The sequence below is a fragment of the Pseudomonas sp. 24 E 13 genome, assembly GCF_900004715.1.
Classification (GTDB): domain Bacteria; phylum Pseudomonadota; class Gammaproteobacteria; order Pseudomonadales; family Pseudomonadaceae; genus Aquipseudomonas; species Aquipseudomonas orientalis_A.
In genome coordinates, this window is sequence record NZ_CVTO01000115.1 from 9,199 (window position 1) to 49,641 (window position 40,443).

The following is a 40,443-nucleotide window of genomic DNA, read 5'->3' on the forward strand; positions in this document are numbered from 1 at the left end:
TCACGGCCACTTAGGGTTCCGCCCTGACGGCGGCTCACTTTTGAAAAGCGCAAAAGTAAGCAAAACGCTCATGCCCCACCACTCGGCACCTCGCCTAGGCTCGGTGGGCCAGCGTGGTTTAACGGGGCGCCTGAGATCAAGATCAAAAGCAGGTCAAGATCAAGAGCGGGGGCGCATCGTAGTTACGGTTGGGGGCTACAGAGTTGTGTAAATGCCTATGCCTATGCTGGGTGGGTTTGTGAGCCATTAGTTTTTACCCCAGTGGAGCCATCTGATGCCAGACAACTCGTCACGCCTCGTCTACCGCGCACCTGTTCCAGAAGACCTGGAACAGTTATTCGCCATCTTCGGCGATCCCCGGACCAACCTGTTCAATCCTGCCGGCCCTATGGCCGGTATCGAGGACGCCCGGCGCCTGCTGGGCCGATGGATCGAGCAGTGGTCCTGCGAGGGCTACGGCTGGTGGGCGATTGCGCGGCGCGAGAGCCCCGAGCAGATCATCGGTTTCGGCGGCATTGCACCGCTCGACTATCTGACCGTGCGGCGCATCAACCTCGGTTATCGATTTGCCGTGCAAGCCTGGGGGCAGGGCTATGCCACCGAGGTCGGACGCGATGCCCTGGCGCTGGCGTTCGATACACTGGGTGTGCCAGAAGTGTTCGGACTGGTAAGACCCGATCACGCGGCGTCTATCCGGGTTTTGAAAAAAATCGGCATGCAGCCATTCGGTCTGCTGGACGACGTGCCCGGCCAAGCCCCTAGTCTGGTAATGCGCATTTGTCATCCTACAACTGTAACTGCCTGAAGTTCTTTCAGCCCCGGTAGAGCCTGGCTGACAGCAATCTTTGAGATTGACACTGTCAGAGCGTACCGATATAAAAGTCATGGTTGTACGACGACATATGACGTTGCATATGTCCTGCCTAACAAAAATAAAAAAGTGATGCCATGAATCTGAACGAGCCCATCAGTGCCCATCGTGTTGGCCAGGCGGTCGGCAGCTATCGCTGGACGATCTGCGCGATGCTGTTTTTTGCCACGACCGTCAACTACCTCGACCGTCAGGTGCTCAGCCTGCTGGCGCCGCAGTTGTCGACGCAATTTGGCTGGAGCAATACCGATTACGCCAACATCGCGGCGGTGTTCCAGTTTGTCTACGCGATTTCCATGCTGTTCGCCGGGCGCTTTGTCGACAGGATCGGCACCAAGGCCGCTTACATCGTGGCGATCGTTATCTGGTCCACCGGCGCGATCATGCATGCGTTCTCGGTGCAGATGGGCGAGGGCATTGCGGCCGTCAGCACGGCCATCGGCCTGGCGGTGATTCCGGTGTCGATTGCCGGTTTCATGCTGTCACGCGCGGTGCTGGCGATTGGTGAGGCGGGCAACTTTCCCATCGCGATCAAGGCCACGGCCGAGTACTTCCCCAAGAAAGAACGCTCTTTTGCCACCGGCATCTTCAACTCGGGGGCCAACGTGGGCGCGATCCTGGCGCCGATCTGTGTGCCCTTGATAGCCGGCATGTGGGGTTGGGAAGCGGCTTTCATGGTCATCGGCATGCTGGGTTTTGTGTGGGTGGCGGTCTGGGCCACCGTGTACGAAAAACCGGAGCAGCAAAAGCGTCTGTCGGCCGCAGAATTGGCCTACATTCGCAGTGATCAGGCCGCACAACCCTTGGCGCCAACCCCTACGGGCCCTGCGGGCGCAACCGCAAAAAAAGTCTCATGGTTCAAGTTGCTGACCTATCGTCAGACTTGGGCCTTTGCCTTCGGCAAGTTCATGACCGACGGTGTGTGGTGGTTCTTCCTGTTCTGGCTGCCCACGTTCCTGTCGGCGCAGTACGGCATGAAGGGCGCCGATATCGTGATGCCCCTGGCCGTGCTGTACAGCATGACCATGGTCGGCAGTATCGGTGGCGGCTGGTTTCCCAGCTATTTCATGGCGCGGGGCGATGCGCCGTATGACGGCCGCATGAAAGCCATGCTGGTGATCGCGCTGTTCCCGCTGGTGGTGTTGCTGGCGCAACCGCTGGGCTACATCAGCTTCTGGGTTCCGGTCTTGCTGATCGGCGTGGGGGCCTCGGCGCACCAGGCGTGGTCGTGCAATATTTTCACCACGGTGTCGGACATGTTCCCGCAGAAGACCGTCGCGTCGGTGGTCGGTATCGGCGGCATGGCCGGCGGCCTGGGCGGCGTGGTGATGACCAAGATCGGCGGCTGGGTCTTTGACTACTACAAGTCCGTCAATGACATCCACACCGGCTACATGATCATGTTCGCAATCTGTGCCCTGGCGTACCTGGTGGCGTGGAGCGTGATGAAGGCGCTGGTGCCGCGCCACAAGGAAATCACTGATCTGTAGCGCTGCCTTGAAACGTAGCATCGGCCAGAATGATCCGAACTGACATCACGACACCGACCAGCACTGCGGCCAGCCCTGCGGTTTCCATGGGGGTCGGCCAACGCTGATGAAACCAGAGCCCGAGCAGCGTGGCGAACAAGGACTCAAGGGCAATCAATTGGCCGCTGAGTACCATGGGCAGGCGCCGCGTCGCCGCATTCCAGGCCCAGGCACCGACGACGGTGGACATCACGGCAATCACCAGGCTCCACGCATACAGCGCCCATGCCTGGCTCCAGCCGGCGCCAAGGGTTGGCAACCGCAACAGGCCTGTCGCGTATGTCCACGGGAGGATGAACAGCGCTGCGGCACCGGCGCCCGTCAGCATCAGGGCGGTCCACAGGCCTGTCACGTGGGCAGGCAGGTGCGCCATCTGCTTCTGGTTGATCACGCTGAAGCCCAACCATAAGGCTACCGCGCCCAAGGAAAAAAACAGCCCGGCCAGCCAGGATTGGGGGCTTAGCGAGGCCTGGTGGAGGCTGCTGATATTGGTCAGCAACAGCCCCAGCGTGATACAGCTCAATGGCATCACCAATAGGCGCCAGCGCAGGGTCTTATGGCCGGCATTGCCGATCAGCGCCAGCAGCACCGGTACCATTCCAACAAAAGCCGGCGTCAACACCGGGCCGCCGAGTATCACGCCGGCAGCGATGCATACGCCATAACCCAGGCAGCCCCATGCGCCCAGCACTGCCGCGAGCAGGCATTGGCCGGGGCTCAGCGCAGGCAGTTGCGCGCGGCACAGGATTACCCCGGCTACGCCCAATCCGCCGGCCATCAGGAAGCGCACGCTCATCAGGTCGTAGACGCTGTACGCGCCCGTGACATAGGGCGCAATGAAATTCAGCGCCCAGCCGAGCGTGGCGATGATGGCGAATATCACGCCGGCGACTACAGAGGTGTGGGAAGTGCGCATCAGGCGGGTCCATGAAGTGATGGGGTCCATGGTGCCCAGCCACGCGGGTGTGCTACAAACGAGTTCTCGGTCCTGAATACATAACCTGAGATTATGAATCTACTTGGAAAAACCCTACCGCCTCTTGCCAGTCTGTTGCCGTTTGAAGCCGCAGCGCGCCTGGAGAGTTTTTCCCGGGCGGCCGATGAGTTGCACATCACCCAGGCCGCTGTCAGCCGGCAGATACGCGGGCTGGAAGATAATCTGGGGGTGAAGCTGTTTTATCGACGCAACCGTGCGGTGTTCCTGACTCGGGAGGGGCGTGAGTTGGGGCGGGTGGTCAGCCTTGCGTTGCAAAGCATCAGTGAGGGAGCGGCCAGCCTGAGGGCGTCCCCGCAGCGCAATCGGGTGGTGCTGCTGTGCCAGTTGTGCGAGGCGTTTTATTGGTTGATGCCGCGCCTGGCGACATTCCACCAGCAATATCCGCAGATTGAAATCCAGGTGGTGACGTGCACGCGGCCGATCACGCAGTTCAATGACCCTTTCGATGTCGCCCTGCAAAGTACCCGGCGCGCCAGTGGCGCCCATGCGCTGATGTTTACCGCCTGCGACGAGGTTTTCCCGGTGTGCAGTCCCGCTTACCTGTGCCCGGAACAACCGCTGGCGCTGCCTGAATTGGCGACCTGCACGTTTTTGCACCACAGCAGCGAACCTCCGCACCTGATGGAGTGGGATGAGTGGCTGAAGGCGTTCGGTCAGTCATTGGCCCGTGATGCGCGCGGCGTCACGTTCGACAGCTACCCGCTGATGTTGCAGGCCGCCGTGGAAGGGCACGGTATGGCCATGGGCTGGCGTCGTACCGCAAGCAGGTTGATTGAAAGTGGGGCATTGATCAGGCCCTGTGCCGAAAGCGTGTTTTTGCCAGAGGCTATTTCGGTGTACAGGCAGCAAGGGGCAGGTAATCGGGATGAGGTGGTGGCATTGCTGGCCTGGCTCGAGGCGCAGTTGCAGAGTGACGGCTGACAGGGGTGCGCGATGGCCCCTGTCAGTCAGTTAAGCGTACACCGTCCTCTGTAGGAGCGAGCTTGCTCGCGAAAAACTCACAGGCACCGCGTTCATCCAGAAAATACGCGTTATCGTCGACGTTCTTCGCGAGCAAGCTCGCTCCTACAAAGAGCCTTAAAGTCCCGGTTATTGATTGCGCGTAACACGCCACACCGTGTTGGCCAAATCATCGGCAATGATCAGCGCGCCTTTCGGATCGACTGTCACGCCCACCGGACGCCCACGGGTTTTGCCGTCGTCACCGCGAAAGCCGGTGGCGAAGTCGACAGGCTCGCCGGCCGGTTTGCCGTTGCTGAAGGGTACGAAAATCACTTTGTAGCCCACCGGATTGTCGCGGTTCCAACTGCCGTGTTCGCCAACGAATACGCCGTCGGCGAATTTTTCGCCCATGGCCGGGATGGAGAAATCCACGCCGAGCGCGGCGACGTGGGAACCCAGGCTGTAATCCGGTTTGATCGCCGAGGCGGCCTTGGCCGGGTTCTGCGGTTGCGCACGCGGGTCCACATTCTGGCCCCAGTAGCTGTAGGGCCAGCCGTAGAAAGCGCCTTCGCGTACCGAACTGAGGTAGTCCGGCACCAGGTCCGGGCCCAATTCATCGCGTTCGTTGACCACGGTCCACAACTGCCCCGAACCGGGCTGGATAGTCAGGGCCGTGGGGTTGCGCAGGCCGGTTGCGTAGGGCCTGTGCGCACCAGTGGCGGCGTCGATCTGCCAGACCATCGCCCGGTCGATTTCCACTTCCATGCCGCGCTCGGTGATGTTGCTGTTGGAGCCGATCCCGACGTAGAGCTGGCGTCCGTCCTCGCTCACGGCCAGGGATTTGGTCCAGTGATGATTGATTTGCGCCGGCAGGTCGGTGACTTTGGTCGGAGCGCCGCTGGCCTTGGTCTGGCCGTCGGCGTAGTCGAAGCGCACCAGCGCATCCTGGTTGGCCACGTACAGTTTGCCGTCGGCGTATGCCAAGCCGTAGGGCGCATTGAGGTTATCGGCGAACACCGTCTTGAGTTCGTAGGTGCCGTCGCCGTCAGCGTCGCGCAACAGGGTGATGCGGTTGCCGCTCTTGACCTTGGTATTGCCCTCGGCCTTGATCAGGCTGGCGATCACGTCCTTGGGCTTGAGTTTGGCCGCGCTGCCGCCACGGCCTTCGGCGACGAGGATATCGCCGTTGGGCAGGACCAGGGTCTGGCGCGGGATGGCCAGGTCGGTGGCGATGGCGGTGATGCTGTAACCCTCTGGCACCTTGGGCTTCTGATCGCCCCAGGCGACCGGCTCGGCGATCTTCATGCTTGGCAGCAGGCTGCTTTGTTGCGCCGGCAGCTTGGGATCGGGGCCGTGGGCCTGGGTCTTGTCGCCTTCACCACCGCAGGCGGTCAGCAACAACGCTGCGCTTAACAGGGTCAATGTGCTGGTGGTTTTCATTGGGCAGCTCCCGAGCGCAGGTTAGTCAGGCCGATCCATGTCGCCAGCATCGCCAGCAGGGTGACGACTGCCGACAGCATCAGGCCGGTCGGCATCATGGCGTAGGCATCCTTGGCGTGCTGGAAGGCGTTGATCAGTCCCAACAGCCACGCGGCCAGCAGCAGCACGAAGTAAGCGGCAGGACGACCCGCCTTGCGTTCGGCGCGCAGCAGATTGACCAGGGCGAACAACAGGGCAAATCCACTGAACACCAACGCACCGGCGATCAGCCATGAGGCGAAGTTGGCCCATTGAATCTGGTAAGTCTGGCCATAGGCAATGTCACTGAGCAGGGCGCCCAGGAACAGCGGCACGCTGCCGGCGAGCAATGTCGCATGCAGCGGGCCTGGTGTGCAGCGATAGGTGGGGAGGGTGGTCATGGGCGATGCAGCTCCTTATCGTTCGACGGGCCTGGTGGCGATGGCTTTGCATAGGAAAGGAGCTTGCTGCGTGTGAGAAAGTTCACTGAGGGTTCGTGTCCGAATGTTTATCGAACCAGTCGGCGTAGGGTGTGTTCACCACGTTATAGCGGTTGAAATCCGGGCTGCCATCCGTCCACCACACCGGCCCGCGCTCACCGAGCGCGACCTTCGCGCGCTGTACCTGCTCGCGGGCCTGCTTCAACTGCTGTGTGTCGCCAGAGGCCTTGGCCGCCTTGACGGCACGCCGTGCATCCATCAACGCATCCACCCAGCGCTGGCGTGTGGGTTCATCCAGCGCCGGGTTGGTGCGCCGCCAGAGTCGGCCCTTGAGCACGAAATAGCGGCCATCCGGGGTGTCAATCATGGTGCCAGCGCAGCACCCGCAGCACGCCCCACATCATCGACATCACAATCGCCAGCCAACCGGCGAACAGGCTGAAGAGTGTCATTGCAAGGTTCATAACCACCTCCATAACGTCGTCGTTTCAATGTTGTCGTGCAATAGGTGACCCCGCTGCGCACGCAGGATTCAACCGGATTGACCGAATGAACCCTTGGCGGCCTGCATCGCCTAAGCCTCTATAATCTTCCCGATGGCATATCACCAGGCGCTCCCATGACCCACCCCCGCATCGGCTTTGCATGCCAATACAGGCATCCCGAACGACTCCCGTCCGCCAGCGCCCTGAAGGCAATCGAAGGCCCGTTCAACCCGCGTACCACCACCTTGCGCTGGATGGACGGCGTCGAACCGCAGGTGGCCCGCGATAAACTGGTCGAGGTGGTCACGCACAATCTCGCCGCCCAATTGCGTCTGCTGGCCTACGTCGCCGAACTGCCGCCGACCTTGCGCATGCTGCGCCTGAGCAGTGACCTGTTGCCGTTCTACAGCCACCCGAAAGTCGCCGCTGTGTATCAGGACCCTGCCATCGCGCGCCAGTTGCAGGACGGCTTTGCCGCCATCGGCGAGCTGGCGCGGGCCTCGGATATCCGTTTGTCGTTCCATCCCGGCCAGTACTGCGTGCTGGGCTCGGAAAACCCCGGTGTGGTGGAAAACAGCCTGGCCGAGTTCGAATACCACGCCGACATGATCCGCATGATGGGCTACGGCCGCCGCTTCCAGGACCTCAAATGCAACGTGCATATCGCCGGCCGGCTGGGGGTGGCGGGTACCCGCGCGGTGTGGTCGCGCCTGTCCGAAGTGGCGCGCAACTGCATCACTTTCGAGAACGATGAAAAGACTTACGGCCTGGACCATTGTCTGCAAGTCGCCGACCTGGCGCCGGTGGTACTGGATATTCACCATTGCTGGATCAACGAGGACGAGTACATCGACCCGCACTCGCCCCGCGTCGCCAGGGTCATCGACAGCTGGCGCGGCGTGCGGCCGACCCTGCATTACTCCCAGCCCCAGGAAAGCCTGCAGGCCCTCGGGTTTGACGCCGAGCACAAACTGGAAATGTCCGCCTTGTTGAAGGTGGTTTCCAAGCGCGACCTCTACGGTCACAGCGCGCAAATGTGGAACCGCTGGACCAACGACTACGCGCTGCAGTTTCTGGATCGCTTCGACATCATGCTCGAAGCCAAGGACAAGAACGTCGCGGCCCTGGCGTTCCATGGGTATTGGCAGAGCCAATCGGCGTGAACCATGGCATGCTTCACGGCCTGACAAAAGGAACCGTCCCATGGCTACCCTGCACCTGCTCTGCGGCAAGATCGCGTCCGGCAAATCCACCCTTGCCGGACGTCTTGCCACCGATCACGCCGCTGTCCTGCTCAGCGAAGACCACTGGCTCGCGACGCTGTATCCCGGCCAGATCCAGACGATTGCCGATTACCTGACCTGTGCCCGGCAGATTCGCGGTGTGGTGGGGCCGCTGGTGATTGATCTGCTGGCGTCCGGCGTCAACGTGGTGCTGGATTTTCCGGCCAACACCCTGGCCAATCGCGAATGGCTGCTCGGCCTCGCCCAGGCCGCCAAGGCAGCGCATTGCCTGCATTACCTGGAACTGGATGACGCCGCCTGTCGTGCGCGGCTGCACGCACGCAACGCCCGCGGCGAGCATGATTTTGCCGCGACCGACGCCGAGTTCGACCTGATCACCCGCCACTTTTGTGTGCCGAGTGAGGAGGAGGGGTTGGTGATTGAGGTGCATCGGCCGTGAGCGCTGAATGTCCTATCGGTGTTGACGTCGAGGGCCACATTGTCACCGTCGATGCCGTCCCTGTGCAGCCCGAGTTCGAGCCTTTATTGAAGGATGTGTTGGCGACGCTTTCACAGCCTGCATTCGGCCTGGAGGGTATCTACCTGTACGGCAGTGTCGCCCGGGGTGATGCCAATGCCGAAGCGTCCGACCTCGATCTCACCCTGGTCCTGCGTGATCCACCCCAGGCAGCGGTGCTTGAACAACTCGAACGGGCGCGGCTGGCACTGGAACAGCGGCATTCCTGTATCAGCAAAATCGATTTCGACATCGGCCATCGCGCGCAGGTATTGGCGCCGGAAAACCACAATCGCTGGGGCTTCTGGATCAAGCACCATTGCCGATGTGTGTGGGGCGATGACCTCGGATTGCGGTTCGAGCCATTCCGGCCAAGCCGAGACATCGCCCTGGCGCTCAACGGTGATTTTGCGCAGGTGCTGTCCCGCTATCGCGCGTCTATCCTGCAGGCCGCGAACCCACCGCAGCGCCTGCGCTTGCAGCGCGAAGCCGCACGCAAGTTGATCCGCTCCACGCATACGCTGCGTTCACCCGACGCACTGATGTGGCCGCAAACGCTGGAGGAACATGTGGCGATGTTCACCCAGCGTTATCCCACCAGAGTCGCGCAAATCGCGTATTTTCTCTTTGAAGCCAGAAACCCGAGCGCCGAGTGCGCGGCATTTTTGCAGCGTCTTGAGGCTTTTGTTGAGTGGATGGCGTCGCAGTCGGAATAAACCAGGAATGGGTCGGCTGCGCCGTCCAGCGCGAGGAAGCGCCCTCGCCACTGCAGTTTTTCAAACTGACACCGTTCAGGCCAATAGTGCTTCGGTCTCAAGCACCCTGGCGTAATCCATCGCCAGGTTACTCAACGACAATGCATGCACGTCTTCCGCCGGCCATATCCGTCCCGACAAATCAGTCTGATCGAAGGTGAAACAGGCATCCGCGACGACGATAACGTCAAAGCCCAAGTTGCCAGCCGAGCGTGCCGTGGACTCCACTGAGTTGTTGGTGATGACCCCGGCGATTACCAACTGCTTGATCGAGCGCGTGTGCAGCCAGCGTTCCAAGCCCGTGGCGATGAAGGCATCCGGGACGTTTTTTTCCATGACCTGTTCATTGGCCAACGGGTGCAACGCGTCCTGGAATTCACAGCCAGGCTGTCCTGGCCAGAAAACCGAGCCTGGGGAGCGGGAAATATGCCGCACATGAATAATCGGGCGTTGCGCCTGTCGCCATGCGTTGAGCAGCTGTTGTATATGCCGTTCAGCGTCTGGATTGTTGCGTCGACCCTGCGTGGGATTGCCCATGCCTTTTTGCATGTCGATGATCACCAACGCAGCGTTCGTCGCTAACGGTTCCATGGTCTGTCCTTTCACGTACGAAACGCGAAACATAGCAGCCAGGGCGGGGCGGCGAACAGTGATTTAGGCGTAATGTGCTTGGGCCTCAGTCCGTCACACCGGCAGCAACCCCGCCTCCTGATAGCTCTCGAGCAGTTCATCAAACAAACCGATATCTGCACGTGTGCGTGCAATCAATTGCGCGCCGGCGACAGCCGTGTAGATCGCTCGGGCGCGGCGCTGGCAGGTTTCTGTGTCGCCCAGTTCCAGCTCAATGAGGCGTGCGGCCAGCCACGCTACGTTGATGTCGGCGAACGCGACGATTTCTTTTTTGACCGGCTCGGGCAAGTCCTGGTACTCGGCCGCCATAAAGCTGGACAGGCACAGCCGGTTGCCGTTTTCGAGGGAGGTTCGAAAAATGCCTGGGTAGCGCCGCAGGCTGTCGCGCGGGTCAGGGGTTTCGCGGTGGATCGCTTCGAGCACGTCGGCGGTGTCTTCCCAATAGCGCTTGGCGACCGCCGCGCCGAGTTCGGCCTTGCTGGGGAAGTGGTAATAGATACTGGCGTTTTTGATCCCCACCGTTTCGCCAATGCTGCGAAAGTTGATGCCGCTGTAGCCGAAATGCTGCGCGGCGATTTTGGCGGCTTCCAGAATGGCTTCCCGGGCGTTCTCGCTCACGTATTGAGTCCTCGTGGGTTGGCGACAGGGGGTCGATTCTACGCGCAAAATATTTTACCTGCCAACTGACAGGTAGTGGTTGACAGCGACGGATAAAGCTCGCAATCTTTGCCTACCACTTGACAGGTAGGCAGATAAACCATGACTTTTCAGCAAACACAGTCCACGAGCGCCCAAGACCCCGTGCTTAAGATCTACGATTGGTACAACGGGCCTTATCCGGCGCGTGTTCGAATCGCCCTGGCCGAAAAGGGGCTGCTCGCACACACCGAATTCGTCTCTATTAATCTGTGGGAAGGCAAGCACAAGCAGCCGGCTTTTCTGGCCTTGAACTACTCCGGAACCCTGCCGGTACTGGCGTTGCAGGACGGGACTTTGATCGCTGAGTGCACAGCCATCACCCAATACCTCGACGTACTGGACGGCAACCCGCTGCTCACCGGCAGCACGCCCAAGGAGCAAGGCCTCATCCATATGATGACGCGGCGTGCGGAAATTGAAGTGATGGATGCGGTCAGCGTCTACTTTCACCACGCCACACCGGGGCTGGGGCCTGAGGTTGAGCTGTACCAGAACGCGGAATGGGGCGAGCGTATGCGTGACAAGGCGGTAAGGGGCATGCGCCACTTCGACGCCATCCTCAAGACCCGGCCGTTCGTGGCGGGCGAGGCGTTTTCGATGGCCGACATTGCCCTGCTGGGCGGCCTGATCTTCGCGGCGTTGGTCAAGCTGGCCGTGCCTGCGGAATGTGAAGCGCTGCATGCCTGGCACGCGACGATGAACGAGCGCGCCAGCGTCAAGGCCTGGCGAGCGATGGTGCAGGAGGGCGATCTGCAGAACTGAAACGGCGGACCCGCCTGATACCAGGCAAGCGTCGTAGGACACAGGTGATTGCCCATCCGCACACGGAACCGCTACCCTCGGGTTTGACCTCCCCAACCACCGACCGTAACAGTGAGTCACGGTCTGCACCGAATCAGGACGATGAACGACTACTCTCTGAAGCTTGCCAACTACTGGCGAAACTCGTTGGCCGACGCGGAAAACGGCAACGGTGCCTTGTCCCCCAGCCATGTCAAAACCTACGCGGTCATACCTTTGGCCGCCCTGGCCGCCGGTTGTCTGCCGGCTGAGCAGGTGGAACTCCTGTTCGCCGACGAACCGGCGCAACGGCTCCACGTGGATATCACGCTGCGCCCGTTTGTGTATGCCTCGCGCCAGGAACACCGCATGGCGCGCAGAGGGCTGCCGGCCTTTATCACACCGATCATTTGTCGAGTGTCGGTCACCCGCGACGGGCTGATCTATCCGACCGGTCCCACGCTGGTACCCCGCGACATCCTGGAACCGTTGGACCGCGACAATTTCACCATCGGCGCTCAACCTGACCTGGACAGGTTTTTAACCGCGCAAGACGCACCCCGATTCGAAGTGCCGGCCCCCGGCACAGAGGTGCAGCCGGACGAATATCGCGACAAATGGCTCACCTACCTGCGCTACTGCAAGACGATGTTCCAAACGGTGTGCAACGCCTGGAATGGCGCGGACGACGGTTTCGATCCGGCCAGCTATTGCTACGTGTTCAAGGAGCAGAAGGCGGACGGTTTCAGTCGCAATATCGTTGCGCTATACGATCACCTGCGCCTCGCCAAACCCGAGGCGCCTTTGTTCGAGCGCTTTGCACAACGCGAATCCACGCCCGATGAACCCTGCCTGCCGGCCAATGGCCTGTTCGCCGGACGAGGCGGGCATGCCGGTGACGAATACGCGCTGGCGCCGGCCCAACGCGACAGTCTCGCGCACCTGCTGGTGGGTAACACCGGGGATATCCTCGCGGTCAACGGGCCGCCGGGCACCGGCAAGACCACGCTGCTGTTGTCCGTGGTCGCGTCGCTCTGGGCCAGGGCCGCCGCCGAGGGCGGCGAGCCGCCGGTGATTGTCGCCAGTTCGACGAACAACCAGGCGGTCACCAACATCATCAAGGCCTTTGGTAAGGACTTCTCCGAAGGCACCGGCCCCTTTGCAGGGCGCTGGCTTCCCGATATCAGCAGCTTTGGCGCCTACTTTCCGACGGCCTCGGCGGAAGCGGAGATGGCCCGCACCTACCAGACCAAGAGCTTTTACCTGGCGCTGGAGACGCAGGCCTACGTCGTTAAAGCGCAGCAGGCTTATCTGGAGCGCGCCGCCATCGCTTTTCCAGGACAGTCACAGCCCACGCTCAAGAGCACCGTAGACGCGCTTCAGGCCAGGGTTCGCCTGCGTTTGCAGCAGCTCAGTGATATCGAGCAGGGATGGGCCCGATTGCGGGTGGCGCGCGACGCCCTCAAGGCCGTGCTGGGCGATGATCCACAGGCGGCGGTCGCGGGTCTAGACGCTCAACTGCGGGCACATTCGGAGCGGCTGACCAATGCCAAGGCACGTCTGAAAGATTTCAGGCATTACCTGGCCCATGAGTCGCTGGTGTATACGCTGTTCGCTTGGTTCGGCCCGATTGCCGCCAAGCGCCTGCGTCTGGCCAAACTGCACATCGACGAGGCTGACGTACAGTTGCAGGAGGCCACCGATGTGCATGACATCGAGCGCCGGTTGACGGCCGCTGTGGCGCATCACGCACAAAGCCTGAAAACCCTCGAAACCCAGCGTGAGCGTGTGGAGCAACTGCTGCGCGGCGAACAGCGTGAACTGTTGAACTGGCAGACGGTGATTGGCCGGTTACCCCAGGCGGCCGGCAAGCCCGCCGCCCAGGTGACCCTGGAAGACTGCGACCGCTGGGCGGACACCTCGTTGCGCTTCGAGACCTTCCTGCTGACCACGCATTACTGGGAAGGGCGGTGGCTGTTGGAAGTCATCGACGAGCTGCCGCTGATTCTCAAGAGCCGCAACAAAACCGGGCGCAAGACGTTGGAAAAAAACTGGCGCCGCTGGATGAAGCTCACGCCTTGCGTCGTCGCGACGTTCTACCGGCTGCCCGCAGAGCTGTCGTGCAAGCGCCATGACGGCAATGGTTATGTCGACGATTACGCGCTGAATTTCATCGACCTGCTGATCGTAGACGAAGCCGGCCAGGTGCTGCCCGAGGTGGCGGCGCCGTCGTTCGCCCTCGCGCGGCAAGCGCTGGTGATTGGCGACACGCAGCAGATCGAGCCCATCTGGTCGGTGCCGCCGGCGGTGGATATCGGCAATCTGCTCGCCACCGGCCTGCTGTCGCGCAGCCGCGTGGACGATGAGTACGAGGCTTTTTGTGACAGTGGACGCAGCGCCGCCAGTGGCAGCGTCATGGCAATTGCACAGTCCACCAGCCGCTATCATTACGACCGCGACCTGGCGCGCGGCCTTTACCTGTACGAACACCGCCGGTGTTATGACTCGATCATCGATTACTGCAACGCGCTCTGCTACAAGGGCAAGCTGCAACCGCGAAGGGGCGCCAAACCCGACGGCGGCCTGCCGGGGCTGGGGTACCTGCATATCGACGGGATCTGTCAGCAAAAGCAGGGCGGCAGCCGTCATAACCTGCTGGAAGCCCAGACCATCGCCGCCTGGATCAAGGCCCATGAACAGCCACTCACTGAGCGCTACGGCAAGGAACTCTGGGAAATCCTCGGGGTGATTACCCCATTTGGTGCCCAGACCCAGGCCATTACTGACGCGTGCAGCGCGCTGGGTATTCGTACCGGCAAAGGCGACGGCGAACTCACAGTGGGCACCGTGCACTCCTTCCAGGGCGCCGAACGGCCAGTGGTGATTTTTTCCGCTGTGTACTCCAAGCATGCCGACGGTCCTTTTATCGACCGCCGCGACAGCATGTTGAACGTGGCCGTTTCCCGCGCCAAAGACAGTTTCCTGGTGTTCGGCGACATGGACCTGTTCAGCCAGATACCCGTCAGCAAACCCCGTGGACGTCTGGCGCAGTACCTGCTGAACAGCCCGGAAAATGAGCTCACGTTCGACTTCCAACCCCGGGCGGATTTGCTCACGGTGCGCACCGGCTTGAGCCACCTGCATGAGTTTGCCGAGCATGATCGGTTCCTGTTGCGAACCCTGGAAACTGCGCGTCAGCAGGTGCAGATTGTCACGCCGTGGGTCAAGTTGCGCGGGATGCGCGAAAGCGGTGCCTTGGACGCGATGGGCGACACCGTGCAGCGAGGCGTGCCGGTGACGGTCTACACTGACCTGCGCTTCAACACCGAAGGTAAACCGGCCAAGGCCGCTTACTTTCAGGATGCAATCGCAGCGCTGAAAAACCATGCCGTGCAGGTGCACGTGGTCAACAAGGTACACAGCAAGCTGGTAATGGCCGATGAGGAACTGCTGTGTGTCGGCTCATTCAACTGGCTGAGCGCTGCACGCTCGGGCGATTTTGTGCACCATGAAACGTCAATGGTCTACCACGGGCCGGACGTCAGCAGCGAGCTGGCGATCAACCGCAAGAGCCTGGCGCAACGCCTGAGCTCAAGCCAGCCCTAGTCCCGCGCAACGCTATGCCAGCGGCCACAGGCTGTTGGCATAGCGCTACCGATCAGCAGCCCAAGCGCAAAACCCTGCGACTTCCCGGCGAAAATCTTCATAATGGCGGCCATTTTGTTTAGCCCGTTATTCTGGTGTGCCCGCATGGAAATTAAGGTCAACTTTCTCGACAACCTTCGGCTTGAAGCCAAGTTCGATGATTTCACGGTGATTGCCGACCAGCCGATTCGCTACAAGGGCGACGGTTCGGCGCCGGGGCCATTCGATTATTTCCTGGCTTCGTCGGCGTTGTGTGCGGCGTACTTCGTGAAGCTGTACTGCGCCACGCGCAATATCCCCACGGACAATATTCGCCTGTCGCAGAACAACATCGTCGACCCGGAAAACCGCTACAACCAGATCTTCAAGATCCAGGTCGAGCTGCCGGCGGACATTTCCGACAAGGACCGTCAAGGCATCCTGCGTTCCATCGACCGTTGCACCGTGAAAAAAGTAGTGCAGGCCGGGCCTGAGTTTGTGATCGAGCAAGTGGACAACCTCGACGCCGACGCCCAGGCGCTGTTGATGCCCAACTCGACGTCGGAGGCGGGCACCTACATCGCAGGCAAGGACCTGCCGCTGGAGCAGACCATCGCCAATATGTCGGCGATCCTGGCGGGCCTGGGCATGAAGATCGAGATCGCCTCGTGGCGCAACATCGTGCCCAACGTCTGGTCGCTGCATGTGCGCGATGCCCACTCGCCGATGTGTTTTACCAACGGCAAGGGCGCGACGAAGGAGGGCGCGCTGGCGTCGGCACTGGGCGAGTTTATCGAGCGGCTCAACTGCAACTTCTTCTACAACGATCAGTTCTGGGGCGAAGAGCTGGCCAATGCACCGTTCGTGCATTACCCGGATGAGCGCTGGTTCCAGCCGGGTCCGAACGACGAGCTGCCGAGTGAGATCCTCGACGCCTACTGCCGCAAGGTCTACGACCGCGAAGGCGAGCTGCGCGGTTCGCACCTGTTCGACACCAACTCGGGTAACGAAGCGCGGGGCATTGTCTCGCTGCCGTTTGTGCGTCAGTCCGATGGCGAGGTGGTGTATTTCCCCTCCAACCTGATCGAAAACCTCTACCTGAGCAACGGCATGAGCGCCGGCAACACCTTGGCCGAAGCCCAGGTGCAGTGCCTGTCGGAGATTTTCGAGCGGGCGGTGAAGCGCGAAATCATCGAAGGCGAATTTGCCCTGCCGGACGTACCCGCCGACGTGTTGGCCAAATACCCTGGCATCCTCGCCGGTATCGAAGGCCTGGAGGCCCAGGGCTTCCCGGTGCTGGTCAAGGATGCGTCCCTGGGCGGTGAATTCCCGGTGATGTGCGTGACCCTGATGAACCCGCGCACCGGCGGTGTATTCGCCTCGTTCGGCGCGCACCCAAGCTTTGAAGTGGCGCTCGAGCGCAGCCTCACCGAACTGCTGCAAGGCCGCAGCTTCGAAGGCCTGAACGACTTGCCGCAGCCGACCTTCGAAGGCCAGGCGGTCACCGAGCCGAACAACTTCGTCGAGCACTTTATCGACTCCAGCGGTGTGGTGTCGTGGCGCTTCTTCAGCGCCCGGTCGGACTACGAATTCGTCGAGTGGGACTTCTCCGGCCACGGCGAAGACTCCAATGCCCAGGAAGCCGCGACGCTGTTCGGTATCCTGGAAGGCATGGGCAAAGAGTCGTACATGGCGGTCTACCAACACCTGGGCGCTACCGCCTGCCGCATCCTGGTGCCGGATTATTCGGAAATCTACCCGGTGGACGACCTGATCTGGGACAACACCAACAAGGCGCTGTTCTTCCGCGAAGACATCCTCAACCTGCACCGCCTTGATGAGGACGCGTTGCAGGCCTTGGTCGAGCGCCTGATCGAAAGCGAGCTGGACGACTACACCGATATCACCACCCTGATCGGCATCGAATTCGACGACAACACCGCGTGGGGCCAACTGACCATCCTGGAATTGAAACTGCTGATCTTCCTGGCGTTGAAGCAGTATGAAGAGGCCAAGGAATGCGTGGAAATGTTCCTGCAGTACAACGACAACACCGTCGAGCGTGGGCTGTTCTACCAGGCGATGAATGCGGTGCTGGAAATGGAACTGGACGACGACCTGGAGCTGGCCGACTACGAAGCCAACTTCCGGCGCATGTTCGGCAATGAGCGCATGGACGCAGTGATCGGCTCGGTCGAGGGCAGTGTGCGCTTCTACGGGCTGACACCGACCAGCACGAAGCTGGAAGGGCTGGACCGGCATTTGCGCTTGATCGACAGCTACAAGAAACTGCACAGCGCACGGGCCAACATCACCCAGGCCTGATTAGCACAACCAATGTGGGAGGGGGCTTGCTCCCGATAACGGTGGGTCAGTGGCCAATAAGCTGGCTGACATACCGCCATCGGGGGCAAGCCCCCTCCCACATTTGATCGATTTCTGACTTTAGATGTGTGCCAGGGCCTGGGGCCAGATTTGCCTGCGCCGCCTAACCTCAGTTGATTAGCACAACCCGTGTGGGAGGGGGCTTGCCCCCATAGCGGTGGATCAGTTGCCAATAAGCTGGCTGATACACCGCCATCGGGGGCAAGCCCCCTCCCACAGTTTGATTGGTGTTTGAGGTTAGATGTTTGCCAGGGCCTGGGGCCAGATTTGCCTGCGCCGCCTAACCTCAGTTGATTAGCACAACCCGTGTGGGAGGGGGCAAGCCCCCTCTCACAGTTTGATTGGTGTTTGAGGTTAGATGTGTGCCAGGGCCTGGGCCAGATCTGCGCGCAAATCCTCTACATCTTCAACCCCCACCGACAAGCGCACCAACCCATCCCCAATCCCCAACTGCGCCCGCGTTGCCGCCGGGATGCTCGCGTGGGTCATGATCGCCGGGTGTTCGATCAGGCTTTCCACGCCACCCAGGCTCTCGGCCAGGGCGAAGATTTTTACGTTTTCCAGAAAGCGTGTGGCGCCCGCCAGGTCGCTGTTCAGGTCCACCGAAATCATCCCGCCAAACCCGCGCATCTGCCGTTTGGCCAACTCGTGCTGCGGGTGGGATTCAAGGCCTGGGTAGTACACCCGCGCCACCTGCGGCTGCTGTTCCAGCCAGGTCGCCAGTTCCAGCGCGTTGCTGCAATGGCGCTCCATGCGCAGGGCCAGGGTTTTCACGCCGCGCAGGGTCAGGAATGCATCGAAGGGCCCGGCGATGGCGCCCACCGAATTTTGCAGAAAGCCCAGGCGTTCGGCCAATTCCGGGTTGTCGCCAACAACGGCGATGCCGCCGATCACGTCCGAGTGGCCGTTCAGGTACTTGGTGGTGGAGTGCACGACGATATCGCACCCCAGCTCCAGCGGGCGCTGGATCCACGGGCTGGCGAAGGTGTTGTCGGCCACGCACAGAATGCCGCGCGCACGGCACACGCGGGCAATGGCGCTGAGGTCGGTGAGGCTGAGCAGCGGGTTGCTCGGCGTTTCGACCCAGACCATGCGCGTGTCGTCTTGCAGCGCCGCTTCGAAGGCCGACACGTCACTCAAGTCTACGTAGCTGAACCGGTGCCCGGCACTGCGCTGGCGCACCTTGTCGAACAGGCGGAAGGTGCCGCCATACAGGTCATTGCCGGAGACGATATGCGCACCGGCATCAAGCAACTCCAGCACCGTGGAAATCGCCGCCAGCCCGGAGGCAAACGCGAAGGCCTGAGTGCCGCCTTCAAGGTCGGCCACGCAACGCTCCAGCGCAAAGCGCGTGGGGTTGTGGGAGCGCCCGTAGTCAAAGCCTTTGTGCACGCCAGGGCTGTCTTGCAGGTAGGTGGAGTTGGCATAGATCGGCGGCATCAGCGCGCCCGTGGTCGGGTCGGGGGACTGTCCGGCATGGATCACACGGGTGGCAAACGCGCTTTTATCGGACTGGCTCATGCAAGGGATCTCCGTAAATGGTTGAGCAGGTCGACGCGGGTGATCAGGCCATGGAAGCCCGAGGCGTCGGCAATGATTGCGACCAGGCCGCGATCCAGTTCCGCCTGCAGTTCGGCCAGGCTGGCGCCGGGGGCCAGGGTGTGCGGGGTGCGGGTCATGGCGCTGGCCACGCTCATGGAAAAGTGCGTGGCGTCCTGATGCAGGCCCAGCAGCAGGTCGGATTCATCGATAACGCCCGCCAGTTGCTTGCCGTCGATCAATACCGGCAGTTGCGAGACATCCGCCAGGCGCATGCGCTGGAAGGCGGTGAGCAGGGTGTCGTCGGGGCTGACGCTGATCACCCGGCCATCTTCGAAACGGCGGGCGATCAGGTCGCGCAGGTCGCCGTAGTGCTTGTACTGCAACAGCCCGGCGTCGTTCATCCATTGGTCGTTGTAGACCTTGGACAGGTAGCGCGTGCCGGTGTCGCACACGAACGTCACCACGCGCTTGGGCTCGGTTTGCTCGCGGCAATAGCGCAGCGCGGCGGCGAGCAGGGTACCGGTGGAAGAGCCGCCAAGAATGCCTTCGGCCTTGAGCAGTTGGCGGGCATGGTCGAAGCTTTCTTCATCGCTGATGGAGTAGGCGTGGCGCACGCTGGACAGGTCGGCAATCGACGGAATGAAATCCTCACCGATGCCTTCCACGGCCCAGGAACCAGGAGTTTCAAGCCGACCGCTGCGGCTGTACTCGGCCATCACCGAACCCACCGGGTCGGCGAGCACCATGGCCAGTTCGGGCTGCACGCGCTTGAAGAAACGTGTCAGGCCGGTGAGGGTGCCGGCCGAGCCGACGCCCACCACAATCGCATCGACATCATGCTGGGTCTGCGCCCAGATCTCCGGTGCGGTGCTGGTTTCATGGGCCAGCGGGTTGGCGGGGTTGTTGAACTGGTCGGCAAAGAACGAGCCCGGAATATCCTTGGCCAGGCGCGCGGCCACGTCCTGGTAATACTCGGGATGCCCCTTGCCCACATCGGAGCGGGTGATATGCACCTCGGCGCCCATGGCCTTGAGGTGCAGCACTTTTTCCGTGGACATTTTGTCCGGCACCACCAGCACCACCCGATAGCCCTTGGCCCGACCGACCAGCGCCAGGCCCAGGCCGGTGTTGCCGGCGGTGGCTTCGATAATGGTGCCGCCAGGGAGCAGGCGGCCGTCGCGCTCGGCGGCGTCGATCATGGCCAGGCCGATACGGTCCTTGATGGAACCACCGGGGTTTTGCGATTCAAGCTTGAGAAACAGCGTACAGGGGCCGGTGTCGAAGCGGCTGACCTTGACCAGCGGCGTGTTACCGATCAGTTCAAGTACGGCGGGGCGGGAGAGGGTAGGCATGTCGTCACCTGGGTTGCGGGATGGGCACAGGGCGGGGCACAGCAAATCACAGCATGGCTTGAAACATAGGCCGCTATCGCCAGGCCCGCAACCGGGCGGTCCGATGCATGACTTTTTTTGGCGCATGGGCGATGGGGCAGCGCAAAATCGCGATTGCGATGCAGATCAACTGTGGGAGCGCCCGAGCCTTGGCGATGCCGCGATGGCGGCGGCACCGCTGGCATCTATGTTCCTGACCCACCGCAATCGCGGCCTCGCTAAAGCTCGTGCGCTCCCACAAAAATCAGCGCCTGGCAATGGCCGCTTCGATGGCGGCAATGTCAATTCTGGTCATGGTCATCATCGCCTCGAACGCACGCCTGGCGACGCCCGGGTCTTTACTGGTGACCGCATCAACCAGCACCCGCGGCGAGATCTGCCACGACAACCCCCACTTGTCCTTGCACCAACCGCACGCGCTTGCCTGCCCACCGTTGTCGATGATGGCATGCCACAACCGGTCAGTTTCCTCCTGGTCATCCGTCGACACCTGAAAGGAAAACGCTTCACTGTGCTTGAACATCGGGCCGCCATTGAGGCCTACGCAGGGGGTCCCCAGAACCGTGAAATCCACCGTCAGTACATCGCCTTGTTTGCCGGCTGGGTAGTCGCCGGGTGCAAGGTGCACCGCCTTCACCTCGCTATTCGGAAACGATTGGGCGTAGAAGTTTGCCGCCTCCAACGCATCGCCGTTGTACCAGAGGCAGACGGTATTTTTGTTGTTCATTGCAGACTCCCGACTTGATAGGAGTGTGAAGTCTAGACTATGGTCCCGCCTTGTCGGCGCCTGTTCCCGTCACAACTGCTCGGCGATCGCGGCCTTGTCAATCACCGACCAGACGCGAGCGAATTTCCCGTCGACGCATTCATAGAACACGTTCTCGTCGAACACCACCGTCTTGCCATTGATCGGCAGCCCGAAAAATTCACCCCTGGGGCTGACCCGAAAGTTCAGCCGACTGGCGACCGTCGGCGGGTCGGCAACCAGCAACTGAATGCGGAACACCAGGTCGGGAATTTCCCGGAAGTCCCGCTCCAGCATCGCCCGGTACCCCTCCAGGCCGACCGGGCTTGCGTTGTAGGTGACATCGGAGTGGACAAAATCACCCAGGTGCTGCCAATCCTGGCGATTCAGACAATCGATATAGCGTTTGTAGAAGCTGGCGAGTGGGTCGCGGGTCATGGGCTACTCTCTTCGGTTAAACGCGCTCATCCACTATCGTCGGCAAATGGACGCCTGCGCAAGTGCCTGAACCCTTACGCCGCGAACGCCAGCCCAACCCCAGCACCATCAGCAAACCCAGCCCTGCCATCAACGCACCGGCCAGGGAAATGGCCGGATAGCCGAGCCCGGCGTTGATCACCGCGCCGCCCACTGCCGCGCCAATCGCGTTGCCGAAATTGAAGGCACCGATGTTCATCGCCGAGGCCAGGTTGGGTGCAGCTTTAGCCGCTTCCATCACGCGCATCTGCAACGGCGGCACCAGGGCAAAGCTGGCGGCGCCCCACAGCAGGATCGACAGTGCGGCAGGCAGCGGCCATTGCATCAGCACCGAGAAAGCCAGCAGCACGGCGATCAGCACCACCAGCGATGTGATGAGCGTGCGGTCCACCGAGCGGTCCGCAGACTTGCCGCCCCACACGTTGCCCAGGGTCAGCCCGATACCGAACAGCACGAGCATGCCAGTGACGAAGTTAGTCGATGCGTGGGTGACATCCCGCAAAATCGGCGCGATGTAAGTGAATACCGTAAACATTGCACTGGAGCCCACCACCGTCAGCGCCAATGCGGCCAGCACCGGCCCGCGACGCAGCACACGAATCTCCGCCATCAGGCTGCCGCCTTTCGGCGCGGGCGCATTCGGCAATGCCCACCATAGCGCCGCCATCACCACCGCACCCAGCCCGCTGATGCCCCAGAATGCCGTGCGCCAGCCAAAGTTCTCACCAAACCAGGTCGCCAGCGGCACGCCCCCGATGGTGGCCAGGGTCAGCCCCAGAAACATCGCCGCGACCGCACCCGCGCGTTTTTCCGGCGCTACCACACTCGCCGCCACGATCGCGCCAATGCCGAAGAACGCTCCGTGATTGAGCGACGTCACCAGCCTGGCAATCATCAAGGTCTGGTAATTGGTCGCCAGCGCCGACAGCAAATTACCCAAGGTGAAAATCGCCATCAGCCCGATCAGCAGATAGCGGCGCGGCACCCTGGCCGTCGCCAGCGTCATGATCGGGGCGCCAATCAACACGCCCATGGCGTAGGCACTCACCAACAGCCCGGCGGCGGGAATGGAAACGCCAAGATCGGCGGCAATACCGGGCAACATGCCCATGGGTGCAAACTCTGTGACCCCGATGCCAAAGGCACCGACGGACAACGCTACAAGGGGTGGATTGATACGCATGGGTGACTCCTCATCTGTGTGCCGAATGCTACAATCCAGGCTTTTAAAGCAGTAGCCCTCGATGGGGAACTACACCTTTGCGCAGGAGGCAAAAATGGACATGGGCGGCCGCTCCGGCGAGATGGAAGTGTTCACCCTGGTCGCCGAACACGGCAGCCTGTCCGGCGCGGCGCGCGCCCTGGGGCTGACGCCTTCGTCCATCAGCCGCATCATCACCCGCACCGAACAGCGCATCGGCACCCGGCTACTGCTGCGCACCACCCGCGCCATCACCTTCACCGCCGAAGGCGAAGCCTACCTGCGCGGCGCCCGGCGCATCCTCGCGGACATGGCCGAAGTCGAAGACGCCATCACCGACCAGGGCACCCCACGCGGCCGCCTGCGAGTCAGCGCAGCACTGGCCCATGGCCGCATGACCATCGTCCCACTGATCGCCGCCTTCAGCTCCCGCTATCCCGCCATCGTGGTCGACCTGATGCTCGGCGATGAAGTGGTGGACATCCTCAGCGGCCAGGCAGACGTGGCCATCCGCTTCGGCCCACTCCCCGACAGCCCCTTGACCGCCCGGCACATCGGCTCAACCGGCCAAGTCATCGTCGCTTCCCCGGACTACCTGGCCCGGCACGGCACCCCGGTGACACCGCATGATCTACTTGAGCACAACTGCCTGCGCTTCAACTTCCGTCGGGCGGCTCCCGACTGGCCGTTTCGCATGGACGGGCGGGAGTTTTCGCTGAAGGTGGCGGGAACGATTGAAGGGAACAGCGGCGAGGCCTTGGCGCAATTGGCGAAGCTGGGGGCGGGAATTGCGCGGGTAGGGACGTTCAGCGTGGCGCAGGATCTTGAACGCGGCGACCTGGTACCGTTGCTGGAGGCTTATAACCCGGGGGATGTGGAGCCGATTCATGCGGTGTTTGTGGGCGGCACGGCGATGCCGGCGCGGGTGAGGGCGTTTGTGGATTTTTTGGTGGAGCGGCATGGGGGGTGACGATATCCCTGGCTGTATCGCTTAGCGGATAGTTGGTATATGTCGGTAAGGCCGGGGGCTACGGTGATCATTCGTGACGCCAGGGCCGGCGAAGAACTGCGCAGTGAAAGTCCATATCACTGCCGTTGAACCATAAAAAAGGGATTTTCATGAGAACGTTTCTGATCGCAGGCCTGGCCTTAGCCATGAGCGGCTGCGGCAATATTTCCAACATCCGTGCTTACTCCACGGCCTATGTTGAACCCGCCTCAGGTGATACCGCGCGCTTGCGTATCATCACCAATGGCATGGCGCGTGGCGTGCCGGGCCGCGACTGCATCGACTGGCGCGTTCCCGGCGCCGGGGTGATGGCCGTGTCCGAATCCGGCTTTGCCGATCAAAATAATGGTCGCAGCCTGGGCATGCCCGAGAGCAACCGCCGAGTGGAAGGGCAAGCGCTGGCGCGTACCGAGTTGAAAGTGCCGGCGGGCAAACCTTTCGCGATGAACTTCCAGAGTGAAGGCTACGCCTCCGGCGGCTATTCCTATAGTTGCCGGCAAAGCTTTCGTTTCACCCCGCAGGTGGGTGAGGACTATGAGCTGATCCTGTTGGAGAGCGGCCAGTGCCTGGTCGCGTTGCAACGCTTGAATGCAACGGGGAAACCGGAAAACGAGACGGTTGAGAAGGCAGGGCTCTGTAGAGCGATGGATGTTTTTTAGTTCAGTACGCCCGTACTCATTACAGTAACGGGCGGCTTCTGGCCAGCTGAGGGGCTTTGGGGCGTTGGTTGCTTTGAACTGGTCAGACCGTCGAAAGAGCAATCGCTTTTTCCAAGACCGCTTGTAACATCTGGTCCGGTGATTGTTCCTTGTTAAAGAAGCTCGGGGAGAATTTATCAGAGTTATTTTCAGTCGATTGCCTGAGCAGGGCGAGCGGCCCCGATTGTCCTAACTGCTCTTGGTAAAGACTTTTTATACTGTCCCTAAAGCCATCAGGGTATGCCGCTTTCTCGACCGCTGGAAGATCATCGAAATAGTCCATGATGCCTTTGAAGATTTCACTGTTGTCACCGCCGTTTGTTATATTGGCATACAACTTGGAAAAATAGGTTTCATCTTGCTTACTAAGCTCCCCATAAGCGGCATATCGTTCTGCATCCGTATAGGTTCCTGAATCATCATAAACAATATTGCTTAGCCCGTTTCGGGCCATACCTTCAAATGGGTTTGGAAGTTTTTCGGGGGGGCGCTTAGAAAGCCCAATTGCGTAATCCAGTGACTGCTGACCTAACGCCAAACGGGCAGGGTCGTCTGTTTTGGGAAGTAGATCCTCATTATTAAGATTCCCGCCAGCAATCCGCTGCCCGAAATTGTACACATCGCTCTGAGCTTTTGCATATTGTCCTTTTAAATCCCTATTGGACATAGAGGCTTGTTTGTCATCAGCGTTACTTAATGCGTAAAGTGCCCGTGCAGAATCGGAGATTGTGATGGTTTCCGTCGTCTTGGGGGTGGCATCCCCTGAAGGTAAATTTACAGGGTTGGACGAAGGCGGCTTCTCTTGTGTAGACACTTTTGCCTGTGTACTTGCTTGATACGATTTAATCGACATATCCATGGTGATACTCCATAAACCGTATCCGCCACACTGGTCAGGGCAAATGTGGTCGTTGCAGACGGCAGAATCGTACTTGGGGAGGGGCTACACTCCCTGAAAAATAATCGAAAGTGTAGGCGGCTGGACCGGTCGTAGAGTTCTTTACCTTGACGGTGACGATTATGCCTGCCTGGGCAGATGCAATCATAGAGGCGAATAGAGTTGCTGCCCCGAACAGTTTAGCGAATCTCATAAATATCCCTTTAATTTGAGAATCACTATGACTCTTGTCCTTGCGCGTCGTCTTGTATAGAAAAAACAGCAAGACTCAACCTTTATAGCGGCAGGCAACCAGAATTCTTTAAGCCAAGGGTTACTGTTTTTGACATGTCGGATGAATAAAGATTTCACAACCTGCAGGAACTAACGCATATCCAGCCTGCAACCCTTCAATTTCAATAGCTTGCGCAGTGGTCCTGGTTGCCGCTGCCGGCTATCACCATAGTGGCGAGGAACTGCGCAGCGAGAGTCCTTATCACTGCTGCTGACCCTGCCAGCAAACCTTCCGCTTCACCCCAAAGGCGGGCCAGGACTGTGAACTGATTCTGTTGGACGGTGGCCGGTGCCTGGTCGCGTTATAGCGCTTGAACCCGGCTGGCCAAGCTGAAAACGAGCCTGTTGAAAAGGCAGAGCTTGCGTACGTCGAGGTGCATCATATCCAGCTAGCAGGCTGGGCCAATCGCCGGAACATTCTGACGAACATAATAATTGTCGAATTCACTGCTTTCGATGAACTGGAAGCCATGGCGGGTATAAAAGCGATTGGAAGCGCTTTCCTTGAGAGCACCCACTTTAATAGGAAGCGCAGCTGCATCCGCCTCTTTGAAAATCTGCGTGAGAACAGCAGACCCCACCCCTGATCCTTGCGCGCTCGGCCCTACATACAAGTGGTCTAGCAAGAGTTCATTGTGGTGATGTTTGACCACTACGAAACCCACCCTCTCTCCAGATACCTCGATGTAACGTGTGCAGCGAGCTTCAAAACCGCTAAGAAACCGCTCCCGCGCACGGACCGGATCAAACCGCCCAACACGCTCCAGACTTTCGCGCATGGCCTCAATTCGAATGGCTACCAGATTATCCAAGTCGCTTTGTTGAACGGGGACCAAAGTGATGGGGGAATTTTGATTGGGTGTGACGGGCATATGGTGTGCTCCAACTACCATCCTGGGGGCTCAGTATAGAGAGCCTGATACTGATGAAGCGACCCGCATGGTATGTTCACGGCATAAATGGAGTAATGGACCCCAGGAAGGAAATTGCAATGCCAGTCGACACCCACCCAATCCGCATTCTCTCGCAACGCCTTAGTATTGAGTCCTTCTGCGAGCAGGACGCTGCTGAGTCTTTCCCTTGTCTCACACCGTCTCTGACTCGCTACATGTCCTGGGAGCCGCCTGCCTCGCTAAAAGAGTACGCGCAAGTCTGGGAGCAGTGGCTGCCTGCGATAGCGGATGGCAGCGACATTGTGTTCACGGTCAGGGAACTGATGAGTGCCCGTTTTACCGGCTTGGTCGGGCTGCACCATACCGGCAGTGAAACACCGGAGTTGGGTATCTGGATCCGTGAAGATAAACACGGGCTGGGCTTTGGTGGTGAAGCGGTGCGGGCGGTTGTTCAGTGGTCTAGCAAGCGGGTGGCGGCAAAGCACTTCATCTACCCTGTTGCGACGCAGAATCGTGCGAGTCGACGTATTGCCGAAGCTTTGGGGGGAGTCGTCATTGAGAGGCGGATGAAGGAGAAATATGATTCGGTTGTGTACCAGATACCGGGGTTAACTCTGGGTAACAGGTTTGCCGATTGTTGTCCTTCACGAACGGTAGAAACCGGCCAGAAGCGGCCACTCATAACCGGCGGTTTCCGCAGTGAATTGGGCAACCGTCGATCAATTTCGCGGAGTCTGGACAGTCGAATTTCCAATGTTCGCGAGAAAAATGCCGGTATCCCGATCAGAACGCAGACAAACCACGCGGCAAGATGATGGCGCCGCTGCAACAAGTTGCTGCATCTTTTCTCGCGCTGTCTTTTTCGTCCGCCACATGAATCTAAAAAACTCCGGCAGGTTCATCAGCAGTTCGGGGCAGTTCTCCGGCAAGTCAGGCCGAGACTGACCGCGTTGGAGCAGCGTTCTGCGCAGTACGCGCAAGAATCGAAGCGTCGCCGAACGATCAATCCATATCAAAAGATCTGCACGGGCCAGCCGGTTGTCCCAAGTTGCTGAATGGCCACCTTCGAATATCCAACAATCTCGGGCTTCTACATCGAGACAAAGCTGGGTCTTCTCGTCCCGAGTTCGTTCGATCCACCCTGGCTTCCAGTGGATAGTGTCGATATGAACGACCGGCAAGCCCGTGCGCTGACCAAGCTCACGCGCCAAAGTGCTTTTGCCTGACCCAGGTTGACCAACGATCATCACCCGTTGCATCGAAGCTCCTTCTCGCTATGCAAGCTGATTTTTTTGGGGGGCGATTTTACGTCTATGCCTATCTCAGTCAACAACAAGCGGTCAGCATGACAGGCAGCTTGCCAACGGATCCCTGGGGCATAGGGATTTTTGCCGGGGTTGAAGTTGCGTATGCCGCGCGGTGAGTCAGGTCGCATGGGGTGCCTTCAGTCTAAGCGCCGTGGAATTGCGGCGCGGGCTGCTCACGCCGCTAGGGTTAGCGGCGTGGGACTTGGCAGCTTTTCATCGGGTTTAAACTTCAGGTAGTTTTACTTTTGGTCTTGGGGTTTTGGATGCTGCTTTCCCGGAAGTCGAACAATTGAGCCAGTAACGCTTGAAAGAAGCCAATTTTTGGCAGTTCCTTTTTTTTGAATCCCATGGCCCGCATCATTTCGTTGTGACACATGGCATTGAGGACGTGCATCACAGGTGGTTCTTCGGCCTCGATGTTCAGACGCTCGGTCTGTACTTGAAGTAAGCGGTCCTCGCACTCCACGCCCAGCATGCTTTTTTCCAATTCAACGTACTTGCGCATGAAGTCGGTATGGTCGCGGCCCCGTTGCGCGCTGCCCACAACCAAGTTGATGGACGATACGATGGTGACGATGGCGGAAGACACCAGCGCTACCGATTTGGCATTCTCTTCCAGCACACCATAAATGGCCGCTGACCCGAATATCAGGGACAGCATGTTGGAGAGCTTGTCCAAGCGGTCGTAGAACGCACGGCGACGTTGGTGATATCGGATTGAGCGGCGCACGCTGAACTGCGTGGTGTACCACCGGTCTGCAAGTTCAGTTGTTGTTGCTGCCATCCCTGTCCCCTCTGCCAGGCCGTGGTGGCGGTTGAAGTGTGTCTACCACGTCAGGAAATCCTCGGTCGATGCGGTGTTCGAAGTCCGGTTGAGGGTGGCTGATGCCGTGGTCGTTATTGTGATGGATTTCATCATTGTCTTCTCTGCGGCCACGATCACGGTGGTCATCTCTATCCCTTCGCATTGTTGTTATTCCTTGCTGTGGTTGTGTGGGCGCGCCGGCGTGATGGCGCTTTGGTTCAATGCGCACTTTAATGTGCTTTCGGCTCGGTTTGTAGCGCTTCGTCAAATGTCGTGAGATTTGGCTGGTGCGATCCCATCGCCAGGCATACTGTAGGATTTAGAAATAAATGCGATGTTTTGGAAATTAATACGACACACAAAAATGAACGTTTGGGCATAGCCAGCATTGGGCATCATGAATGACCGCTTCTGGCCGATTCTGTTGAAAAAGTCGGCCGTGTTTTCTAAAGCAGAAAAGTACGCGTCGGAGATTGAAATCCTGAATGTCCGCAGAGCCTTTCAGGCTGAGATTTCACGTAGAAGCGTGCTGAAGAGGCGCTTTCACCCATCCATCCTACGGCATTCTGAAAAAACCGACTTTTTCAACAGAATCGGCCGAAAGCAGTCGCCGCTTTCGTCATCGCAGAGGGTTTTGTGCTGGGGCTGGAGTCCACCAAGGTGATCAAAACACAAATCGCCGAGTCGTTGTACGTGGCTTACGACGACGCGGCGAGTTATCTAGCTATTGAGTCGAAGGGTTAATCATCAGCCAGGGCAGGGCGCTTCGCGGTCAAGAAGTCTGGCGGTGAGGAGTACGCCCAGTTCGCTCAGTTGGTGGATGGCGAGGGCGATGTCGCGGTGTTTGCCGTTGAGGTCTTCGGACAGGTCGAGCAGCAGGGTGCTGACGCTGGTGAAGGTTTCGTAGCTGTTGGTGATGAGGGTTTCGTTGCTGGCGTTGGGGGCAACGTTGAAGAGGGCACTTGAATCTGCTTTTGACATGAGTAGACATCCTGAGTGATGCCACCACCTTTCCGCTACTAAACAGTGGGTGGCAGCTGTACGCAGGTTAGTAGACCGGTGGATATCTAAAGCCGGCGCGCCCGAAGACGCCCTACGCACAGCCACCATCAAGCACAGACGCACTGTCTGACTGATGAAACTCATGCACTAATAGATACCCAAGCTCAGGCTACTAAACCCGAATCACTGAACAATTCAGCGACCGAGCCACCTTAGAGACGGCCACCCCAGCACACAAGCCGGCGGATTCTGACGCACGCGTAGGCAATGGAGCAAGCCGCGGCGAGGGAATCGGATTTTGCCTTCAGGCGCTGCTCTGCGGCGGGTGATGAGCCAAGAGTGGGTTGTTATCAAGGTGCGGGTAGCTGGACAATAGGTTCGGCCGAGCCAACAACGAAGTACCAGGTGTACGAACGTTTGGTTCGCTCGGCTGGGCTCTACAAACTGCAAGATTACTGATCGGAAAAAAGACCAATGCTAGGGAAAGTCAGCAGTAAATATCTCGTCTGGGGCGCGGTCGCGCTCTGCGCAACCCTTCTGTCCGGGTGCGCGACGTCACGCTACGACGGCAAGCACGCACCGGACCCGAGTAAGGCGATCATCGTGGGTTCGATTGGTGAGAGTTTTCCGATGATGCAGCCCCATGGGCTGGTGGTTGAGATCAAGCAACAAGGAGCCCCCGGTACCGCAATACGGCTGACGACGCTGGGCAATGAAGATGATCAGCCATCACCCTCTGTGCTGGGCCATTACTTCATGTATGAAGTGCCGCCTGGTGAGTATGAGTACACGCAGTGGCATTACGTGTATTACGCGGGAAAATCGATGCCGCGCCCTGTGCCTGCGGTTTTCTCGGTGAAGGCCGGGGAAATTCTCTATATCGGCGACCTGCGCTCCGATGCCCTGCGTTTTTGCCTGTCCAACGTGAACAATGCCGAGAGCACTGTGCAGGCGCTCAAGCGCAAGTACCCGATGCTCAAGGATCGGAATATCGTGAATATGACGGCAAAGAGCGGTTTTGCGCCGTGGCCGAGTTCTGATGCCACTGACTTCGGTAAAGGGCTGTGCACGCTCTGAATCCGGTACTGGTGACCGTCATCGGCCCCGACGCCCATTGATCCACTTTCAAGGAATTTCATGCCATGAAGCGCTGTACGCTCTTCTGGGCCGGCCTGTTCGCAGGCCTGGCCTCACTGACCGGCTGCATCAGCGGTCCGGACCTCACAGGCCAACCATTCTTCACATCACCGGCAGAACCCCGTCCGGACGAGGCCATGGTGTACTTTTATCGCACGCCCGCCAGCATCGGTAACGGCGTCGCTCCGACCATTCTGGTCGATGGTCGCGCCATTGGCAGCTTGCCCTCCGGTAGTTTTTTCAAAGCCGACATTCCTGCCGGCAAGCACAGCGTTGCCTCCACCTCGCCACCCATAATAAGTGGCATGGTTAACAAGCGTTTCGATATCACCGTCGAGAATGGAAAGGTGTATTACATCGCCGACCAACTCAGCACTTCGGCCTACACGGACGGACAGACCTTGGGCGAAATCGACGAGGGCCGTTTCGGTGGGACAATGTATTACTCGCGCTACGCGCTTGTGCCTGCCGAGGAAGCGCTACGTTCTATCAAGTGGTGTCAGAAGTTGCCGGCACCTGCACCGTAACCATGCGTAGCCCATGCTCCGGCCAGGTCCATTACAAGCCCAGCCGGCAACGTTGGGCCAAGCCAGTATGAGGGTGAGCAGGGAAACCAGTATGGATATGGCTTCGACATAGTCTGTGCCGCAGGCAGACGGCTATATGATTGTCCCGAATCCTACCGGCGTGACGAATATATAAGGAGCGTTTCAGATGCTGCGAGTGGATTGGCTCGATAAGCAAATGGACAAGTGCGACGTTATGGCCGAATGGCTCTATCGGGAATTCAATTATGAGTTTACGCAGCAATCTCTTTCGAGTTGGCAACACAAGTTCTTCGATGGGCAGCGTGATGGCAGTTGGAAGTGTCTGATCGCAACCGAAAGAGACCAGTTGCTAGGTGGCGCTACGCTTGCCAGTAATGATCTGTCTGACCGGCCGGATCTAGGTCCTTGGCTTGCGTGTGTGTTCGTCACACCTGAAGCTCGAAAGAGGGGGCTCGCAGTGCAGTTAATCGAAGGCATCTGTGTCCATGCACGAGACGCTGGGTTCACTACCTTGTACTTGCACACGCACAACCAGAGCAGTTATTACACCAAGCTTGGCTGGAAAGTATTGGAGCGCTTTGAGGCTTGGGGGAAAGAGCAATACCTTATGTCACGGAGTTTATAGTCAAGGCCGGCTTCAAATGTGTGCCGCTTTTTATAAGCAGCAAAACTGTGATTTGACGTCTGCGTTTTCACACCGGCTGGGTCGATAGCTGCCACTGGCGTGCCCACGGCCCAAGTCAATATCCCCAGAGACCTCAGAAGGGTTTCGTGCCCGATCAGAGAAGATTGACCTCAATGGAGATTCAACGGATCACGCATCTTCCGCCCCAAATCCTCGACCTGGAAAAAGCGGCAGTTGCAGAAGGCTTCAGGTTTCTCACCCGGCTGACTTCAGAATGGCAATCAGGCACCCATCGCTTTGATGCGCCTGGCGAATGCCTCATGGCGGCTTATCTGAACCAGCAACTTGTGGGCATTGGAGGCCTGTCGGTTGATCCGTTCACCCATGACCGTACAGGAAGGCTGCGACGTGTGTATGTGGCGCCTGCGTCACGCGGGCAACAGGTTGGCCGCAGATTGGTTAACGCATTGCTTGCCCACGCCGCGTTGCATTTTGAGCGTGTGCGTCTCTACACCGATACCTTGGAGGGGAGCGCTTTTTACCTGCGCTGCGGCTTCAATCGAATAGAAGATGCTCATGCGAGCCATATCGTTCGGATCACAAAACTTTGAATTTTCCGGGTGTCGGCGATTAGAAGCCGTCCGCATCTAGGGAAAGTAATCTCTGTAAACTTCAGGGATTCGAGGGTCAGAATGAATAATCTGCTATCCATTGCAAGCCATAAATCTAAACACAGCCTGGGCTTCTATCCGACCTTTGCCGTTGACGGAGTACCTATGGAGGTTTGGCTACCTCGGCACAATCGAGAAGCTGAGCTACACTTGGTAGCCGCTCATTCAGGCTTGTACAGCGATAAAGACACCTGTTTGGTATGGGACCGGATTTACTCAACAGCGCCGGGCTGGCGGACCTTGGTTCCACTACTTGTTTGCTCTGATGACTTGGATCTGACTTGTACCGTCATAGTCGCTGAGCAGCATGCCGGTGAGCACTATGTCCAGTGGCGCCGATTTGGCTTGCTGAAGGATTTAATTACGCTGCAATCCCCTGCTGTTGATTGGTACGACTCAATACCGAGCCTGACTTTCGAACGCTCCCAGTTCCAGAGCGTGCTGGACGCGTTCCGAAAACAGGAGAACATTAAAATGGACTGGGACTAGCAGCGACAAGTCTACCTTTTTCGGTCACTTGCTTATCCCCTCTAACGAGTGAGATGAAGCGCACGTGGGGGATGGGCCACAGGAAAACGTATGAGCTATGACATCATCATCTTAAAGCCGGTAGGCTCCCGCACTGATAATTTGGCAAACGTCGATGAAGTTCTGGATATCGGGGATGAAGGATTGGTCCTCAGGTCCTTAAGCTGGTTCTCCCGGGTGCATCCAAGGGGTGTTTGTGAAGGACGAGTCCTTCACAATTGAGGGCAGCTTTTCAGGAAAGCCGTTCACGTCCATCCATTTATCACTTAAGTTCGGCGCTTGTTAGTCCGATTTATCCTTCAGCGTCGTTCAAGGACTTCTGTCAGAGCTATGCGATTCCCTCCAGACTCACGCACTTTCGGTAACTGACGACACCCTGATCAGTGCGTCCGGTGACTAGGCGCTGATTCTTCGGGTCGGTCAGGCACCGGTCGCTTTCTGACATTCACGGTCCGTCTGCTTCTGGCCGATAGCTGCTGCTCACTGACGACCGCTTTCGACCCTAAGCAGTCAGTCTCGCTCAGCTTGAATAAGGCCGCAAGAAACGGATAGTAGTGCTGTACGAATTCCAGCCTGATACGACTCCAACCAATAGGAGTTTAACCATGGCATTTCGTATAACTGGCCTTTCCCCCGAGCCATTCCAGTCGCTGTTTGGGTTGCCCGACAAAGAGCTAGCCTCTCTCGGGATAAAGCGTTACATCGTTGACAGAAACCCAGGCTTTCCTGACCGTATCGAAATAAAGGATGCAGAGCTAGGTCAGAGTGTGCTTTTACTCAACCATCTCTCTCAATCAGCCGAGACGCCATACCGTGCCTCACACGCTATCTTCATACGAGAGTGGGCCACGCAAGCTTATGACGCAGTCGACCAGATACCCCAGTCTATGCGAATCCGTTTGTTATCACTTCGCGCATTCGCTGATGATGGGATGATGCTCAATGCCGACGTCGTTGATGGAATAGCAATGGAGCCAGTTGTTACTCGGATGTTTGCCGACCCAGAGGTTAGTTACATTCACGTTCACAATGCCAAGCAGGGTTGTTACTCCGGGAGAATAGATAGGGCGTAGTCGCCGCAGTCTTGGTGGCTAGCTCCTTTTTTTACTTTTCTGGTCCCTATTGGCCGAAAACTGAATGTCTGCGTGGAACAGGCGAACTTGAAAGATCGATAGCGAGTTGGTACGTTTCGGTCTCCTTGCTGATGGTTGCCCGAGAATGGAAAACGATTCGTCGTTGCAGATCGAACGCGCCGCTTATGAGGAGTTCGCGCGGTTGTGGAGCCTGGGAAGCTTCGAGCAGCAGCGACTGGGCCAAGCGTTCTATAACCACTTCAAATTGCACAAACTCACTGATCAGGCTGCATTGCGCAGCCTTTATGAGGCAGACGGCGAGAAAGCGTCGGGCTTGATCTTGAGGCTTTTTCATCTAGAGTGAGTGACAGCTATCGGCCAAAAGCTGCCGCTCACTTGAGATAAATTTCGAACGCCCCAAAGCCTGTTAACATGCGTCTCAACGCGCACATTGACCTATTCGAAGAAAATCTTTAAGCGCCGCCTGATAGAGCTTAAATGGCTGATTGTCCGTATTGAATAGTGCAAATGGAATCAACGTGAGATGTGAAAACGACGTAGAGTTTATCGTGTAGGTTTTCTGCCTGCAAAAGCGCTGACCCTTATTCAATATAAAATCAAACTTGAAAAGGTTAGTCCGCGTACACCAACTGGGGATCAAACCCAGACTCAAGCCCGTCAGGTAATCTTGTCCGCAAGCGCCGCCAGATGAGAACTCCGAGATCTTGATTTCTAACGCCGGCAGGGTTGGGGCGGCGAGGCTGGAGCCCGTATCCCGTGCATCGGGAACAACCTTGAGTGTCGCTGCGTATGCGCCCTTACCGAAGCGACTGTTTTTCCATGGGGAGTTTATTGCGTAACTGAAGCTGGAGATGATTTCTTGTGTCTCGGGTTCAGCGGGTTCGTGGATTGTCGGCTGGGACGAATAAGATGTGCAGCCGGAACAGAATATCGCAATGCTGACAAACACCAACCCATTGGCTTTTAAGCGACGCATACTCAGCTTTCCCTAACTATCAATTAGCCGACATTCCTGTGACTTAATACCGTATAGCATATTATCTACACACCATATTGCTGAATCAGAATAACAGGGCAGGCTGTACGCGCGACACATCGGGAGAGAGAAAAGGCCGCGGCGATGCTTTCTTTGCCCCAATCCAATGCGAGCCCGCGAACTGATCGCCGCCGGGTTTCTGGACCCTGCCATCGGGAGCGTGACGCATGCTTATCAACTGGATGTGAGGTCGCTCGATAACCCCGACAGAGTGTTCGGAATGTCGCCCGGGCAGTTGCAGGGACGACTCGCCGCTGTCGCCATGAGGGTATGGGGCAACGGCACCCGCCCTCCGCTAACGCGGCCTTTTATCCAAGTTAAATTTGCTCAACAATGCGGCACCGTCAGTGACACCAAGAATCTGATCGATTGCAGCGATTTTAAAGCTTACATTGGCGATCTGAAAGTCTGCGTTGTTGTATGCGGCCTCCGCCTCATTGTGGAGCGCGTAAGCCATATGCGCCGCGACACGGACGCTCATGGAAGCATCTACATCTGTGCCCAAATAATCGGCAAGCAATGTCCTGATCTCAAGCAGTGCGAGCGCGAGTAGCCTGGTTTGGTCAGTTTGCATAAAGTGATCTCGTATTCTAGAAGCGAGAGTGCTAGTGAATTCGTAAGGTTACATAAACGAACGCTCGGTCAGTCAAAAGTGACGATTGGGATCAAGCGTCTATGTTATTTATCAGTTCGCACCAGACGTCCCTGGCCTTCTGTTCCGAAGTAAAAACTTGTACTTTTGGATGCCAGAACTCCCCCTCAATTACTATGCATTCCAGGGTAGAGTCTTGAAACGTAAAGATATAATGGATGGCATTTTCTAGAAACCGCTGTTTATTGTGTCGCGGATGAATGGCGTTTCTCTGCTCAAGCTCTGCTAGCCAAGGCGAATTATCTATTCGATGAATTTGGTAATGCTTGAGGCCAAGTCTAATAAGCGGATGCCCCCCCAAAGCCTCGTCGTTTGGGGCGCCGAACTGAATTTTTTTAACCAGGGGGAAATGGATTACAACTATTTGTTCCCCAGCGGCGCAATACCGTACACATAGCTGCGTGTCGGTGGCAAACACGACGGGTTCGGGCGACGTACTTGGCTGTGGCCAGCGGTCGAGCAGCACTACGGTTGCGAATGACATATCGAAGCCTAGTGAATAAACAGGGGGCAATCAGAGTGGGAGAACGACGCGTTGTCGTCAAATGTTTCTGATCGCCACGGGCTGGTTATGGCCGATTGGAGTCGATTCCTGCCCGACCATGCATCATCATGCTCGCCACGACCCCATCGTGGCATGGAAGTCGTAAACGCAGAAACCTCCCGTCTGCAAAAAAAATACGCCTTATGAAATGGAAGTCATCTCATGTTCGAACGTAACAAACTGGTTCCGGAGTTAATGGTAACCAACCTGGAGAGTAGCTTGGCTTTTTGGGTTTCTTGCCTAGGGTTCAAAGTGGTTTATCAACGCCCGGAAGATAAATTTGCATATCTTGATTTGAACGGTGCTCAAGTAATGCTTGAACAGATTGATTCGGACGCGGGTCAATGGTTGACGGCGCCGTTGACCAGGCCGTTTGGAAGAGGCATGAACCTGCAGATTGATGTTGAGGCTGTCGCCCCCATCATCCGAAAACTTGATGAGGCTGGATATGTGCCCTATCGAGAATGCAAAGACACCTGGTATCGGGCTGAAGATGTAGAAGTAGGACAGCGAGAATTCATCGTCCAGGATGCCGACGGTTATCTCGTAAGATTGGTAGAGCGGTTGGGCGAGCGACCAGCGTACTTAAGCTGAACCTGGACCAGGCCTAACGTCCGCAGGACGAAGAACCTGCGGGCGCGATTTGTGTGTATGAAGAAGACTATGGGGTGCAGACCATTACTAATCAGGAAATCAGGGGGATCAGGGTCAGACCACACTCTATATATTGGTGGTCTGACTCCGTTTGTACGTTTGTATACGTTTGTACAAAACTATGAACTTGTCGGGTATCGACCAGGGGTGGACCTTAGTGTGCAGACTGCTTCTAGCAAACTAACTAATACTCAGCGCCCCGCAAGTTAAATTCCTCACTTCATACACGCATTTATAACCATCGACACGGCAGCCTTCCCAAGCAAATACGGCCCCCCGTTTATCAGTATTTGAAATTTCGATGGGATTGAAAGGCAAATCCCTTTTCTATGAAATCAAGGGCATACCACGTCGTGATAACACCATGATTGGTTTTCAGTTCAAACGCATGGGTAAGCCGATTGATCATCCCAGGGAGCCTCACCAGTATCACTCGACTTTCTTTAACCATCAGCTCCTGATATCACTCTGCAAATAAGCGAGGTATTTTTTCCTCTTCGTCTGTGGTGGGCCACCATTTTGCAAGTTCTAGACGTTTCCTGCGTAACCAATCAAATCGGCGTGGCAACCAGCAGATTGGGCGGGGGATTTCGTAAACAGCTAAGCTTTGTATCACTGCTGACACCGACCCGGGGTTGAAGAAAACCAACTTAACTAAAACCGAGTCATCTAGTTGCTCGGCGCTGATCACATGAAAATCGTTCGTGCTGCTCCAGTGCGTGGACCGGGTCAGCCGATACATCGCTTTCTGAGTTTTTCGGTTACGTATGCTCAAGCACAACGCCACTAACGCTATTGCTCCATTCACGTAGGTCATGATTTCTCCACCACCGCTCATGTCCATCGCACTGTTCTCCTATTCCAATTAGTAAATGGCACAGCCTACGATATTGCAATTCAGCCGACTCAAGCTTGCCCGCATCAACAGCGCAACGCCCGAAAGCACAACTCAGCCGGTTTTCACCTCCCCCCAAAAGGGCAGTGTTCTCAACACGAATATGCCGAAGCTCACACCGCTCAACCTGCTTTTCTTGGTCGCACCTGCTTGCAACACCACCGACTCGATTTTCCAACTTCCTCCAACTCCCTTTTTACATCTACGCACGCTATCCCGCCTTTTAAGCTTGCTGAAACGTTTCATCGAGTCTATAAAACGCACACAACTCCAAAAAAGGCTACCGCCATGACCCCACTCAAACTCGTTGTCGCCCTCAGCGCACTCTCTGCCGCTTCCCACGCCATGGCCTGGGATTACGTCCTCCTCGACACTGACAAGGCCGCGCAGAATTGGCAGGTCACCAGCCAGCAACTGGGCGTGCAAACCGACAAACCCTTCAGCGTGACACTGCGCACCTTGCACGGTGGTCGGCAGGAGGGGGTGAGTATTGTCGACATCGATAACGGCACGATGAAGCTCTCGGTGGTGCCGACTCGCGGTATGAACGTGTTGCAGGCTTCGGTCGGCGATGTGCGCATGGGATGGGATTCGCCGGTCAAGGAGGTGGTCAATCCTTCCTTCATCGAGCTCAATGGTCGCGGTGGGCTGGGTTGGTTGGAGGGTTTCAACGAGCTGGTCACCCGTTGCGGCTACGAATGGGTCGGTCACCCCGGCATCGACAATGGCGAATTGCTGACCCTGCATGGTCGGGCCGCGAATATTCCTGCGAATAAAGTCACCCTGCACATCGATGAAAAACCGCCGTACGCCATCACTCTGCGCGGTGAGCTGAAAGAGCAGGCGTTCAAGAAGGTCGATTTTTCCGTGGCGACCGAACTGGTCACCGAGCCCGGCAGCGTTGTGTTCGCGCTCAACGACACGCTGACCAACAACGGTGACTATGCGAAGGAATACCAGGCGCTGTATCACAGTAACTTCAGCACCCCGTTCCTGGAGCAGGGCGCGCGGTTCGCCGCGCCGGTGAAGCAGGTGTCGCCGTTCAACGATAAGGCCAAGGGCGAATTGGCCGACTGGCAAACCTACCGCGCACCCACCAAGGACTATGACGAAACCGTGTACAACGTAGTGCCCTATGCCGATGCCAAGGGCGATACCTTGACCGTGCTGCATAACAAGGCCGGCAGCCTGGGCGTGTCGGTCGGTTTCAATACGCAAACGCTGCCGGTATTTTCTCTGTGGAAGAACACCGATACCCAAGGGCAGGGCTATGTCACGGGGCTGGAGCCGGGCACGAGTTTTTCCTACAACCGCCGTTATCAGCGGCCACTGAACCTGGTACCCACCATCGAGCCCAAGGCACACAAGCAGTTCCGCATCAGCTACAGCTTGCTGGCGGATAAGGCGGCTGTGGACAAGGCCTTGAAGCAGGTCAGCGAAATTCAGGCCGGGCGGGAAACTGAGGTTCGGCAGACGCCGTTGGTTGATTTGACCAAGGAGTAGCGCGGTCGGGCGCCTGCACTGCTTGCGCAGGCAGGCGCGGGGTTCACGCCCGACGCGCCGTCAACAAAACCGTGGCCGCCGCCGACAACAGCCCCGCGCAGCAACGATTGAAGATCCGTTTGCCGCTCGGCTCGGCAAACCAGCGGCGCATGTGCAGGCCCATGTAGGCGTAGGCGCTGATGGCGATCCATTCCAGTGCCAGGAACATCGCGCCCAACAAAGCGAATTGCGCGGTGATGGGTTGCCCGGGCACCACGAACTGCGGCAGGAAGGCGGTGAAGATCAGGATGGCTTTGGGGTTGCCCGCCGCCACCAGAAACTCCTGCCGTGCCAGGGCCCATAAGCCCACCTTGTTGGCGGCGATGTCCGCTTCTGCCTGCGGGTCTGCCCGCCACAGCTGATAGGCCAGGTAAAACAGATACGCCGCGCCGAGCAGCTTGATCCCGTAGAACAACAATTCCGACGTTTGCAGCACCACCGCCAGCCCGGCGGAGGCGAGGGCGATCATGCCGGCGAAGGCCAGCAAGCGGCCGATACCGGCGAGGCAGGAGGTGCGGTAGCCGTAACGGGTGGCGTTGCTCACCGACAGCAGGTTATTGGGGCCGGGTGCCATGTTCAGGGCGAAACAGGCGGGCAGGAAGAGGGCGAGGGTGGGAAGGTCCATGGCGGCTCTGGATTGGGTTGGGCGGGAGTGTCGAGAATAAGGGCTGTCGGGGCGGTGCGGCAATCCACTCAAGCGCGATGGATGTTCAATGCGTGCATTTGGCTTGCCGTATAGGCATAGGTATCTATACAACTCTTTAGCGCTCAACCGTAACCACGATGCGAAGCGAGTCGCTCTTGATCTGGCTTTAGATCTAAGCGCCCCGTTAAACCACGCTGGCCGAACGCAGGCTTGAATCCGTGGGCCGCCGCACTGGGCCAAGGATGGCCCATTGCGGCGGCCCACGGATTCAAGCCTGCGTTCGGGCACACCGAGC

The 40,443-nt window shown here is 58.3% G+C and carries 42 protein-coding genes; 21 read left to right on the forward strand and 21 right to left on the reverse strand.

Going from position 1 to position 40,443, the window contains the following annotated elements; translation table 11 throughout:
* Positions 1–274 precede the first annotated feature (274 nt).
* Positions 275–805, forward strand: a complete 531-nt coding sequence (locus BFP90_RS12435; protein WP_065896819.1) for a GNAT family N-acetyltransferase — start codon at positions 275–277, stop codon at positions 803–805.
* A 143-nt stretch (positions 806–948) separates the two neighbouring features.
* The gene (locus BFP90_RS12440) at positions 949–2,361 is read left to right on the forward strand and encodes an MFS transporter (protein WP_065893196.1); all 1,413 of its coding nucleotides are present in this window, start codon (positions 949–951) and stop codon (positions 2,359–2,361) included.
* Here the strand turns inward: BFP90_RS12440 and BFP90_RS12445 are convergent.
* Positions 2,348–3,316, reverse strand: a complete 969-nt coding sequence (locus BFP90_RS12445; RefSeq protein ID WP_065893198.1) for a DMT family transporter — start codon at positions 3,314–3,316, stop codon at positions 2,348–2,350. The genes BFP90_RS12440 and BFP90_RS12445 overlap by 14 nt on opposite strands.
* A gap of 93 nt (positions 3,317–3,409) precedes the next feature.
* Between BFP90_RS12445 and BFP90_RS12450 the strand changes: the two genes are divergently transcribed.
* On the forward strand, positions 3,410–4,318 hold the full coding sequence (locus BFP90_RS12450) for a LysR substrate-binding domain-containing protein (RefSeq protein ID WP_065893199.1): 909 nt from the start codon (positions 3,410–3,412) through the stop codon (positions 4,316–4,318).
* A 168-nt stretch (positions 4,319–4,486) separates the two neighbouring features.
* Here BFP90_RS12450 and BFP90_RS12455 read toward each other — a convergent pair whose 3' ends face one another.
* The 3 genes from BFP90_RS12455 to BFP90_RS12465 all read right to left on the reverse strand — a co-directional run bounded on the left by BFP90_RS12455 (position 4,487) and on the right by BFP90_RS12465 (position 6,604).
* On the reverse strand, positions 4,487–5,779 hold the full coding sequence (locus BFP90_RS12455; RefSeq protein ID WP_065896820.1) for a PQQ-dependent sugar dehydrogenase: 1,293 nt from the start codon (positions 5,777–5,779) through the stop codon (positions 4,487–4,489).
* Complete coding sequence (locus BFP90_RS12460; RefSeq protein WP_065896821.1) at positions 5,776–6,198, reverse strand: DUF2231 domain-containing protein; 423 nt, start codon at positions 6,196–6,198, stop codon at positions 5,776–5,778. Before BFP90_RS12460 ends, BFP90_RS12455 begins: the two co-directional genes overlap by 4 nt.
* A gap of 82 nt (positions 6,199–6,280) precedes the next feature.
* Positions 6,281–6,604: a hypothetical protein gene (locus BFP90_RS12465; protein WP_065893205.1), complete on the reverse strand. Its 324-nt coding sequence runs from the start codon at positions 6,602–6,604 to the stop codon at positions 6,281–6,283.
* A gap of 252 nt (positions 6,605–6,856) precedes the next feature.
* Between BFP90_RS12465 and BFP90_RS12470 the strand changes: the two genes are divergently transcribed.
* Genes BFP90_RS12470 through BFP90_RS12480 form a run of 3 tightly spaced genes read left to right on the forward strand, consistent with a single transcriptional unit; the run spans position 6,857 to position 9,178 of the window.
* A complete protein-coding gene (locus tag BFP90_RS12470) occupies positions 6,857–7,885 on the forward strand; it encodes a UV damage endonuclease UvsE (protein WP_065896822.1) in 1,029 nt (342 codons plus the stop codon).
* A gap of 40 nt (positions 7,886–7,925) precedes the next feature.
* Complete coding sequence (locus BFP90_RS12475) at positions 7,926–8,405, forward strand: AAA family ATPase (protein ID WP_065896823.1); 480 nt, start codon at positions 7,926–7,928, stop codon at positions 8,403–8,405.
* Entirely contained in the window at positions 8,402–9,178 is a 777-nt protein-coding gene (locus tag BFP90_RS12480) for a nucleotidyltransferase domain-containing protein (RefSeq protein ID WP_065896824.1), read from the forward strand. The genes BFP90_RS12475 and BFP90_RS12480 overlap by 4 nt, the downstream gene beginning before the upstream one ends.
* A 75-nt stretch (positions 9,179–9,253) precedes the next feature.
* Here the strand turns inward: BFP90_RS12480 and BFP90_RS12485 are convergent, their stop codons facing one another.
* Positions 9,254–9,808, reverse strand: a complete 555-nt coding sequence (locus tag BFP90_RS12485; protein WP_065896825.1) for a cysteine hydrolase family protein — start codon at positions 9,806–9,808, stop codon at positions 9,254–9,256.
* Between the two features lie 93 nt (positions 9,809–9,901).
* On the reverse strand, positions 9,902–10,465 hold the full coding sequence (locus BFP90_RS12490) for a TetR/AcrR family transcriptional regulator (protein WP_065896826.1): 564 nt from the start codon (positions 10,463–10,465) through the stop codon (positions 9,902–9,904).
* A 141-nt stretch (positions 10,466–10,606) separates the two neighbouring features.
* On the opposite strand from BFP90_RS12490, the gene BFP90_RS12495 reads away from it, so the two are divergent.
* The 3 genes from BFP90_RS12495 to BFP90_RS12505 all read left to right on the forward strand — a co-directional run bounded on the left by BFP90_RS12495 (position 10,607) and on the right by BFP90_RS12505 (position 17,275).
* The gene (locus tag BFP90_RS12495) at positions 10,607–11,308 is read left to right on the forward strand and encodes a glutathione S-transferase (RefSeq protein ID WP_065896827.1); all 702 of its coding nucleotides are present in this window, start codon (positions 10,607–10,609) and stop codon (positions 11,306–11,308) included.
* Positions 11,309–11,449: 141 nt separating this feature from the next.
* Complete coding sequence (locus tag BFP90_RS12500; protein ID WP_065896828.1) at positions 11,450–14,932, forward strand: AAA domain-containing protein; 3,483 nt, start codon at positions 11,450–11,452, stop codon at positions 14,930–14,932.
* Positions 14,933–15,076: 144 nt separating this feature from the next.
* Complete coding sequence (locus tag BFP90_RS12505) at positions 15,077–17,275, forward strand: OsmC domain/YcaO domain-containing protein (protein WP_065896829.1); 2,199 nt, start codon at positions 15,077–15,079, stop codon at positions 17,273–17,275.
* Positions 17,276–17,689: 414 nt separating this feature from the next.
* On the opposite strand, the gene BFP90_RS12510 is transcribed toward BFP90_RS12505, so the two are convergent.
* From BFP90_RS12510 to BFP90_RS12530, 5 genes are all read right to left on the reverse strand, one after another.
* Positions 17,690–18,856 (reverse strand): cystathionine gamma-synthase, encoded by a 1,167-nt coding sequence (locus BFP90_RS12510; RefSeq protein WP_065896830.1) that lies wholly within the window; start codon positions 18,854–18,856, stop codon positions 17,690–17,692.
* On the reverse strand, positions 18,853–20,229 hold the full coding sequence (locus BFP90_RS12515; RefSeq protein ID WP_065896831.1) for a pyridoxal-phosphate dependent enzyme: 1,377 nt from the start codon (positions 20,227–20,229) through the stop codon (positions 18,853–18,855). The genes BFP90_RS12510 and BFP90_RS12515 overlap by 4 nt, the downstream gene beginning before the upstream one ends.
* A gap of 283 nt (positions 20,230–20,512) precedes the next feature.
* The gene (locus tag BFP90_RS12520) at positions 20,513–20,995 is read right to left on the reverse strand and encodes a VOC family protein (RefSeq protein WP_065896832.1); all 483 of its coding nucleotides are present in this window, start codon (positions 20,993–20,995) and stop codon (positions 20,513–20,515) included.
* Positions 20,996–21,064: 69 nt separating this feature from the next.
* The gene (locus BFP90_RS12525; protein WP_065896833.1) at positions 21,065–21,451 is read right to left on the reverse strand and encodes an ester cyclase; all 387 of its coding nucleotides are present in this window, start codon (positions 21,449–21,451) and stop codon (positions 21,065–21,067) included.
* A gap of 16 nt (positions 21,452–21,467) precedes the next feature.
* Positions 21,468–22,673 (reverse strand): MFS transporter, encoded by a 1,206-nt coding sequence (locus tag BFP90_RS12530; protein ID WP_065896834.1) that lies wholly within the window; start codon positions 22,671–22,673, stop codon positions 21,468–21,470.
* 94 nt (positions 22,674–22,767) lie between these two features.
* On the opposite strand from BFP90_RS12530, the gene BFP90_RS12535 reads away from it, so the two are divergent.
* The gene (locus tag BFP90_RS12535; RefSeq protein WP_065896835.1) at positions 22,768–23,661 is read left to right on the forward strand and encodes a LysR family transcriptional regulator; all 894 of its coding nucleotides are present in this window, start codon (positions 22,768–22,770) and stop codon (positions 23,659–23,661) included.
* Positions 23,662–23,810: 149 nt separating this feature from the next.
* Entirely contained in the window at positions 23,811–24,359 is a 549-nt protein-coding gene (locus BFP90_RS12540; protein WP_065893226.1) for a hypothetical protein, read from the forward strand.
* Positions 24,360–24,441: 82 nt separating this feature from the next.
* On the opposite strand, the gene BFP90_RS12545 is transcribed toward BFP90_RS12540, so the two are convergent.
* Together BFP90_RS12545 and BFP90_RS12550 are read right to left on the reverse strand one after the other, a co-directional pair.
* Positions 24,442–25,257: a hypothetical protein gene (locus BFP90_RS12545; protein WP_065896836.1), complete on the reverse strand. Its 816-nt coding sequence runs from the start codon at positions 25,255–25,257 to the stop codon at positions 24,442–24,444.
* Positions 25,258–25,958: 701 nt separating this feature from the next.
* The gene (locus BFP90_RS12550) at positions 25,959–26,441 is read right to left on the reverse strand and encodes a GNAT family N-acetyltransferase (RefSeq protein WP_065896837.1); all 483 of its coding nucleotides are present in this window, start codon (positions 26,439–26,441) and stop codon (positions 25,959–25,961) included.
* Positions 26,442–26,560: 119 nt separating this feature from the next.
* Here BFP90_RS12550 and BFP90_RS12555 point away from each other — a divergent pair, with 119 nt between their 5' ends.
* Complete coding sequence (locus BFP90_RS12555) at positions 26,561–27,277, forward strand: GNAT family N-acetyltransferase (RefSeq protein WP_256097472.1); 717 nt, start codon at positions 26,561–26,563, stop codon at positions 27,275–27,277.
* On the opposite strand, the gene BFP90_RS29175 is transcribed toward BFP90_RS12555, so the two are convergent.
* The 3 genes from BFP90_RS29175 to BFP90_RS12570 form a co-directional block, all read right to left on the reverse strand.
* The gene (locus BFP90_RS29175; protein ID WP_065937448.1) at positions 27,182–27,721 is read right to left on the reverse strand and encodes an AAA family ATPase; all 540 of its coding nucleotides are present in this window, start codon (positions 27,719–27,721) and stop codon (positions 27,182–27,184) included. The two genes, BFP90_RS12555 and BFP90_RS29175, sit on opposite strands and share 96 nt — an antisense overlap.
* A gap of 277 nt (positions 27,722–27,998) precedes the next feature.
* Complete coding sequence (locus BFP90_RS12560; RefSeq protein ID WP_065896838.1) at positions 27,999–28,553, reverse strand: hypothetical protein; 555 nt, start codon at positions 28,551–28,553, stop codon at positions 27,999–28,001.
* A gap of 768 nt (positions 28,554–29,321) precedes the next feature.
* Positions 29,322–29,555 (reverse strand): DUF6124 family protein, encoded by a 234-nt coding sequence (locus tag BFP90_RS12570; protein ID WP_065896840.1) that lies wholly within the window; start codon positions 29,553–29,555, stop codon positions 29,322–29,324.
* 495 nt (positions 29,556–30,050) lie between these two features.
* Between BFP90_RS12570 and BFP90_RS12575 the strand changes: the two genes are divergently transcribed.
* The 7 genes from BFP90_RS12575 (at position 30,051) to BFP90_RS12600 (ending at position 34,522) form a co-directional block, all read left to right on the forward strand.
* Positions 30,051–30,653, forward strand: a complete 603-nt coding sequence (locus tag BFP90_RS12575) for a hypothetical protein (protein ID WP_065896841.1) — start codon at positions 30,051–30,053, stop codon at positions 30,651–30,653.
* 65 nt (positions 30,654–30,718) lie between these two features.
* Positions 30,719–31,240 carry a DUF2846 domain-containing protein gene (locus tag BFP90_RS12580; RefSeq protein WP_065896842.1) on the forward strand — a complete coding sequence of 174 codons (522 nt, stop codon included), beginning with the start codon at positions 30,719–30,721 and terminating at the stop codon, positions 31,238–31,240.
* A 187-nt stretch (positions 31,241–31,427) separates the two neighbouring features.
* Complete coding sequence (locus BFP90_RS12585) at positions 31,428–31,886, forward strand: GNAT family N-acetyltransferase (RefSeq protein WP_065896843.1); 459 nt, start codon at positions 31,428–31,430, stop codon at positions 31,884–31,886.
* A gap of 173 nt (positions 31,887–32,059) precedes the next feature.
* A complete protein-coding gene (locus BFP90_RS27380) occupies positions 32,060–32,497 on the forward strand; it encodes a GNAT family N-acetyltransferase (RefSeq protein WP_083203234.1) in 438 nt (145 codons plus the stop codon).
* A gap of 81 nt (positions 32,498–32,578) precedes the next feature.
* Entirely contained in the window at positions 32,579–33,046 is a 468-nt protein-coding gene (locus tag BFP90_RS29180; protein WP_241150054.1) for a hypothetical protein, read from the forward strand.
* 644 nt (positions 33,047–33,690) lie between these two features.
* Positions 33,691–34,158: a DUF1203 domain-containing protein gene (locus BFP90_RS12595; RefSeq protein WP_065896844.1), complete on the forward strand. Its 468-nt coding sequence runs from the start codon at positions 33,691–33,693 to the stop codon at positions 34,156–34,158.
* Positions 34,159–34,303: 145 nt separating this feature from the next.
* A complete protein-coding gene (locus tag BFP90_RS12600; protein ID WP_057725804.1) occupies positions 34,304–34,522 on the forward strand; it encodes a hypothetical protein in 219 nt (72 codons plus the stop codon).
* 75 nt (positions 34,523–34,597) lie between these two features.
* On the opposite strand, the gene BFP90_RS12605 is transcribed toward BFP90_RS12600, so the two are convergent.
* From BFP90_RS12605 to BFP90_RS12615, 3 genes are all read right to left on the reverse strand, one after another.
* Positions 34,598–35,155 carry a hypothetical protein gene (locus tag BFP90_RS12605; protein ID WP_065896845.1) on the reverse strand — a complete coding sequence of 186 codons (558 nt, stop codon included), beginning with the start codon at positions 35,153–35,155 and terminating at the stop codon, positions 34,598–34,600.
* Between the two features lie 355 nt (positions 35,156–35,510).
* Positions 35,511–35,789 (reverse strand): hypothetical protein, encoded by a 279-nt coding sequence (locus BFP90_RS12610; RefSeq protein ID WP_065896846.1) that lies wholly within the window; start codon positions 35,787–35,789, stop codon positions 35,511–35,513.
* A gap of 91 nt (positions 35,790–35,880) precedes the next feature.
* Positions 35,881–36,351 carry a hypothetical protein gene (locus BFP90_RS12615; protein ID WP_065896847.1) on the reverse strand — a complete coding sequence of 157 codons (471 nt, stop codon included), beginning with the start codon at positions 36,349–36,351 and terminating at the stop codon, positions 35,881–35,883.
* A gap of 222 nt (positions 36,352–36,573) precedes the next feature.
* Here BFP90_RS12615 and BFP90_RS12620 point away from each other — a divergent pair, with 222 nt between their 5' ends.
* A complete protein-coding gene (locus tag BFP90_RS12620; RefSeq protein WP_065896848.1) occupies positions 36,574–37,005 on the forward strand; it encodes a bleomycin resistance protein in 432 nt (143 codons plus the stop codon).
* Positions 37,006–37,528: 523 nt separating this feature from the next.
* Here BFP90_RS12620 and BFP90_RS12625 read toward each other — a convergent pair.
* On the reverse strand, positions 37,529–37,909 hold the full coding sequence (locus BFP90_RS12625; RefSeq protein ID WP_065896849.1) for a hypothetical protein: 381 nt from the start codon (positions 37,907–37,909) through the stop codon (positions 37,529–37,531).
* Positions 37,910–38,248: 339 nt separating this feature from the next.
* On the opposite strand from BFP90_RS12625, the gene BFP90_RS12630 reads away from it, so the two are divergent.
* Positions 38,249–39,463 (forward strand): aldose 1-epimerase family protein, encoded by a 1,215-nt coding sequence (locus BFP90_RS12630; RefSeq protein WP_065896850.1) that lies wholly within the window; start codon positions 38,249–38,251, stop codon positions 39,461–39,463.
* A 43-nt stretch (positions 39,464–39,506) separates the two neighbouring features.
* On the opposite strand, the gene BFP90_RS12635 is transcribed toward BFP90_RS12630, so the two are convergent.
* Positions 39,507–40,127: a LysE family translocator gene (locus tag BFP90_RS12635; protein ID WP_065896851.1), complete on the reverse strand. Its 621-nt coding sequence runs from the start codon at positions 40,125–40,127 to the stop codon at positions 39,507–39,509.
* Positions 40,128–40,443: the final 316 nt, after the last annotated feature.

Excerpts from the sequence above, each read along its gene's own strand:
- BFP90_RS12435 (WP_065896819.1), top strand. The coding sequence starts at position 275 with ATGCCAGACAACTCGTCACGCCTCGTCTACCGCGCACCTGTTCCAGAA.
- BFP90_RS12440 (WP_065893196.1), top strand. The coding sequence starts at position 949 with ATGAATCTGAACGAGCCCATCAGTGCCCATCGTGTTGGCCAGGCGGTC.
- BFP90_RS12445 (WP_065893198.1), bottom strand. The coding sequence starts at position 3,316 with ATGCGCACTTCCCACACCTCTGTAGTCGCCGGCGTGATATTCGCCATC.
- BFP90_RS12450 (WP_065893199.1), top strand. The coding sequence starts at position 3,410 with ATGAATCTACTTGGAAAAACCCTACCGCCTCTTGCCAGTCTGTTGCCG.
- BFP90_RS12455 (WP_065896820.1), bottom strand. The coding sequence starts at position 5,779 with ATGAAAACCACCAGCACATTGACCCTGTTAAGCGCAGCGTTGTTGCTG.
- BFP90_RS12460 (WP_065896821.1), bottom strand. The coding sequence starts at position 6,198 with ATGACCACCCTCCCCACCTATCGCTGCACACCAGGCCCGCTGCATGCG.
- BFP90_RS12465 (WP_065893205.1), bottom strand. The coding sequence starts at position 6,604 with ATGATTGACACCCCGGATGGCCGCTATTTCGTGCTCAAGGGCCGACTC.
- BFP90_RS12470 (WP_065896822.1), top strand. The coding sequence starts at position 6,857 with ATGACCCACCCCCGCATCGGCTTTGCATGCCAATACAGGCATCCCGAA.
- BFP90_RS12475 (WP_065896823.1), top strand. The coding sequence starts at position 7,926 with ATGGCTACCCTGCACCTGCTCTGCGGCAAGATCGCGTCCGGCAAATCC.
- BFP90_RS12485 (WP_065896825.1), bottom strand. The coding sequence starts at position 9,808 with ATGGAACCGTTAGCGACGAACGCTGCGTTGGTGATCATCGACATGCAA.
- BFP90_RS12495 (WP_065896827.1), top strand. The coding sequence starts at position 10,607 with ATGACTTTTCAGCAAACACAGTCCACGAGCGCCCAAGACCCCGTGCTT.
- BFP90_RS12500 (WP_065896828.1), top strand. The coding sequence starts at position 11,450 with ATGAACGACTACTCTCTGAAGCTTGCCAACTACTGGCGAAACTCGTTG.
- BFP90_RS12505 (WP_065896829.1), top strand. The coding sequence starts at position 15,077 with ATGGAAATTAAGGTCAACTTTCTCGACAACCTTCGGCTTGAAGCCAAG.
- BFP90_RS12510 (WP_065896830.1), bottom strand. The coding sequence starts at position 18,856 with ATGAGCCAGTCCGATAAAAGCGCGTTTGCCACCCGTGTGATCCATGCC.
- BFP90_RS12515 (WP_065896831.1), bottom strand. The coding sequence starts at position 20,229 with ATGCCTACCCTCTCCCGCCCCGCCGTACTTGAACTGATCGGTAACACG.
- BFP90_RS12520 (WP_065896832.1), bottom strand. The coding sequence starts at position 20,995 with ATGAACAACAAAAATACCGTCTGCCTCTGGTACAACGGCGATGCGTTG.
- BFP90_RS12525 (WP_065896833.1), bottom strand. The coding sequence starts at position 21,451 with ATGACCCGCGACCCACTCGCCAGCTTCTACAAACGCTATATCGATTGT.
- BFP90_RS12530 (WP_065896834.1), bottom strand. The coding sequence starts at position 22,673 with ATGCGTATCAATCCACCCCTTGTAGCGTTGTCCGTCGGTGCCTTTGGC.
- BFP90_RS12535 (WP_065896835.1), top strand. The coding sequence starts at position 22,768 with ATGGACATGGGCGGCCGCTCCGGCGAGATGGAAGTGTTCACCCTGGTC.
- BFP90_RS12540 (WP_065893226.1), top strand. The coding sequence starts at position 23,811 with ATGAGAACGTTTCTGATCGCAGGCCTGGCCTTAGCCATGAGCGGCTGC.
- BFP90_RS12545 (WP_065896836.1), bottom strand. The coding sequence starts at position 25,257 with ATGGATATGTCGATTAAATCGTATCAAGCAAGTACACAGGCAAAAGTG.
- BFP90_RS12550 (WP_065896837.1), bottom strand. The coding sequence starts at position 26,441 with ATGCCCGTCACACCCAATCAAAATTCCCCCATCACTTTGGTCCCCGTT.
- BFP90_RS12555 (WP_256097472.1), top strand. The coding sequence starts at position 26,561 with ATGCCAGTCGACACCCACCCAATCCGCATTCTCTCGCAACGCCTTAGT.
- BFP90_RS29175 (WP_065937448.1), bottom strand. The coding sequence starts at position 27,721 with ATGCAACGGGTGATGATCGTTGGTCAACCTGGGTCAGGCAAAAGCACT.
- BFP90_RS12560 (WP_065896838.1), bottom strand. The coding sequence starts at position 28,553 with ATGGCAGCAACAACAACTGAACTTGCAGACCGGTGGTACACCACGCAG.
- BFP90_RS12570 (WP_065896840.1), bottom strand. The coding sequence starts at position 29,555 with ATGTCAAAAGCAGATTCAAGTGCCCTCTTCAACGTTGCCCCCAACGCC.
- BFP90_RS12575 (WP_065896841.1), top strand. The coding sequence starts at position 30,051 with ATGCTAGGGAAAGTCAGCAGTAAATATCTCGTCTGGGGCGCGGTCGCG.
- BFP90_RS12580 (WP_065896842.1), top strand. The coding sequence starts at position 30,719 with ATGAAGCGCTGTACGCTCTTCTGGGCCGGCCTGTTCGCAGGCCTGGCC.
- BFP90_RS12585 (WP_065896843.1), top strand. The coding sequence starts at position 31,428 with ATGCTGCGAGTGGATTGGCTCGATAAGCAAATGGACAAGTGCGACGTT.
- BFP90_RS27380 (WP_083203234.1), top strand. The coding sequence starts at position 32,060 with ATGGAGATTCAACGGATCACGCATCTTCCGCCCCAAATCCTCGACCTG.
- BFP90_RS29180 (WP_241150054.1), top strand. The coding sequence starts at position 32,579 with ATGAATAATCTGCTATCCATTGCAAGCCATAAATCTAAACACAGCCTG.
- BFP90_RS12595 (WP_065896844.1), top strand. The coding sequence starts at position 33,691 with ATGGCATTTCGTATAACTGGCCTTTCCCCCGAGCCATTCCAGTCGCTG.
- BFP90_RS12600 (WP_057725804.1), top strand. The coding sequence starts at position 34,304 with ATGGAAAACGATTCGTCGTTGCAGATCGAACGCGCCGCTTATGAGGAG.
- BFP90_RS12605 (WP_065896845.1), bottom strand. The coding sequence starts at position 35,155 with ATGCGTCGCTTAAAAGCCAATGGGTTGGTGTTTGTCAGCATTGCGATA.
- BFP90_RS12610 (WP_065896846.1), bottom strand. The coding sequence starts at position 35,789 with ATGCAAACTGACCAAACCAGGCTACTCGCGCTCGCACTGCTTGAGATC.
- BFP90_RS12615 (WP_065896847.1), bottom strand. The coding sequence starts at position 36,351 with ATGTCATTCGCAACCGTAGTGCTGCTCGACCGCTGGCCACAGCCAAGT.
- BFP90_RS12620 (WP_065896848.1), top strand. The coding sequence starts at position 36,574 with ATGTTCGAACGTAACAAACTGGTTCCGGAGTTAATGGTAACCAACCTG.
- BFP90_RS12625 (WP_065896849.1), bottom strand. The coding sequence starts at position 37,909 with ATGGACATGAGCGGTGGTGGAGAAATCATGACCTACGTGAATGGAGCA.
- BFP90_RS12630 (WP_065896850.1), top strand. The coding sequence starts at position 38,249 with ATGACCCCACTCAAACTCGTTGTCGCCCTCAGCGCACTCTCTGCCGCT.
- BFP90_RS12635 (WP_065896851.1), bottom strand. The coding sequence starts at position 40,127 with ATGGACCTTCCCACCCTCGCCCTCTTCCTGCCCGCCTGTTTCGCCCTG.